This window comes from Pelomonas baiyunensis, from assembly GCF_043555935.1.
Classification (GTDB): Bacteria; Pseudomonadota; Gammaproteobacteria; order Burkholderiales; family Burkholderiaceae_C; genus Pelomonas; species Pelomonas baiyunensis.
In genome coordinates this window covers 1,193,186-1,249,227 of the sequence record NZ_JBIGIB010000001.1, presented here as the reverse complement: position 1 = coordinate 1,249,227, position 56,042 = coordinate 1,193,186, and the positions used below count along the sequence as shown (strand labels likewise).

52 protein-coding genes, 1 tRNA gene and 1 pseudogene (2 of these 54 running past the window's edge) are annotated in these 56,042 nt (G+C 68.1%); 26 read left to right on the top strand and 28 right to left on the bottom strand.

Going from position 1 to position 56,042, the window contains the following annotated elements:
* Both ACG01O_RS05605 and guaB read right to left on the bottom strand, forming a co-directional pair.
* A protein-coding gene (locus ACG01O_RS05605) for an MFS transporter (protein ID WP_394382136.1) crosses the window boundary here: on the bottom strand, positions 1–1,186 show its 5' portion. It extends 53 nt beyond the left edge of the window; 1,186 of the gene's 1,239 nt are visible here — the first part of the coding sequence; it begins with the start codon at positions 1,184–1,186; the stop codon falls past the left edge of the window.
* 57 nt (positions 1,187–1,243) lie between these two features.
* The gene (gene guaB, locus ACG01O_RS05600; protein ID WP_394382134.1) at positions 1,244–2,713 is read right to left on the bottom strand and encodes an IMP dehydrogenase; all 1,470 of its coding nucleotides are present in this window, start codon (positions 2,711–2,713) and stop codon (positions 1,244–1,246) included.
* A 59-nt stretch (positions 2,714–2,772) separates the two neighbouring features.
* On the opposite strand from guaB, the gene ACG01O_RS05595 reads away from it, so the two are divergent.
* On the top strand, positions 2,773–3,288 hold the full coding sequence (locus ACG01O_RS05595; RefSeq protein ID WP_394382132.1) for a DUF4124 domain-containing protein: 516 nt from the start codon (positions 2,773–2,775) through the stop codon (positions 3,286–3,288).
* On the opposite strand, the gene ACG01O_RS05590 is transcribed toward ACG01O_RS05595, so the two are convergent.
* Together ACG01O_RS05590 and ACG01O_RS05585 are read right to left on the bottom strand one after the other, a co-directional pair.
* Positions 3,289–3,606, bottom strand: coding sequence for an RnfH family protein (locus ACG01O_RS05590; protein ID WP_394382131.1), 318 nt, complete (start codon positions 3,604–3,606; stop codon positions 3,289–3,291). It lies immediately after the preceding gene.
* Complete coding sequence (locus ACG01O_RS05585; RefSeq protein WP_394382129.1) at positions 3,596–4,054, bottom strand: type II toxin-antitoxin system RatA family toxin; 459 nt, start codon at positions 4,052–4,054, stop codon at positions 3,596–3,598. Before ACG01O_RS05585 ends, ACG01O_RS05590 begins: the two co-directional genes overlap by 11 nt.
* A gap of 47 nt (positions 4,055–4,101) precedes the next feature.
* Between ACG01O_RS05585 and smpB the strand changes: the two genes are divergently transcribed.
* Positions 4,102–4,563 (top strand): SsrA-binding protein SmpB, encoded by a 462-nt coding sequence (smpB, locus tag ACG01O_RS05580; protein ID WP_394382128.1) that lies wholly within the window; start codon positions 4,102–4,104, stop codon positions 4,561–4,563.
* A 320-nt stretch (positions 4,564–4,883) separates the two neighbouring features.
* On the opposite strand, the gene ACG01O_RS05575 is transcribed toward smpB, so the two are convergent.
* From ACG01O_RS05575 to ACG01O_RS05550, 6 genes are all read right to left on the bottom strand, one after another.
* Positions 4,884–6,068, bottom strand: a complete 1,185-nt coding sequence (locus tag ACG01O_RS05575; protein ID WP_394382125.1) for a PLP-dependent transferase — start codon at positions 6,066–6,068, stop codon at positions 4,884–4,886.
* Complete coding sequence (rimO, locus tag ACG01O_RS05570; protein WP_394382123.1) at positions 6,065–7,447, bottom strand: 30S ribosomal protein S12 methylthiotransferase RimO; 1,383 nt, start codon at positions 7,445–7,447, stop codon at positions 6,065–6,067. The genes ACG01O_RS05575 and rimO overlap by 4 nt, the downstream gene beginning before the upstream one ends.
* A 31-nt stretch (positions 7,448–7,478) precedes the next feature.
* The gene (phaR, locus tag ACG01O_RS05565) at positions 7,479–8,018 is read right to left on the bottom strand and encodes a polyhydroxyalkanoate synthesis repressor PhaR (RefSeq protein WP_394382121.1); all 540 of its coding nucleotides are present in this window, start codon (positions 8,016–8,018) and stop codon (positions 7,479–7,481) included.
* A 141-nt stretch (positions 8,019–8,159) separates the two neighbouring features.
* Positions 8,160–8,236 (bottom strand) — tRNA-Val (locus ACG01O_RS05560).
* Between the two features lie 46 nt (positions 8,237–8,282).
* Positions 8,283–10,544 carry a RelA/SpoT family protein gene (locus ACG01O_RS05555; RefSeq protein WP_394382120.1) on the bottom strand — a complete coding sequence of 754 codons (2,262 nt, stop codon included), beginning with the start codon at positions 10,542–10,544 and terminating at the stop codon, positions 8,283–8,285.
* On the bottom strand, positions 10,541–11,422 hold the full coding sequence (locus tag ACG01O_RS05550) for an alpha/beta fold hydrolase (RefSeq protein WP_394382118.1): 882 nt from the start codon (positions 11,420–11,422) through the stop codon (positions 10,541–10,543). Before ACG01O_RS05550 ends, ACG01O_RS05555 begins: the two co-directional genes overlap by 4 nt.
* 38 nt (positions 11,423–11,460) lie before the next feature.
* On the opposite strand from ACG01O_RS05550, the gene ACG01O_RS05545 reads away from it, so the two are divergent.
* Positions 11,461–12,231, top strand: coding sequence for a 3-hydroxybutyrate dehydrogenase (locus ACG01O_RS05545; protein WP_394382116.1), 771 nt, complete (start codon positions 11,461–11,463; stop codon positions 12,229–12,231).
* A gap of 50 nt (positions 12,232–12,281) precedes the next feature.
* Here the strand turns inward: ACG01O_RS05545 and ACG01O_RS05540 are convergent, their stop codons facing one another.
* A complete protein-coding gene (locus tag ACG01O_RS05540; protein ID WP_394382114.1) occupies positions 12,282–12,983 on the bottom strand; it encodes an SIMPL domain-containing protein in 702 nt (233 codons plus the stop codon).
* A gap of 142 nt (positions 12,984–13,125) precedes the next feature.
* On the opposite strand from ACG01O_RS05540, the gene ompR reads away from it, so the two are divergent.
* From ompR to ACG01O_RS05525, 3 genes are read left to right on the top strand one after another with little or no spacing between them, the layout of a single operon-like run.
* Positions 13,126–13,860, top strand: coding sequence for an osmolarity response regulator transcription factor OmpR (gene ompR, locus ACG01O_RS05535; RefSeq protein WP_394382112.1), 735 nt, complete (start codon positions 13,126–13,128; stop codon positions 13,858–13,860).
* 3 nt (positions 13,861–13,863) lie between these two features.
* Positions 13,864–15,192 (top strand): ATP-binding protein, encoded by a 1,329-nt coding sequence (locus tag ACG01O_RS05530; protein ID WP_394382111.1) that lies wholly within the window; start codon positions 13,864–13,866, stop codon positions 15,190–15,192.
* A 16-nt stretch (positions 15,193–15,208) separates the two neighbouring features.
* Positions 15,209–15,922, top strand: a complete 714-nt coding sequence (locus ACG01O_RS05525; protein ID WP_394382110.1) for a substrate-binding periplasmic protein — start codon at positions 15,209–15,211, stop codon at positions 15,920–15,922.
* A 44-nt stretch (positions 15,923–15,966) separates the two neighbouring features.
* Here ACG01O_RS05525 and ispF read toward each other — a convergent pair whose 3' ends face one another.
* Positions 15,967–16,470, bottom strand: a complete 504-nt coding sequence (ispF, locus tag ACG01O_RS05520; protein ID WP_394382108.1) for a 2-C-methyl-D-erythritol 2,4-cyclodiphosphate synthase — start codon at positions 16,468–16,470, stop codon at positions 15,967–15,969.
* Between the two features lie 77 nt (positions 16,471–16,547).
* On the opposite strand from ispF, the gene ACG01O_RS05515 reads away from it, so the two are divergent.
* On the top strand, positions 16,548–17,270 hold the full coding sequence (locus ACG01O_RS05515) for a substrate-binding periplasmic protein (RefSeq protein ID WP_394382106.1): 723 nt from the start codon (positions 16,548–16,550) through the stop codon (positions 17,268–17,270).
* A gap of 38 nt (positions 17,271–17,308) precedes the next feature.
* Complete coding sequence (locus ACG01O_RS05510) at positions 17,309–19,534, top strand: patatin-like phospholipase family protein (RefSeq protein ID WP_394382105.1); 2,226 nt, start codon at positions 17,309–17,311, stop codon at positions 19,532–19,534.
* Here the strand turns inward: ACG01O_RS05510 and ispD are convergent.
* Together ispD and ACG01O_RS05500 are read right to left on the bottom strand one after the other, a co-directional pair.
* Positions 19,507–20,208 (bottom strand): 2-C-methyl-D-erythritol 4-phosphate cytidylyltransferase, encoded by a 702-nt coding sequence (ispD, locus tag ACG01O_RS05505; RefSeq protein ID WP_394382103.1) that lies wholly within the window; start codon positions 20,206–20,208, stop codon positions 19,507–19,509. The genes ACG01O_RS05510 and ispD overlap by 28 nt on opposite strands.
* A 20-nt stretch (positions 20,209–20,228) precedes the next feature.
* Positions 20,229–20,978 carry a class II aldolase/adducin family protein gene (locus ACG01O_RS05500; RefSeq protein WP_394382101.1) on the bottom strand — a complete coding sequence of 250 codons (750 nt, stop codon included), beginning with the start codon at positions 20,976–20,978 and terminating at the stop codon, positions 20,229–20,231.
* A 111-nt stretch (positions 20,979–21,089) separates the two neighbouring features.
* Here ACG01O_RS05500 and ACG01O_RS05495 point away from each other — a divergent pair, with 111 nt between their 5' ends.
* The 3 genes from ACG01O_RS05495 (at position 21,090) to ACG01O_RS05485 (ending at position 23,416) form a co-directional block, all read left to right on the top strand.
* Positions 21,090–21,647 (top strand): hypothetical protein, encoded by a 558-nt coding sequence (locus tag ACG01O_RS05495; RefSeq protein WP_394382100.1) that lies wholly within the window; start codon positions 21,090–21,092, stop codon positions 21,645–21,647.
* Between the two features lie 7 nt (positions 21,648–21,654).
* Entirely contained in the window at positions 21,655–22,692 is a 1,038-nt protein-coding gene (locus ACG01O_RS05490; RefSeq protein WP_394382098.1) for an RNA methyltransferase, read from the top strand.
* Between the two features lie 103 nt (positions 22,693–22,795).
* Positions 22,796–23,416 carry a chalcone isomerase family protein gene (locus ACG01O_RS05485; RefSeq protein ID WP_394382096.1) on the top strand — a complete coding sequence of 207 codons (621 nt, stop codon included), beginning with the start codon at positions 22,796–22,798 and terminating at the stop codon, positions 23,414–23,416.
* 50 nt (positions 23,417–23,466) lie between these two features.
* On the opposite strand, the gene ACG01O_RS05480 is transcribed toward ACG01O_RS05485, so the two are convergent.
* Complete coding sequence (locus ACG01O_RS05480; protein ID WP_394382095.1) at positions 23,467–25,254, bottom strand: DUF885 domain-containing protein; 1,788 nt, start codon at positions 25,252–25,254, stop codon at positions 23,467–23,469.
* Between the two features lie 118 nt (positions 25,255–25,372).
* Here ACG01O_RS05480 and mfd point away from each other — a divergent pair, with 118 nt between their 5' ends.
* From mfd to ACG01O_RS05465, 3 genes are all read left to right on the top strand, one after another.
* Positions 25,373–28,849, top strand: a complete 3,477-nt coding sequence (gene mfd / locus ACG01O_RS05475) for a transcription-repair coupling factor (protein WP_394382093.1) — start codon at positions 25,373–25,375, stop codon at positions 28,847–28,849.
* Between the two features lie 68 nt (positions 28,850–28,917).
* Positions 28,918–29,628, top strand: a complete 711-nt coding sequence (serB, locus tag ACG01O_RS05470) for a phosphoserine phosphatase SerB (protein ID WP_394382091.1) — start codon at positions 28,918–28,920, stop codon at positions 29,626–29,628.
* Positions 29,625–30,410, top strand: coding sequence for a substrate-binding periplasmic protein (locus ACG01O_RS05465; protein WP_394382090.1), 786 nt, complete (start codon positions 29,625–29,627; stop codon positions 30,408–30,410). The genes serB and ACG01O_RS05465 overlap by 4 nt, the downstream gene beginning before the upstream one ends.
* Before the next feature lie 7 nt (positions 30,411–30,417).
* On the opposite strand, the gene ACG01O_RS05460 is transcribed toward ACG01O_RS05465, so the two are convergent.
* From ACG01O_RS05460 to ACG01O_RS05445, 4 genes are all read right to left on the bottom strand, one after another.
* Positions 30,418–30,639, bottom strand: coding sequence for an RNA-binding S4 domain-containing protein (locus ACG01O_RS05460; RefSeq protein ID WP_394382088.1), 222 nt, complete (start codon positions 30,637–30,639; stop codon positions 30,418–30,420).
* Positions 30,640–30,680: 41 nt separating this feature from the next.
* Entirely contained in the window at positions 30,681–32,396 is a 1,716-nt protein-coding gene (locus tag ACG01O_RS05455) for a thiamine pyrophosphate-binding protein (protein WP_394382086.1), read from the bottom strand.
* An 11-nt stretch (positions 32,397–32,407) separates the two neighbouring features.
* A complete protein-coding gene (locus ACG01O_RS05450) occupies positions 32,408–32,821 on the bottom strand; it encodes a hypothetical protein (RefSeq protein ID WP_394382084.1) in 414 nt (137 codons plus the stop codon).
* 90 nt (positions 32,822–32,911) lie between these two features.
* Entirely contained in the window at positions 32,912–34,168 is a 1,257-nt protein-coding gene (locus ACG01O_RS05445) for an MFS transporter (protein ID WP_394382082.1), read from the bottom strand.
* A gap of 69 nt (positions 34,169–34,237) precedes the next feature.
* On the opposite strand from ACG01O_RS05445, the gene ACG01O_RS05440 reads away from it, so the two are divergent.
* From ACG01O_RS05440 to ACG01O_RS05420, 5 genes are all read left to right on the top strand, one after another.
* On the top strand, positions 34,238–35,047 hold the full coding sequence (locus ACG01O_RS05440) for an AraC family transcriptional regulator (RefSeq protein WP_394382080.1): 810 nt from the start codon (positions 34,238–34,240) through the stop codon (positions 35,045–35,047).
* 127 nt (positions 35,048–35,174) lie between these two features.
* The gene (locus ACG01O_RS05435) at positions 35,175–36,143 is read left to right on the top strand and encodes a DNAJC11 domain-containing protein (RefSeq protein WP_394382079.1); all 969 of its coding nucleotides are present in this window, start codon (positions 35,175–35,177) and stop codon (positions 36,141–36,143) included.
* 108 nt (positions 36,144–36,251) lie between these two features.
* The gene (gene nadA, locus ACG01O_RS05430) at positions 36,252–37,352 is read left to right on the top strand and encodes a quinolinate synthase NadA (RefSeq protein ID WP_394382078.1); all 1,101 of its coding nucleotides are present in this window, start codon (positions 36,252–36,254) and stop codon (positions 37,350–37,352) included.
* Between the two features lie 74 nt (positions 37,353–37,426).
* On the top strand, positions 37,427–37,717 hold the full coding sequence (locus ACG01O_RS05425) for a late competence development ComFB family protein (protein WP_394382076.1): 291 nt from the start codon (positions 37,427–37,429) through the stop codon (positions 37,715–37,717).
* Between the two features lie 144 nt (positions 37,718–37,861).
* A complete protein-coding gene (locus ACG01O_RS05420; RefSeq protein WP_394382074.1) occupies positions 37,862–38,743 on the top strand; it encodes an MBL fold metallo-hydrolase in 882 nt (293 codons plus the stop codon).
* Between the two features lie 13 nt (positions 38,744–38,756).
* On the opposite strand, the gene ACG01O_RS05415 is transcribed toward ACG01O_RS05420, so the two are convergent.
* Genes ACG01O_RS05415 through ACG01O_RS05405 form a run of 3 tightly spaced genes read right to left on the bottom strand, consistent with a single transcriptional unit; the run spans position 38,757 to position 42,368 of the window.
* Positions 38,757–39,770: a S41 family peptidase gene (locus ACG01O_RS05415; protein ID WP_394382072.1), complete on the bottom strand. Its 1,014-nt coding sequence runs from the start codon at positions 39,768–39,770 to the stop codon at positions 38,757–38,759.
* 4 nt (positions 39,771–39,774) lie between these two features.
* Positions 39,775–41,388, bottom strand: a complete 1,614-nt coding sequence (gene nadB / locus ACG01O_RS05410) for an L-aspartate oxidase (RefSeq protein ID WP_394382070.1) — start codon at positions 41,386–41,388, stop codon at positions 39,775–39,777.
* Positions 41,389–41,435: 47 nt separating this feature from the next.
* Complete coding sequence (locus ACG01O_RS05405) at positions 41,436–42,368, bottom strand: sterol desaturase family protein (protein ID WP_394382069.1); 933 nt, start codon at positions 42,366–42,368, stop codon at positions 41,436–41,438.
* A gap of 127 nt (positions 42,369–42,495) precedes the next feature.
* On the opposite strand from ACG01O_RS05405, the gene ACG01O_RS05400 reads away from it, so the two are divergent.
* Together ACG01O_RS05400 and ACG01O_RS05395 are read left to right on the top strand one after the other, a co-directional pair.
* Positions 42,496–43,482 carry an AraC family transcriptional regulator gene (locus tag ACG01O_RS05400; RefSeq protein ID WP_394382067.1) on the top strand — a complete coding sequence of 329 codons (987 nt, stop codon included), beginning with the start codon at positions 42,496–42,498 and terminating at the stop codon, positions 43,480–43,482.
* Positions 43,479–44,459: a DUF2804 domain-containing protein gene (locus ACG01O_RS05395; protein ID WP_394382065.1), complete on the top strand. Its 981-nt coding sequence runs from the start codon at positions 43,479–43,481 to the stop codon at positions 44,457–44,459. Before ACG01O_RS05400 ends, ACG01O_RS05395 begins: the two co-directional genes overlap by 4 nt.
* Here ACG01O_RS05395 and ACG01O_RS05390 read toward each other — a convergent pair.
* The 6 genes and pseudogenes from ACG01O_RS05390 to ACG01O_RS05365 all read right to left on the bottom strand — a co-directional run.
* The gene (locus ACG01O_RS05390; RefSeq protein WP_394382526.1) at positions 44,400–45,566 is read right to left on the bottom strand and encodes a PepSY-associated TM helix domain-containing protein; all 1,167 of its coding nucleotides are present in this window, start codon (positions 45,564–45,566) and stop codon (positions 44,400–44,402) included. The genes ACG01O_RS05395 and ACG01O_RS05390 overlap by 60 nt on opposite strands.
* A 13-nt stretch (positions 45,567–45,579) precedes the next feature.
* Positions 45,580–47,703: a TonB-dependent siderophore receptor gene (locus ACG01O_RS05385; protein ID WP_394382063.1), complete on the bottom strand. Its 2,124-nt coding sequence runs from the start codon at positions 47,701–47,703 to the stop codon at positions 45,580–45,582.
* A gap of 38 nt (positions 47,704–47,741) precedes the next feature.
* Positions 47,742–47,915 (bottom strand): hypothetical protein, encoded by a 174-nt coding sequence (locus tag ACG01O_RS05380; RefSeq protein ID WP_394382061.1) that lies wholly within the window; start codon positions 47,913–47,915, stop codon positions 47,742–47,744.
* Between the two features lie 176 nt (positions 47,916–48,091).
* Positions 48,092–50,683: an ATP-dependent chaperone ClpB gene (gene clpB, locus ACG01O_RS05375; protein ID WP_394382060.1), complete on the bottom strand. Its 2,592-nt coding sequence runs from the start codon at positions 50,681–50,683 to the stop codon at positions 48,092–48,094.
* Between the two features lie 59 nt (positions 50,684–50,742).
* Positions 50,743–51,108: a fluoride efflux transporter CrcB gene (gene crcB, locus ACG01O_RS05370; protein ID WP_394382059.1), complete on the bottom strand. Its 366-nt coding sequence runs from the start codon at positions 51,106–51,108 to the stop codon at positions 50,743–50,745.
* Between the two features lie 80 nt (positions 51,109–51,188).
* Positions 51,189–51,656, bottom strand: a pseudogene (locus ACG01O_RS05365) (molybdenum cofactor biosynthesis protein MoaE); the annotation flags it as partial.
* 113 nt (positions 51,657–51,769) lie between these two features.
* Here ACG01O_RS05365 and ACG01O_RS05360 point away from each other — a divergent pair.
* From ACG01O_RS05360 to ACG01O_RS05340, 5 genes are all read left to right on the top strand, one after another.
* Complete coding sequence (locus ACG01O_RS05360) at positions 51,770–52,795, top strand: SPFH domain-containing protein (protein WP_394382058.1); 1,026 nt, start codon at positions 51,770–51,772, stop codon at positions 52,793–52,795.
* Complete coding sequence (locus tag ACG01O_RS05355; RefSeq protein ID WP_394382057.1) at positions 52,795–52,950, top strand: hypothetical protein; 156 nt, start codon at positions 52,795–52,797, stop codon at positions 52,948–52,950. The genes ACG01O_RS05360 and ACG01O_RS05355 overlap by 1 nt, the downstream gene beginning before the upstream one ends.
* Before the next feature lie 56 nt (positions 52,951–53,006).
* The gene (locus tag ACG01O_RS05350; RefSeq protein ID WP_394382056.1) at positions 53,007–54,599 is read left to right on the top strand and encodes a DUF4178 domain-containing protein; all 1,593 of its coding nucleotides are present in this window, start codon (positions 53,007–53,009) and stop codon (positions 54,597–54,599) included.
* Positions 54,600–54,611: 12 nt separating this feature from the next.
* Positions 54,612–54,833, top strand: coding sequence for a DUF350 domain-containing protein (locus ACG01O_RS05345; protein WP_394382054.1), 222 nt, complete (start codon positions 54,612–54,614; stop codon positions 54,831–54,833).
* 121 nt (positions 54,834–54,954) lie between these two features.
* Positions 54,955–56,042, top strand: partial view of a M48 family metallopeptidase gene (locus tag ACG01O_RS05340; protein ID WP_394382052.1) — the 5' portion only. Its footprint extends 307 nt past the window's final position; the window shows 1,088 of its 1,395 coding nt (coding positions 1–1,088); it begins with the start codon at positions 54,955–54,957; its stop codon lies off the right edge, out of view.

Here is a 56,042-nt window from a genome sequence, read left to right as displayed (position 1 = left end):
TGATGAACAGGGCCACCGCTTGCAGGGCAGCGCAGGCGAAGAAGGGCAGGCCCATCAGCAGGTCGCCCGCCGGCCGGTGCGACACCTCGGCCAGCAGCGTCAGGCCCAGCAGCGGGGCGATGACGGCCATCAAGCTGTTGAGCGACGACACCGCGCCCATGGCTCGCCCCTGGTGGGCCCCGCCGGCGGCGTTGGAAATGACGCTCTGCAGCGCCGCTGCGCCCACACCGCCCAGCAAGTTCAGGCCGATGACGACGTACATCATCCAGCCCTCGGTGGCCAGGCCGAAGCCAAGGTAGGCGAGCGACGCCGACATCATGCTGACCAGCGCCAACCGCTGCGGGCTGAAGCGCTTGAGCAGCGGCCGGAGCAGCACGCCCTGGCTGATGACGGACACGATACCCACCACCACCAGCGACTGACTGACGGCCAGCGGCCCCCATCCGAAGCGGAACTTGGTGTACAGCACCCAGGTGTTGTGCAGCGTGAACTGGGCCAACGACGACAGCGCGATGACCGCCACCAGCGGCCCGATGCCCTGCAGCGCCGCCAGGCCGCGCAGCGAACTGGCCGGGTTGGCCTTCTTCCAGTCGAAGGGGCTGCGGCGGTCCTTCGGCAGCGACTCGGGCAGCACGAAGAAGCCGTAGCACCAGTTCAGCACAGCCATGGCGCCTGCGGCGAAGAAGGGCCAGTGCACGTCGTAGTGGCCCAGCCAGCCGCCGATGACCGGGCCGAGGATGAAGCCGATGCCGAACATGGCGCCGAGCTGGCCGAAGCGGCGTGCGCGGTCCTCCGGGGCGGTGATGTCGGCCACGTAGGCGTTCGCGATGGCGATGTTGGCCTGCATGGCACCCGAGAACAGGCGCACTGCCACCAGCATCCACAGCGCCGTGGCCATGGCCGTGACAAAGAAGCTCAGCGCCAAGCCGGCAAAGCCGATCAGCAGCACCGGCCGGCGGCCGAAACGATCGGACAGCGCCCCCAGCACCGGCGAGCCAAGGAAGTTGGCCACGCCGAAGGCCATGGTCACCATCAGGAAGGCCGAGGTCTGCTCGTCGTTGCTGTGGGTGAAGGTGCCCACGATGTGCGGCAGCACCGGCACCATCAGACCGATGGAGATCATGTCGATCAGCACGGCGGCCATGATGAAGCCCATGGCAGGCGTGCGTTTCTGGGCGTCGCTCATCTCATTCCTGAAAACAAAACGGGGCGACTGGAATCGCCCCGTTTGCGCTTGCGGCGCTTACTCGCTGCGGTAGTTCGGCGCTTCCTTCGTGATCTGCACGTCGTGGACATGGCTTTCGCGCATGCCCGCCGTCGTGATCTCGACGAACTCGGCCTTGTTTTGCATGTCGGCAATCGTGGCGCAGCCGCAGTAGTGCATCGACGCCTTCAAGCCGCCCGCCATCTGGAAGATGACCTGCACCACCGAGCCCTTGTAGGGCACCTGGCCTTCAATGCCCTCGGGCACCAGCTTGGAGGTGTTGGGGTTGTTGGCCGAGGTGTCCTGGAAATAGCGGTCGGCGCTGCCCTTGGCCATGGCGCCCATCGAACCCATGCCGCGGTAGCTCTTGAACGTGCGGCCCTGGTACAGGATGGTTTCGCCCGGGGCTTCCTCGGTGCCGGCAAAGGCGCCGCCCATCATGATGCAGTCCGCGCCAGCGGCGATGGCCTTGGCCACGTCGCCGGAGTAGCGGATACCACCGTCCGCGATGACCGGCACGCCGGTGCCGCGCAGCGCGGTGGCGACGTTGTCGACCGCCGTGATTTGCGGCACGCCCACACCCGCGACGATGCGCGTCGTGCAGATGGAACCGGGGCCGATGCCGACCTTCACGCCGTCCGCGCCGGCTTCCACCAGCGCCAGCGCAGCCGCGCCGGTGGCGATGTTGCCGCCGATGACGTCCACGCTCGGGAAATTGCGCTTCACCCAACGCACGCGGTCCAGCACGCCGGCGCTGTGGCCGTGGGCCGTGTCCACGATGATGGCGTCGACGCCGGCCTTGACCAGCAGTTCCACGCGCTGTTCGGTGTCTTCACCGAAGCCAACCGCCGCGCCCACGCGCAGGCCGCCGTGCGCGTCACGCGCGGCGTTCGGGAAGCTGGTCTGCTTGGTGATGTCTTTCACCGTCATCAGGCCGCGCAGTTCGAACGCATCGTTCACCACCACCACGCGCTCCAGCTTGTGGGTGTGCATCAGCGCCTTGGCTTCGTCCAGCGACGCGCCTTCCTTGACGGTGATCAGCTTCTCGGCCGGCGTCATGATTTCGCGGACCTTGGCGTCCATGCGGGTCTCAAAGCGCAGGTCACGGCCCGTGACGATGCCCACCACACGCTTGCCTTCCACGACCGGGAAGCCGGAGAAACCGTGCAGGCGGGTCAGCTCGACGACCTCACGCACCGACGCGTCGGGGCCGATGGTCAGGGGCTCACGCACCACGCCGCTTTCGTACCGCTTCACGCGCGCCACTTCGCGAGCCTGGGCTTCCGCCGTCAGGTTCTTGTGCACGATGCCAATGCCGCCTTCCTGGGCGATGGCAATCGCCAGGCGCGCCTCGGTCACGGTGTCCATCGCGGCGGACACGAGCGGCAGGTTCAGGGGAATGTTGCGCGACAGACGGGTCGCAAGGCTGGTGTCGCGGGGCAACACCTGGGAGAACGCTGGCACCAACAGAACGTCGTCGAAGGTGAGCGCTTTGCCGAGAAGGCGCATGAGGAAAGCTCCAGACGCAAAGCAGCATTATACGGAGGCCGCGCCGCTACACTGATTCCATGTCGCGCAAAGCCTTCTTCATCTCCGTGCTCTGCCTCCTCGCCATGGGCGCCGCCGAAGCGCAATGGAAGTGGAGAGATGCCAAGGGCAACCTGCAATTCAGCGACCTGCCGCCCCCGCAGGGCACGCCCGAGAAGGACATCCTTCAGCGACCCTTTGTAGCCAAACCGTCCATCGTGGTTTCGCCAGTGGGCGCGGCTGCCAGCCAGGCGGCAACCGCCACACCATCCAACAGCGCCGCAGCCAGCGCGCCGAGCAAGGCCGAACTCGACGCAGCGGCCCGCCAAAAGCGCGAGCAGGATCAGGAGGCGTCGCGCCAGAAGGAAGAAGAACGCCGCGTCGCCGCACAACGCCGCGAGAACTGCGCCCGCGCACAGGCCAACCTGCGCGACCTGCAAAGCGGTCAGCGGCTTGCCCGCACCAACGAACAGGGTGAGCGGGTGTTCATGGACTCCGCCCAGATCGCCAACGAAGTGAGTCGCGCGCGGGACCTGATCACCAGCGAGTGCCGCTGATCAGCGACGGGCACCCATCGGGCGGTGGCGCGACACGATGCGCTCGCCCCGCTTGGCGTAGCGCAAACGCCGCGCCTCCTTGGGGTCGACCGTGAGCGGTCGGTACACCTCGATGCGGTCCCGCTCGCGCAGCGGTGTGTCCAACGGCCGAACGCGCCCCCAGATGCCGATGTGCAGATCCGCCATCGGCTGAACATTCGAGGTCATGAAATCGGCGCAGCCCTGGAGCGCGGAGATCAGCGTGGCACCGGCCTCGACGTCCAGCCACCGGTGCTGCACATCGCCGGCGCACGGGCTCCACACCAGCTCAACCCGCACCGTGAAGACTTTCTGCCCGCTGCACGAAGCTGTCGACAAAGGTGTTGGCGATGCGGTCGAACACCGGGCTCACCACGGCCTCTAGCGCACCACTGCTGAACGCGTAGTTCAACTCGAACACCACCTTGCACGCGGTCGCTTCACCCACAGCGCCCGGCTTGTTCAGGGGCAGGAACTCCCAGAGCCCGTCGAGCTGAGAGAACGGACCGTCCACCAGTTCCATGCGAACGCTGCGGCCGACCTCGTTGCGGTTGCGGGTGGTGAACGCATGGCGCACACCGGCATAGGCCAGATGCAAGCGGGCCGTGACGCCGCCCTCGTTCACCTCGATCACTTCGACCTTTTGGCACCAGGGCAAGAACTCCGGATAGCGCTCCACCTGCGTGACGAGCTCGTACATCTCGCGCGGCGTGTGCCAGAGCAGAACGGACTTTTTAACCTGCTTCATAGAATCGCGGGATTGTAAGAAGGGCCTTGAGCCCCAGATTCCATTTCATGTCCATCGCCGAGAACCGCCGCGCCCGTTACGACTACCACATCGAAGAGCAATTCGAGGCCGGCGTGGTGCTGTCAGGCTGGGAGATCAAAGCCATCCGCGCTGGCCAGGTCCAGCTGACCGATGGCTACGTGATGATCAAGGACGGCGAGCTGTTCCTGATCGGCTGCCGGATCAATGCGCTGCGGAGCGCCTCCACCCACGTCAACCCCGAGGCCGACCGCACCAAGAAGCTGCTGATGCACAAGGCCGAAATCAAGCGGCTGATCGGCAAGGTGGAACAGCGCGGCTTCACGCTGGTGCCGCTGAACCTGCACTACAAGGGCGGCCGCGTGAAGGCTGACATCGCGCTCGCCAAGGGCAACGCCCAGCATGACAAGCGCGAGACCGAAAAGAAACGCGACTGGGAACGAGAAAAGGGCCAATTGATGCGGCACGCATCAACAGGCCGCAAGGCCTGACGAGCCGCGCCAGCGGATCGTTGGCGCTTTCGCTAAAAGGGCCAATTGATGCGGCACGCATCAACAGGCCGCAAGGCCTGACGAGCCGCGCCAGCGGATCGTTGGCGCTTTCGCTAAAAGGGCCAATTGATGCAGCACGCATCCACAGGCCGCAAGGCCCGACGAGCCGCGCCAGCGGATCGTTGGCGCTTTCGCTAAAAGGGCCAATTGATGCAGCACGAATCCACAGGCCGCAAGGCCCGACGAGCCGCGCCAGCGGATCGTTGGCGCTTTCGCTAAAAGGGCCAATTGATGCGGCATGCATCAACCGGCCGCTACGCCTAACGCAACACAGCCAGGGCCTGCTCGATGTCTGCCCGCAGGTCGTCGCCGTCTTCCAAACCGATCGCAAACCGCACCAGCGTGCGACCGTCGAACGGCAGCGGCAGGTTGCGGCTGCGGCTCATGTCGTACGGCACCGCCAGGCTCATTGGTCCGGCCCACGAGTAACCAATCCCGAAGAGCTGCAGCGCATCGACAAACGCGTCGACCTGCTTGGACGTGTACTCGGCCTTGAACACGACCGAGAACAGGCACGCGGCGGCCTGCCCGCCCACTGCCAGCCAATGTTCGTGGCCCGGCGAGCCGGGAAGCGCCGGGTGAAACACCTTGGCCACCTCCGGCCGACCAGCCATCCAGCTGGCCAACTGCCGCGTCACACGGTCTTGCGCCGCGTAGCGCAGCGGCATCGTGGGCAAGCCCCGCAGCACCAGCTCCACATCGTTCTGACCCAGGCCGTAGCCCAGGTGCTCGTGGGCATGGTTGAGGCGGTCATGCAGGGCACGGTCTCGGGTGCAGACCGAACCCATCAGCACATCGGCGCCCCCACTGGGGTACTTGGTGAGCGCCTGCATGACGATGTCGGCGCCCAGACCCGGATGCGTATCCGGCGCGGGCTCAAAACCATTGAAGGCCAGACCGGCTCCCCAGGTGTTGTCCAGGGCCGTCACCACGCCCCGCGCGCGGCACGCCGCCAGCGCGCCCAGCAGGTCCGGAAATTCCAGCGTGATCGAACCCGCAGCCTCCAGCCAGACTAGCTTGGTGTTATCGCGCAACTCCGGCACGGTCAGCGGGTCGTAGAAGCGGTGCGTCACGCCCCACTGCGGCAGCCACGACTCGGTCAGGTAGCGGTTCTGGCCATAGACGTTGTCGGGCACCAGCACCTCGTCCCCCGGGCGCAAGATGGCCAGCGACGGCAGCGTTACCGCGGCCAAACCGCTGGGCACGAGCAAGCAGTATTCCGCGTGCTCCAACGTGGCCAGACGCGCGGCCAGCGTGTAGCTGGTCGGTGTGCCGTGCAGACCGTAGCGGTAGCTCAGGCCGTCACGCGGCCGCGGCTTGTGCAGGTCGGCCGTGTCTTTGAACAGCACGGTCGACGCCTTGGCCACCGGCACCGGCACCGCATCCCAGCCCTCCGGTGCACGGTAAGGATGGTGGATCAGCGTGGTGGCCGGGCCCCGCGTCACACGAGGCTCCCAACCAGATCGTGACCATCCGCCGCGACGATGCGCACGCGCACGAAGTCGCCCACCTTCATGGTCTTGCTGGCCTTCTCAGGCGGCAGGATCTTCACAGTGCCGTCGATCTCCGGCGCGTCAGCGTACGAGCGCCCCACCCCACCCTTGCGACCCAAGGCCGGCGCCGAGTCCACCAGCACCTGCATCGTCTGCCCGACACGGGCCTGCAGCTTGGCGGCGGACACGGCTTCAGCCACCGCCATGAAGCGCGCACGGCGCTCCTCGCGCACTTCGTCCGGCAGCGCACCGGGGATGTCGTTGGCGCTCGCACCCTCCACCGGCGAGTAGGCGAAGCAGCCGGCGCGGTCGATCTGGGCCTCCTGCATGAAGTCGAGCAGGTACTGGAACTCCTCTTCGGTCTCGCCAGGGAAGCCGGCGATGAAGGTGGAGCGAATCACCAGCTCCGGGCAAGCCTCGCGCCAGCGCAGGATGCGCTCCATGTTCTTCTCACCATTGGCGGGGCGCTTCATGCGCTTGAGCACGTCCGGGTGGGCGTGCTGGAAGGGCACATCCAGGTACGGCAACACCAGCCCCTGCGCCATCAGCGGCAGCACCTCGTCCACATGCGGGTACGGGTAGACGTAATGCAGGCGCACCCACGCGCCGTAGGGTTTGGCGATCTCGCCCAGATGCGACACCAGGTCGAGCATCTTGGTCTTGACCGGCTTGCCGTCCCAGAAGCCGGTGCGGTACTTCACGTCCACGCCGTAGGCCGAGGTGTCCTGGCTGATGACGAGCAGTTCCTTGACGCCGCTCTCAAACAGCGCGCGCGCTTCATTCAGCACGTCGCCGATGGGGCGCGACACGAGGTCGCCACGCATGCTCGGAATGATGCAGAACGAGCAGCGGTGGTTGCAGCCCTCGCTGATCTTGAGATACGCGTAGTGCTTGGGCGTGAGCTTGATGCCATAGCTCGGCACCAGGTCGACGAAGGGGTCATGCGGCTTGGGCACATGGGTGTGCACCGCGTCCATCACCTCCTGCGTGGCGTGGGGCCCCGTCACGGCGAGCACGCTGGGGTGAATCTCGCGCACCAGGCTGCCGGCATCGGCGCTGCCGGCGCCGGCTTTGGCGCCCAGACAGCCGGTGACGATGACCTTGCCGTTCTCGGCCAGGGCCTCGCCAATGGTGTCCAGGCTTTCCTTGACGGCATCGTCGATGAAGCCGCAGGTGTTGACGATCACCAGGTCGGCCCCGGCAAAGGTCTTGGAAGTCTCGTAGCCCTCGGCGCGGAGCTGGGTGAGGATCAGCTCGCTGTCGGTCAACGCCTTGGGGCAGCCCAGGCTGACGAAGCCGATCTTCGGGGCGGAGGTGGTCGTGTCGTTCATCGCCGCATTTTCGGCGATGTCGCGACCGGCTTTACTTCTTGGGTCCGAACGGGAACATCACGCCCGCATTCTTCATCTGTTCCTGCCACTGGTTCATCAGCGACTTGGATTGCTCCGCCACCTGGGTGGGCAGTGCGCCCATCAGCCCCGTCCAGGCCTCCGGCGTGAACGGCATGCCAGGCGTCTGCTCGGTGAAGCGCTGCTGCATGTCGGTGAAAGCCTGCATCTGGCGTTCCAGCAATCCGCCCATCACGCCCTGCATGGCATGGCCGTAGAAGCGGATGATCTGAGCGAGCGAGCTGGTCGAAAACATCGGCACGCCGCCGGTTTCCTCTTCCAGGATGATTTGCAGCAGGATGGAGCGGGTCAGGTCTTCCTGCGTCTTGGCATCGTGCACCTCGAACTGCACGCCATCCAGCACCATACGTTTCACATCGGCCAGCGTGATGTAGCTGCTGGTCTGCGTGTCGTACAGACGGCGGTTGGGGTACTTTTTGAGAATGCGAAGGCCCGCAGGCGCGTCGCCGGTGGGCTCGTTCGGGGTCGCCGCCTTCTTGCGGGCAGTTGCCATGCGGAAGTCTCCTGTGCAGTGCAACAAATTCTAGGCACCGGGCCGCAGGTCCGCGCGGCGGGTTTACCTGGGATCGAACCGAAACGCACAAAGAAAAAGCCCTCGAACCTTTCGATTCGAGGGCTTTCCAACTTCAGAATTTGGTAGGCGCGATTGGATTCGAACCAACGACCCCCACCATGTCAAGGTGGTGCTCTAACCAACTGAGCTACGCGCCTGAAGAGCTTCGCACTATAGCATGAATTTTTCAGGTCCGAAAGAAACTCACTTCCTTCGAGCCGAACGGACCCCGGGCACGGCGCACAAGTCGCGCAGCACTTTGGTCAATCGCGCCGCATCCGTCAGCTCCAGCGTGAAGCTCATCCACGCGGTGTCGCCGCCGCCGGTGCGCGGCTTGGCGGCCCCCGGCTTCATGGATTGCGTGTTGACGGAGACGACGTTCATCTTCTCTTTCGCAAAGATGTCCAGCACGTCGCGCAGCAGGCCCTGGCGGTCGCTCGCCTCCACGAGCACATCCACCGGGTAGACCGGCGCGTTCTTGCCTTCTGACTCTCGCCCGGCCCACGCCACGGCGATCACGCGCTCCGGGTTGCGGCGCTGCATTTCCGCGAGGTTGCTGCAATCGCTGCGATGGATGGCCACACCCTTGCCGCGCGTGACGAAGCCGGCAATCGCATCCGGCGGCGCGGGGCGGCAGCAGCGCGACAGCGTGGTGAGCAGCGAGTCGATGCCCACCACCAGCACCCCGCCACGACTGTTGGCGGCCGTCGCGCTGCGGGTGTGGCGCTGCGCCAGCAGTTCATCTTCATCGGCCACCGGCTCGGGCGGGCGCAGCAGCAACTCGATGTTGCGCAGCGAGTACTCGTCCTTGCCGACCACCTCGAACAGCGCATCTGCCCCCTTGAACCCGAGCCGGGCGGCGAGCTCGTCCAGCTTCAATGCGGTGCGACCTTCGCGCTGCAGCAGCTTTTCGACGAGTTCACGCCCCTTGGCCACGGTCTGCGCCTGCTGCAAGGCGTTGAACCACGCGCGCACCTTGGCGCGCGAACGCTGGCTTTGCAGATACCCCAGCTCCGGGTTGATCCAGTCCAGCGACGGGCCGCCCTCCTTGGCCGCGATGATTTCCACCGTCTGCCCACTGTGCAGCGGTGTGTTCAGCGGCAGCATCTGACCATCGATCCGCGCGCCGCGGCAGCGATGCCCCAGATCGGTGTGCACCGCGTACGCGAAGTCCACCGGCGTGGCGCCAGCGGTCAATTCCACGATGGTGGCCTGCGGCGTGAAAACGTAGATGCGGTCGTCAAACGCCGGCGCGCCCTCGGCGTGGGTGGCGTCACGCTCCCAGGCGAGCAGTTGGTTCAGCACGGCCTTGCGCGCCCGGGCCACCTGCTCTTCGAACTCGCCCGCAGCGCTGACGCCGGCGTAGCCGCGCGCACCGGCCTCTTTGTAGGCCCAGTGCGCAGCCACGCCGTGCTCCGCGTGCTCATGCATCTCGCGCGTGCGGATCTGCACTTCCATCGCCCGCCCGTCAGCCCCGGTCACCACCGTGTGCAAAGACTGGTAGCCGTTGGGCTTGGGCTTGGCGATGTAATCGTCGAACTCGCCTGGCACCGGCGTGTACACCTCGTGCAGCCGCGCCAGGGCGGCGTAGCAATCCGCCACGGTGGGCACCACCACGCGCAAGGCACGCAGGTCGAACACCCGCTCCAGCGCGAGCGACTTGCCCTGCATCTTCTTGTGGATGCTGTACAGGTGCTTGGGGCGCCCCTGCACTTCAGCCTGCAGTCCTTGCGCAGCCAGGTCGGCCTGCACGGCGCCCCGCGCCGCTTCCACGCGCTGCTCTCGCTCGACCCGCGTTTCGTGCAGCGCCTTGGCCAACGCCTTGTAGGTGTCGGGCTCGCGGAAGCGAAACGCCAGGTCCTCCAACTCCCACTTGAACTGCCAGATGCCCAGCCGGTTCGCCAGCGGCGCGAACACCGCTTGAGATTCCTCTGCCAGTTCGGCCGGGCACGGCAGCTTGCTGGCGGCGTACCAGCGCAGGGTTTGCAAGCGGGACGCCAGGCGCAGCAGCACGACGCGCAGGTCCCGCGAGAACGCCAGCAGCATCTTGCGCACGCGCTCGGTCTGCTCGGCGCGCTGGTCCGACTTCTTGTCGACCGACAACTTCGCGTCCCGCGTGGTGCGCTGCAGTTGCACCAGCCGCCGCGTGTGCGTCACCAAACTGGCGTAGCTGTCGCCGAACGCCTTGGCCACGGTTTCTTCGGGCTTGGTCAGGAAGTCAGCGGCGTAGACCAGATACGCCGCCGCCTGCAGCTCCTGGGCCGCGCCCACCCGGTGCAGCAGCGCCGCCACGCCGTCCGCGTGCGTCAGCGCGTTCTCGCCGGTGTCCAGGCTCTGCATGGCCAGGAGGGGCTCTGCAAAAGCACGTGCTCGAACGATCTCGGCGTGGGAATGCCCGGCGCCGGCATCCAGCAGCGCCACGATGGGCGCCGTGGCGGCGCCGTCGGCCATCAAGCCGGTTTTCATGAACTCAGGAAATCTCTCACAAGGGCGACCTGGTCGCCATGAATCAGGGTCGGCGCATGGCCCACGCCGGCCAACTCCACACACCGGGCCTTGGGGCCGCGCTGCGTCATGGCCTGGGCCGTCTCGCGGGTCAGCAGGTCGCTGTCAGCGCCGCGAATCACCAGCGTCGGGCAGCGCAGCTGGTCGTAGGCGGCCCACAGTGCCGCTTCACCGGCGGCCACCAACTCAGGCGTGACCGCGCCGAACGGCAAGGCGATCGACGGGTCGTAGTGGGCCACCCATTCCGCGCCGGCCTGCCGGAACATCGGCGCGGACAGGGCCAGCCATTCGGCATCGGTGTGCGGCCCAAAGCCTTCGGAGATGCTGCGCAGGTAATCCGCCCCGGCTTGCAACGAAGGAAACCGCGGCGTTTTGCCCAGGTAGGTGCCGATGCGCTGCAAGGCTTCGAACCGAATGGCCGGGCCCACATCGTTGAGCACCAGGCGCCGAATGGGCGACGCCACCCCGGCAGGGCGCGGCAGCGAGGCCAGGCCCAGGCCGATCAAGCCGCCCATCGACGTGCCCACCCAATCCACCTGCTCCACATCCAACCGCGCCAGCAGCGAGACCATGTCCGCCACGTAGGAAGGAATCTGGTAGCCCGCCGGCTGGCGCAGCGCGTCCGACCGCCCCCGGCCGACGACGTCCGGGCAGATGACACGGTAGTGCGACTGCATCGCCTGGGCCAGCACATCAAAGTCGCGCCCCTGGCGCGACAGCCCGTGCACGCACACCAGCACCGGCGCCTGCGGGCTGGGCCCGGCCCAATCCCAATAAGCCATGCGGTGCAGGCCAGTGCTGTCCAGACAATTCACGAAGCGCAGAACGGGCTGGGTCATGATGCAATCCTTTCGGTTCATCATAGAAGGACACCTGCATGTTGAAAGGCAAGACCGCCCTCGTCACGGGCTCCACCAGCGGCATCGGTCTGGGCGTGGCCCTGGCCCTGGCACGGCAAGGTGCCAACCTGATCCTGAATGGCTTTGGTGACGCCGAAGGGCCGAAGGCCGAAGTGGCCGCCTGCGGCGTGAAGGTGGGCTACCACGGCGCTGACATGAGCAAGCCCGACGACATCGCCGCGCTGATGGCCTATGCGAACGCCGAGTTCGGTGGCGTGGACATCCTGGTGAACAACGCCGGCATCCAGCACGTGGCGCCGGTGCAAGACTTCCCGGTGGAGCGCTGGGACGCAATCATCGCCATCAACCTCAGCTCCGCCTTCCACACCACGCGCCTGGCGCTGCCCGGCATGCTGGAGCGTGGCTGGGGCCGCATCGTGAATATCGCATCGGTGCACGGCCTGGTGGCGTCGGCGCAAAAGTCGGCCTACGTTGCCGCCAAGCATGGCCTGGTGGGATTCACCAAGAGCGTGGCGCTGGAAACCGCCACCTCGCCCGTCACGGTGAACGCCGTCTGCCCGGGCTGGGTGCTGACGCCGCTGGTGCAAAAGCAGGTGGACGCCCTGGCCGCCCGTGAGGGCGTGAGCAACGACGAAGCCAAGCGCCGCTTGCTGGCCGAGAAGCAGCCGTCGCTGCAATTCACCACGCCGGAGGAACTGGGCGCGCTGACGGTGTTCCTGTGCTCGGACGCCGCCCACAACGTGCGCGGCCAGGCCTGGTCCATGGACGGCGGCTGGACGGCCGTCTGACCGCGTCCGCCGGGCGCTGCACCTGAAGCAGAGCCTGACTGGGCCCTTGACTAGCGGCCGACCGCGTCCCGCGTCAGCTGCACGCTGCCGTTCACGGTGACCGTGACGGTGGCCCGGCCAGCGGCCGTGGGCAGCGCCTCTTCCGCAACGCCCATGCGCGCGGCTTTCATCAGCATCGGCGCGGCCGCCACGGCCTCGTCGCCGCTGATGCTGACCTCGCCCACCACGTAGCCGCCGTAGCCGAACTGCTTGGCGTAGTCGGCGGCCTTGGCGCGGTAGCGGGCAATCGCCTGGGCAGTGACCTCGCCTTCCGCCTTCTCGCGGGCCTCGCGAGACAGCGAATACCCCGTGCGGGCAATCGTCAGCGTCGTGATGCGCGCCGTGAGCTGGGCAATCGTCGCGGCGTCACGCCCTTCCAGCTGCAACTCCGCACTGCCTTGCCAGCCGTTCATGCGGCCGGTTTTGGGGTCGTACCGCGGGTTGAGCGAGAAGCTGCCCGTCTGCACGTCCACCTGACCGGGTCGGGCCACTTTGCGCGCTTCAGCCAGCGCCGCCTCCAGCGCCTGCTTGAGCCCGGCTTGCACAGCGCCGGCATCGGTGCCTTCGCGGCTGGTGGCCAGGCTGACCCCCAGCACATCCCGCGTCACCTCCACGCTGGCACTGGCCGACAGGCTGATGCGCTCGTGCGGCACCTCAGCTGCGTAGGCGGCGGCCGCCAAGGTCAAAACTGGAAGGGCCAGGAGTCGATGCATGGGCTGCCTGCTTGAAGGGGAAGTCGAAACGGTCAGCTTACCTGGGCGACTTGGCAACGAGCTGTAACGCCTTCGTGCTGTCCTACATGCGAAGGTGTCAAAACCTGCTCACAATGCCGCTGTTACAAATTCAGGAACCGCGATGAGCACCAGCGCGACACCCCGTCCCAACCGCATTCTTGTCGTCGATGACGACGCCCGCATCCGCGACCTGCTGCGCCGCTACCTGACGCAGGAAGGCTTCGAGGTGCTGCTCGCCGAGGACAGCCGCGCACTCAACAAGCAGCTGACCCGCGAGACCGTGGACCTCATCGTGCTGGACCTCATGCTGCCCGGCGAAGACGGCCTGACCATCTGCCGCCGCCTGCGCGCCGCCAACGACAGCACGCCCATCATCATGCTCACCGCCAAGGTGGAAGATGTGGACCGCATCGTCGGCCTGGAGGTCGGCGCCGACGACTACCTCGCCAAGCCGTTCAACCCGCGCGAACTGCTGGCCCGCATCAACGCGGTGCTGCGCCGCCGCCCGCCGCCCGAAGCCCCGGGCGCGCCCAGCAAGGAGCCGATGACGGTCACCTTCGGCCCGTTCGAATTCGACCTGGCGCTGCGCCGGCTGACCAAGAACGGCGAGCAACTGCCGCTCACCACCGGCGAGTTCTCCATGCTCAAGACCCTGGTGCGCCATCCGCGCCAGCCACTCAGCCGTGACAAGCTGGCCCAGCTGGCCCGTGGCCGCGAGTTCGAGCCTTTCGACCGCAGCCTGGACGTGCAGATCTCGCGCCTGCGCAAGATGCTGGAAGCCGACCCGGCCCAACCGCGCTACATCCAAACCGTTTGGGGCGTGGGCTACGTGTTCGTGCCCGACGAAAACACCTAGGGCATGGCACGCCGCCGCCGCCCGCACCTGGCGCTCAATCTTTTCTGGCGCACCTTCACCTGGCTGGCCCTGTTGCTGGCGGGTGCGGTGCTGTCCTGGCAGTACACCTTCAAGCGGCTGGAAGCCCAGCCCCGGGCGCTGGAGGCCGCGGAACAGCTCGCCGGGCTGGTCAAGCTCAGCCGCATTGCGCTGGAGCACACCGACCCGATCAACCGCGTGGCCGTCATCAGCTCCATGACACGCGGCGACACGGTGCAGGTGCGGGTGGCCGAGAACACCGACCGCTGGTTGCCCTACGACAGCAGCGCCTTTGGCCAGCAGTTGGCTGCAGAACTGCAGAAAGCGCTGGGGCCGGACACCGTCGTCGCGCGCAGCGTGAACGAAGCGCCCGGGCTCTGGGTGCGGTACGTGGTGGGCGAAGACGCCTTCTGGCTGAAGACCAGTCCGGCCCCACTGTCGGTGGCCCTCACCAGCAACTGGTGGTGGGTGTTGATCGCCCTGCTGGCCACCGTGGTGGGCTCGGCGCTGATTGCACGGCTCATCAACCAACCGCTGCGCGAGCTGGCCGAGGCGGCCGGGCGCATCCGTGAAGGCGAATACGACTCCCGCCTGGACGAAACCACCATGACCAGCGAGATCCGCGAGGTCAACATGGGCTTCAACCGCATGGCCCGCGAACTGGCCAAGCTGGAAGAAGACCGCGCGGTGATGCTGGCCGGCATTTCGCACGACCTGCGCACGCCGCTGGCCCGTCTGCGCCTGGAAACCGAAATGAGCGTGGCCGACGAACAGGCCCGCTACTTCATGGCGGCCGACATCGACCAGCTGGACGCCATCATCAGCAAGTTCATGGACTACGCGCGCCCCAACGAGACGCAGCTGCGCGAAGCCCGGCTGCTGGACATCGTCGAGCGCGAGGTGCAGGGCTTCCGCGACCCCGACCAAATCCGCTTCCGAGTGCAGGTCAGCGAGGCCTTCAAGGTGTTTGTGGACGACACGGAACTGGGCCGCGTACTGCTGAACCTGTTCGAAAACGCGCGCCGCTACGGCCACGAGCCGGGCGAGCCGGCCCTGGTGGACGTCAGCGCCACGCGCCAGGGCGCCTGGGTGGAATTGCAGGTCCGCGATCACGGCCCCGGCGTCCCTCCGGACCGCCTGCAGCGCCTGACCACGCCGTTCTACCGCGGTGACGCCGCCCGCACGGCCGCCAGCGGCGCCGGACTGGGCCTGGCCATCGTGGAGAAGTCGGTGCAGCGCCTGGGCGGCACGCTGTCCATCAACAACGCCGAGTCCGGCGGGCTGCTCACCGTGCTGAAGCTGCAGGCCGCCTGAGCTAACCTCCGGGGCCATGCGCCCTGCCTCGCTGCTGTCGCTTCTGGTGCTGCTCAGTCTTGGTGTCACGGCCCGGAGCGAGCCGATGACGGTGCACATGCTGGTGTATCCGAATGCCGGCCTTTTCGAGGTGACGGACGGGCAACTCACCGGCCCCGGAGCAACCATGCTCGACCGGCTGCAATCGCTCAGCCAAGTCCGCATGACCCAGCAGGTGGTGCCCATCGCCCGCGCACTGCAAATGGCGCAGCTGCAGCCGGGCATCTGCGCCGTGGCGGTGCCGCGAACGCCCGACCGGGAAAGCCAGTTCCGATGGACCGTGCCCTGGGCCAGCAGCGCCATGGCCGTGTTCGCACGCGCGGCCGACCCCCGCCAGGTGCGTAGCGCCGCCGATCTGCGCGGGGCGCGCCTGGCCGTGCTGCGCGACTCGGTGCCGGCCGCCTGGGTCAAGGAGCAAGGCCTCAACGCCTACGAAGTCAATGAAACCGGCATCGGCCTGCGCATGCTGGCCGCCGAGCGGGTGGACTACTGGGTGGGCAACGAATTGGCCACCCAGTACGCGATGCGCGGTTGGCCGGGGACACTGCCCAAGGCGCTCTACACGTTCGGCCGCGTCGACCTGCCCATGGGCTGCCACCCGGCCACGCCCTCAGGTGTGGTGGAGCGGCTCAATGCGGCGCTGGAGCACATGCGCCGCGACGGCGAGCTCGCCGCCTTCGGCCTGCGCTGACGGTCAATCAGCAGCCCATCAACGCTGCCGTGCGCTGGCGAGGGTCAGCCAGCAGCGGACGCCGCAACCAGCAAACACACCGCACGGGCCTCGATGGCTCGGCCCTCGCCCACCGGCCCCATCTTTTCGGCCGTCTTGGCTTTGACGTTGACGCGGTCTGGCGACACGCCCAACACCTCGGCCAGCCGCACGCGCATGGCCGGGATGTGCGGGGCCATCTTGGGCGCCTGGGCGACGATGGTGCTGTCCAGGTTCGCCAGTTGCCAACCCGCCGCCTGCACCTGGCGGTACGCCTCGGCCAGCAACACCATCGAATCTGCCCCCTTGAACTCGACGGCGGTGTCAGGAAACAGCTTGCCGATGTCGCCCAGCGCGGCCGCGCCCAGCAAGGCATCGGTGATGGCATGGGCCAGGGCGTCGGCGTCGGAGTGGCCCAGCAAACCGTGGCTGTGGGGAATGGTGACGCCCCCCAACACCAACGGGCGGCCCGTGACCAGTTGATGGGTGTCCCAACCCTCACCCATCCGCAAAGCGTGCAAGAAATTCATCCCGTCATTGTCGGATGCCGAGACGAAACGCGGCGCAAAGGTTAGGCTCTGGCAACGATTTCAGCGCGGGCTCCTTCATGGCGAGAACCGGGTGGCTGTTGTGGGTGGTCTGGGCGGTAGGGCTGGCCGCGGCGGGCGTGGCCCACGCGGCCGGTGAGTTGCATCTGGTCGTCTACCCCAACCCCGGCCTGTTCGAGGTGGGCGCTGACGACAGCCTCAGCGGCAAGGGCATGACGCTCATCCAGCGCATGGGCGGGGTCAGCGGCATCACGCTCAACGTGCAATCACTGCCCATCCCGCGCGCCCTGGCCACCGGTGCGGCCACACCCAACCACTGCCTGGTGGGCATGATCCGAACGCCCGAGCGCGAGGCCAGTTTTGCCTGGGTCGGGCCCGTGGGCGGTGGCTCGGTGGTGGCCTACGTGCGCGCCGACGACACCCGCCCGCTGAAGGACGCCAGCGACCTGCGCGGCCGGCAATTGGTGACCCAGCGCGACTCCGCCATGGCCAGCGCCTTGCGCCAGCAAGGCCTGGCGCCCTACGAAGCCAACAACCCGCTGGGGGCACTGCGCATGCTGCAGGCGGGTCGGGCCGACGTCTGGGTGGCCAGCGAACTCAGCGCCCAACCCACGCTGGACGCGGCCGGTGGCGCCGCCGTGCGGCCCGCGCTGGTGCTGCAGCGGGTGGAAATCTATCTGGCCTGCCACCTCGGCTCAGAGGCCGAACTGCTGACCCGACTGCAGCAAGCCGTACAGCGCCTGCGCCGTCAGGGCGAACTGACCGAATTCGGCCTGCGCTGACCCGGACGGCCGCTGCAGCCCTGCTATGGTGCCGCGCCATGCGCCGCGCCCTGCCCTGTTTGCTGTCCAAAGTCCTGCTCGTCGTCGCCGCAGTGGCGGCCGGCGTGTGTCCTGCCGTCGCCACGGCCCAACCGCCGGATCGGCCCAAGATCGGACTCGTGCTGTCCGGGGGCGGCGCGCGGGGCTTGGCCCACATTGGCGTGCTGCGCGTGTTGGAAGAACTGCAGGTGCCGGTGGACTTGATCGTGGGCACCAGCATGGGCGCGGTGGTGGGCGGCGCGTACGCGTCGGGCCGCAGCGTTGACGAACTGGAATCGCTGGTGAAAAGCGCCAACTGGAACGCCATCCTGGCCGACCGCCCGGCGCGTGACCGCCTCGCCATCCGCCGCCGCGAGGACGACGAACGCCTGCCCTCGCGCATCGAGTTCGGCTTCAATTTCACCCGTGGCGCCATGCTGCCCGGCGGTGCCGCCGGCAACGGACAGCTGGAGGCCACGCTGTCGTCCCTGCTGCCGGCCACGCGGGCGGACGACCCGCTGCGCCAGCTGCCCCTGCCCTTCCGCGCCGTCGCCACCGATTTGCTGTCGGGCGCCATGCTCGACCAGGCCGACACCCCGCTGTTCGAGGCCCTGCGCGCCTCCATGGCCGTGCCCGGCGTGTTTGCGCCGCTGCGCATCAACGGCCGGCCCCGGGTGGACGGCGGCCTGGTGCGCAACCTGCCGGTGGACCTCGCCCGCCAACTGGGGGCGGACATCGTGATCGCCGTCAACGTGGGCACGCCGCTGCTGGAAGACCGCGAGATCACCAGCGCCGTGACCGTGGCCAACCAGATGCTGCAGATCCTGACCGAGCAGAACGTGCAGCGCTCGCTGTCCGAGCTGCGGCCGCAGGACATCGTCATCGACCCCGACCTGCCCGGCATGGGCTTCATGGACTTTCAACGCGCCGACGAGGCCATGGCCACCGGCCGGCGCGCAGCCCTTGCGGCGGTGGAGCGACTTCAGGCCCTGGCCCGGCCGCAGCACGCGCAGGCCCTGCAGGCTCGCCGCCTCGGCCTGCCGGAATCGGCCCAGGCCGCAGTGCCGCTGGGCGAACTGCACTTTGTCGGCACGCAACGCACGCGCGCTGACGCGCTGGCGGCCGAGCTGGCCCTGCCCGCCGGCCAACCCATCGGCCGGGTGGAACTGGCCCGCGCCGTGGAACGGCTGGACGGGCTGGGCGACTTCGAGCGGATCGAGACCGAGGTGGACGACCGCGACGGCCAACGCCACGTGGAGTTCAAAGTGACCGAGGCCGACTGGGCCGCCAGCCGCCTGCGCCTCGGCCTGGAGCTGTACAGCAACTTCGCCGAAGCCAGCAGCTACTCGCTCGTGGCCATGCACGTGGCCAACTGGCTCAATGCCTGGGGTGGCGAGTTGCGCAGCGTGGGCCGCATCGGCTCCAGCCGCGGCTTGAACACCGAGTTCTACCAACCGCTGGGCCCGGGTTCGCGTTGGTTTGCCAGCGCCAAGCTGGCCTACACCGCCGGCAGCAACGATGTGTTCGACCAGGGCCAACGCGCCCTGCGCCTGGCCAGCAGCCTGACCAGCGGCCAACTGGAACTCGGCCACCGCGTGGCCGGCCTGGGCGACCTGCGCATGGGCGTGGGTCGGCTGCGCGCGAGTGACGAAGTGGTGCTGCCCGTGACGCCCACCAACGGCACCCGCTCCCAGCTCTACGCGCAGCAGTACGTGGAACTGCACACCGACTCGCTGGACTCGCTCGCCTTCCCCAGCCGCGGGCAATGGACCACCGCCCGCATCGAGTGGCTGCAGCCGCGCGGCGAGGCACGCGTCATCAACGCCTCGCTGATCGGCCTGGCCGCTTTCCGCATGGGCGAATGGGCCGGCCAGTTCTACGGCGAATTCGCCCACGCCGAGCGCGGCCAGACCCGGTCGCTGGGCGGCTACCTGCGGCTGTCTGGCACGGCAGACGCATCGCTCACCGGCGAGAACATGGCCCTGACCCGCATCGTCATGGCCCGGCGCATCGGCCAGATGCCCGTGGGCCTGGGCGGCGCCGTGCGCGTGGGCTTCTCGCTGGAATCCGGCGCGGTGGGCGCGGGCTCGGGGCTGAAGCTGTCGAACCTGCCGCGCGAGGGTTGGAAGCAAGCCGCGAGCGGCTTCCTCAGCGTGGACACACGCTTCGGGCCGTTCTTCCTGGCCTTGGGCACCACCCGGGGCGGGGACACCTCGGCCTACTTGCTGCTCGGCCCCACCTGGTGAAGCCAGCGCTCGGCGAGCGCGAAGTCCTCCGGCCACGTCACCTTGAAGTTGGCCATGGACGCCCGCACCAGTTGTGGCGCGAGGCCCAGGGCTTCGACGGCGCTGGCTTCATCGGTGGCGGCGGCGCCCATCGCGGTCAAGGCTCGCTCGACCAGGCCCAACCGGAACATCTGGGGCGTCTGGGCGGCCCACTTGTCGCGGCGGTCGACCGTGGCGGTCACGCGGCCCTCGGCGTCGCCTGATTTCAACGTGTCAGCCACGGGCTGGGCCAGCAGGCCGCCCACCGCGTCGTGCTGGCAGGCGTCGATCAGCGCGTCCACCCAGGCCGGCTGCAGCAGGCAGCGCGCGGCGTCGTGCACCAGCACCCAGTCGTCGTCCGTCGCGCCCCGGCGGCGCAACTCGGCCAGGCCGCCCAGCACGCTCTCGGCGCGGCTGGCGCCGCCCACGCGCGCCACCCAGCCGGTGTGGCCCGGCAACGCAGCGTCGAAGCGGTCGTCGGTGGGCGACAGCACCACCAAGGTCTGCGTCAGGCGTGGCACGGCCGCCAGTGCGGCGAGGGTGTGGGCCAGCATCGGCCGGCCGGCGATCGGCACGTATTGCTTGGGCATGCCCGCGCCGGAGCGCTCGCCCACACCCGCGGCGGGCACCAGGGCGAAGAAACGGGGGGAAGTCATCCGCCCGATTGTCTGCGCGCTCAGACGTCGTGCCCGGGGTTTTGGCGCGCCAACCGCCGCAGCAGGCCGGGCCACGCCAGCGACGCGCCGGAGCCGCGCATGACCTTGTCGCTCTGCGCGCGAATGCCCGCAAGGATCGGCGCCGGAATGCGGATGAGCTCCCCACCGCCGGCCTGCGCCGCAATCTGAATCTCGCAGGCCCGCTGCAGCATGAACATCTTCAAGAAGGTGTCGGCCGCGCTGCGCCCCAGCGTGAGCAGGCCATGGTTGCGCAGCATCATCAGCGAGGTGCCGCCCAGGTCGGCCACCAGGCGGGCCTTCTCTTCGGGGTTGAGGGCGACACCCTCGTAGTCGTGATAGCTCAGGGAGGCCAGCGGGAACAGGCTGTGCTGCGACAGCGGCTGCAAGCCCTCGCGCTGGATGCTCACCGCCACGCCCGCCACCGTGTGCAGGTGCATCACGAACTGGGCGTCCTCGCGCGCCTCGTGCACCGCGCTGTGGATGATGAACCCCGCGGGGTTCACGTCGTACTCGCTGGGCACCACCTTCTGGCCGTCGGCATCCACCTTCACCAGGCTGCTGGCCGTGATTTCCTCGAACATCATCCCGTAGGGGTTGATCAGGAAGTGGTGATCAGGCCCCGGCACGCGGGCGGAGATGTGGGTGAAGATGAGATCGTCCCAACCTTGCAGCGCGGCCAGCCGGTACAGCGCGGCGAGGTCGCAGCGAACGGCCCATTCTTGGAGGCTGATGAGGGAGGGTCGGCTCATGGAGGGCTCCGGGTTGGACGTGATGGGCCAGCATAGGCCGGGCGAGGCTGCGGACAATGTCACCTGCGCGGCCACGCAACACGGATCGCCGCACACCTGCTTCCCAGACCCATGCCCACCTCCGACCTGCCACTGCCCCTGGCACTCGCCTTTCCCGAATCGCGGCGGGAGGCGTTTGCCTCGTATGCCGGCCATTGGCTTGCCAATGAAGCACTGACCTTCACACCCGGCGAGACCGTCCGCGTGGCGGGTCAGGCGCTGACGCTGCCCAGGCGAATCAACCTGAACCGAAGAAAGCTGGTGGACTCATGGGGCTGCGACAACGTTCAGCGTGAGCACGCAGACCTGGTGCTGGCGTTGGGCAGCCGGCATCACGATGGCTACTACCGCGAGTCGTGCGTGCGCAAGCTGCTTGCCGGTCAGCCAAGCTGGACGCTGCCCTACGTGCTGGCGCCCCTGGGCGAGTACGTGCTGGAGATTGGCGAGGCCATCCTGGACGGCTGGGACATGCTGGACAGTGGCGCCCTGTCGTCCTTCTGCGCAGACAATCCTGCACTCGTGGACCGCCTGCGGCGTCGAGCCACAAGCTACTGGGACTGCTACTACCGCACCCGGTTTCCACGCCAAGACGACTACCCGCCCTGGCAGGCTTTGTGCCGACTCCCCTGATCCACGCATGCTGATCCCTGACCTCCGCCAGCGCCTGCGCGCGCTGGGCGCCAACCCCGACCACGAAAGCCGCGTCCTGCGCCACTGGGTGCAATGCCTGCCCCTCGAAGGCGGCAAGCGGCCGCTGCAGGGCTGGCTGCCCAAGGCGGTGTGGGAGGCCCTGCCCGGCCTGATGGCGGAACTCGACGGGCTGGTGACCCTGCGCAGCGAACATGCCGGCGGTGACGGCGTCTCGGCCCGGCTGCTGCTGGGCCTGACCGACGGGCAGACCGTGGAAACCGTGCTGCTGCCGCGCGACGGCGTGTGCGTGTCCAGCCAGGTGGGCTGCGCGGTGGGCTGCCGGTTTTGCATGACGGGCGTGGACGGCCTGATCCGCCAGGTGGGCAGCGCCGAGATCGTGGCCCAGGTGGTGATGGCGCGGCGCAAGAACCCCAAGCTGAAGAAAGTGGTGTTCATGGGCATGGGCGAACCGTCGCACAACCTGGCCAATGTGCTGGAGGCGATTCAGTTGCTGGGTCGCGAGGGGGGACTGGCCCACAAGCAGCTGGTGTTCTCCACGGTGGGCGACGAGCGCGCGTTCGAGGCGCTGAACGCCGCCGAGGTGAAGCCGGCGCTGGCGCTGTCCCTGCACACGACGGATGCCGCCAAGCGCGCCGACCTGCTGCCCCGCGCCCCACGCATCGCGCCCGAGGCATTGGTGGACGCCGCCGACGCCTACGCCCGCGCGAGTAGCTACCCCATCCAGTACCAGTGGACGCTGCTGAACGGTGTGAACGATGGCCCGGAGGAACTGGATGGCATCGTGCGCCTGCTGAAGGGGCGCTATGGGCTGCTCAACATGATTCCGTTCAACAGCGCCGAGGGTCTGCCCTTCAGCCGCCCCAGTTGGGAGCGGGCCCGGGCCATCGCCGCGGAGCTGAGCCAGCGCGGGGTGCTCACCAAGCTGCGCGACTCCGCCGGGCAGGACGTGGACGGCGGCTGCGGGCAACTGCGCGCCCGCGAGGCCGTGGGCCGGCCGGTGCGCGTGGTCAAGATTCACCGCTGACGAGGGCAAAGCCACCGGAAACGGCGACAGAAACCGTTTTCAGGCCTAGCAGAATGCGCCGGCCGCATCACCGATGCGAGAAGAGATGCGACCCGGAGGAGCCATGACCTTGTTTTCAAAGCCGCAACGCCACCCGCTGACAACGCTGGCAGCCCACCTGACCTTGAGCCTGACTCTCGGCCTCACCGCCGTGTCGGCCGCACAGGCCGCCCCGACGTCCACCAAGTTCGAGCGCACGGCCCAGCTGGGCGGCAGCACTCTGCAACTCAACGGCAAGGGCACGCGCGTGCGGCTGGTGTTCAAGGCGTATGACCTGGGTCTGTACACCACCAAGCGCGTGTCCACCCCGGCCGAGCTGCTGGCCCTGCCCGGCCCGAAGCGCCTGCAGTTCACGGCGCTGCGCGAGCTGCCCGGCACCGAGCTGGGCCGCCTCTTCCTGCGCGGCATTGGCGACAACACGCCCAGCGCGCAGCTGACGCGCCACACGCTGTCCACCACGCGGCTGATCGAAATCTTCTCGGGCAAACCCAAGCTGGTGCCCGGCGACACCTTCGCCATGGACTTTGTGCCCGGCAAGGGCACGCAGTTCTACATCCAGGGCCAGCCCCAAGGTGAACCCGTGGGCGACGACGAGTTCTTCACCCTGGTGCTGCGCATCTGGTTCGGCGACTCGCCGGCCGACATCCCGCTGCGCGACGCGCTGCTGGACGGCGGCCAGGGCTGAGCGCCCACGCCTGCGGTGCGGGGCGCACCCCTCGCCGCAGGCCCACCGGCTCAGCCGCCCGTGCGGCGCTGAGCCACCCAGCCCTGCACCAGCTCGCGCAGCACCGGCAGTGGCACCTGGCCCGCCGTCAGCACAACGCGGTGGAAGCCCTTGATGTCGAACTTGGCGCCCAGCGCCTTCTCGGCTTCGGCACGCAGCTTCGTGATTTCCAACTGGCCGATCTTGTAGCCCAGCGCCTGGCCGGGCCACACGATGTAGCGCTCCACCTCCGAGACCACGTCGCTCTCGGCCATGGAGGAGTTGTCCAGCATGTAGCGGATGGCCTGCTCGCGGGTCCAGCCCTTGGCGTGCAGGCCGGTGTCCACCACCAGGCGCATGGCGCGCAGCTGCTCGTCGGCCAGGCGGCCGTACCACTGGTAGGGGTCGGTGAACAGGCCCAATTCCTTGCCCAGGCTTTCGGCGTACAGCGCCCAGCCTTCCACGTACGCGGTGTAGTGGCTGCCGAAGCGGCGGAACTTGGGCAGCGCCTGGTCTTCTTGCGCGATGCTGATCTGGAAGTGGTGGCCCGGCGAGGCCTCGTGCAGCGACAGCGTCTCCATGCCGAAGATGGGCTGGGCCTTCAAGTTGAAGGTGTTCACGTAGAACACGCCCGGCCGTGAGCCGTCCACCGACGCTTGCTCGTACGAAGCCCCTGCCGCGCTCTGTGCACGGAAGGCCTCCACCTCGCGCACCTCGTAGTCGGCCTTGGGCTGAATGTCGAACAGCTTGGGCGTCAGCGCGTTGATCTTCTTTTGGAGGTCGCGGTAGCCGTTGAGCAGGTCTTCCGGCTTGGCGTAGTAGTAGCGCGGGTCGTCCTGCAGGCGCTGGAAAAACGCCTTCAGGTCGCCGTTGAAGCCCACCTGGCGGCGCACGCCGTCCATCTCACCCAGGATGCGCGCCACCTCTTTCAGGCCCACGGCATGGATCTGCTCGGCCGACAGGGGCAGCGTCGTGTTTTGGCGCACACGGTAGGCATACCAGGCCTGGCCGTCGGGCAGCGCGGCCCAGCCTGTGGTGCGGCGGGCGCGGGGCGTGTACTCGTCGCGCACGAAGGCCAGCAGCCGACCGTACGCGGGCAGCACCTGCTCGCTCAGCAGCCGGCGCATGGCGGCGGTGATGCGCTCGCGGTCGGCAGCCGGCACAGCATCCGGGAAGTTCTTGATCGGGCCCCAGAAGAGGCTTTGCTCCGGATCTTTCACGGCCAGCGCCTGCAGTTGCGGCACCACCTTGTCCATGACCGGGCGGGGCTGCGTCACGCCCGCCTTCAGGCCGGCCCGCAGGTTGGCCACGGTGCCGTCCAGCGTGGGCACGGCGCGCGCCAGGCGCTGCAGCCAGTCGTCGTAGTCCTTGGTGGTGCTGAAGGGTTGCAGCGACTGCCCGCTGCCCAGTTGGGCCAGGAAGCTGGGCACGCCACCGATCTGGCTCAGCGGCTGCATCCACTCCGGGAAGCGCTCGCCCCCGAGCTCCTGCTCCAGGTCGACCAGCAACATGCTGTACGACACGCGGTCCTTGGCGTCCAGCTGGTCTTTGCGAAAGCCCTTGAGCGCTTTCAGCTGTGCCCGCAGCAGGCGGCGAGCCTCGGCCCGGTAAGCCGCCGTGGTGGTGTCCACCCAGCGGTCGTTGTAGCGCGCGTCGCCCAGCGAGGTGGCCAGCACCGGGTTGCGCTGCAGGGTCAGCTCCCATTCGGCGTCCAGCCAGGCATGGAAACGCTGGCTTTCCGCAGACGCGGCCCAGCCGGGCAGGCTGAGCGTCAAAGCCAGGGACGACACGATCAAGCGAAGGGTGTGGCGGCGGCGCATGAAATCTCCGTGATGGGGCGCGCATGCTAGCGATGTCCCTGCGCCGCAGCCAAAGGCCATGCCGTCCCTAGAATTCCGGCAGGCCCCGCTTCGGGGCTGTTGTCGTTTGTAGGTTCCCATGACCGCCCCCACGCTGCCCTCGCTGCCGGCCGTCCAGCCCGGCAAGAAGTTCACCCACCCGCGCCCCCTGGGTTCGGCCGACGCCCTGCTGCTGGCTCGCTTCGTGCAGCAGCAACGCGACGCCGGCCGGCTCGCCGCCGTCTTCACCGCCGAGCCCGGCGACACGCAGCGGCTGGAAGACGAGCTGAAGTTTTTCGCGCCGGAGCTGAAGGTGGCCGTGTTCCCCGACTGGGAAACCCTGCCCTACGACAGCTTCAGCCCCCACCAGGACCTGATCTCCGAGCGCCTGGCCACGCTGTGGGAACTGCTGCAGGCCCAGAAGAGCAAGACCATCGACGTGGTGCTGATGCCTGCCAGCACGGCGCTGGCCCGCTTGGCCCCGCCCAGCTTCCTGGCTGGCACCACCTTCAACTTCAAGCAGAAACAGCGCCTGGACGAAGCCTCGCTGCGCAGCCAGCTGACCCTGGCCGGCTACACGAACGTGAGCCAGGTGGTGCAGCCCGGCGAATACGCGGTGCGCGGCGGCTTGATCGACCTCTTCCCGATGGGTTCGGCCGTGCCCTACCGCGTGGACCTGTTCGGCGACGAGGTGGACTCCATCCGCGTGTTCGACCCCGACAGCCAGCGCAGCCTCTACCCCGTGCCCGACGTGCGCCTGCTGCCCGGCCGCGAGTTCCCGATGGACGAGGCCGCACGCAAGGCCTTCCGCAACCGCTGGCGCGAAAAGATGGACGGCGACCCGAGCAAGTCGCGCATCTACCGCGACATCGGCGAAGGCATCGCCTCGGGCGGCATCGAGTACTACCTGCCGATCTTCTTCGAGCAGACCGCCACCGTGTTCGACTACCTGGGCGCCGAGGCCGGCCTGGCCCTGCACGGCGAGGTGGACGACGCCATCCAGCGTTTCTGGACCGACACCAAGGAGCGCCACCGCTTCCTGCAGCACGACCCGGAACGGCCCATCCTGCCGCCGGCGGAAATCTTCCTGACCGCCGAAGACTTCTTCGGCCTGACCAAACCGCACGCCGTGCTGTCGGTGCGCGGCACCGAGCCGGTGGACTTCGCCCGCCCGCTGCCCGACGTGAGCGTGGAACGCGGCGTGCAGGAACCGCTGGCGCGCCTGGAGGCCCATCTGCAAAGCACCCCGCACCGCGTGCTGCTGGTGGCCGAGAGCGAAGGCCGGCGCGAGAGCCTGCTGGAGCAGCTGCGCGACCACAAGATCAATCCCCCCTCCGTCAAGGACCTGGCCGAGTTTTGGGACGGCGGCGAGAAGTACGCGATCACGGCCGCACCCTTGGCCAGCGGCTTCTTTTGGGTCGACCCCGAGCGGCCTGTCCAGCTCATCACCGAGACCGAGCTGTTCGCGACCACGCCCACCACGCGCCGCCGCCGCAAGCAGGAGCAGGTCAGCGATGTCAACGCGCTGATCAAGGACCTGTCGGAGCTGAAGGTGGGCGACCCGGTCGTGCACATCAACCACGGCATCGGGCGCTATCAAGGCCTGGTCAACATCGATTTGGGCGACGGGCAGAAGAGCGAGTTCCTGCACCTGGAGTACGCCGACAAGGCCACGCTCTACGTGCCGGTGGCCCAACTGCACCTGATCGGCCGCTACACCGGCGTAAGCCCGGAGGAAGCGCCGCTGCACAAGCTGGGCTCAGGCCAATGGGAAAAGGCCAAGCGCAAGGCCGCCGAGCAAGTGCGCGACACGGCGGCCGAGCTGCTGAACCTCTACGCCCGCCGCGCCGCCCGCGAGGGCCACGCCTTCCGCTACTCGGGGCACGACTACGAGGCCTTTGCCGCCTCGTTCGGGTTTGAGGAAACGCCGGACCAGCGCGCCGCCATCCACGCGGTCATTCAGGACATGATTTCGCCGAAGCCCATGGACCGCCTGGTCTGCGGCGACGTGGGCTTCGGCAAGACCGAGGTGGCGCTGCGCGCTGCGTTTGTGGCCGTCATGGGCGGCAAGCAAGTCGCCATCCTGGCGCCCACCACGCTGCTGGCGGAGCAGCACTACCAAAACATCGCCGACCGCTTTGGCGCCTGGCCGGTGAAAGTGGCGGAGATGAGCCGCTTCCGCTCGGCGAAGGAAATCAAGGCGGCCATGGAAGGCATCGCCGACGGGTCCATCGACATCGTCGTCGGCACGCACAAGCTGCTGTCCGCCGAGGTCAAATTCAACCGCCTGGGCCTCTTGGTCATCGACGAGGAGCACCGGTTCGGTGTGCGCCACAAGGAGGCCATGAAGGCCATGCGCGCCGAGGTGGACGTGCTCACGCTGACCGCCACGCCCATCCCCCGAACCCTCGGCATGGCGCTCGAAGGCCTGCGTGACCTGTCGGTCATTGCCACCGCCCCGCAGCGGCGCCTGGCCATCAAGACTTTCGTGCGCGCCGAGAGCAGCGGCACCATCCGCGAGGCGGTGCTGCGTGAACTCAAGCGCGGCGGCCAGGTCTACTTCCTGCACAACGAGGTCGAGACCATCGAAAACCGGCGCCAGAAGCTCGAAGAGCTGCTGCCCGAGGCCCGCATCGTCGTCGCCCACGGCCAGATGCCCGAGCGCGAGCTGGAGCGGGTCATGCGCGAGTTCGTGCAGGGCAAGCACAACCTGTTGCTGTGCTCCACCATCATCGAGACCGGCATCGACGTGCCGAGCGCCAACACCATCGTCATCAGCCGCGCCGACAAGTTCGGCCTGGCCCAGTTGCACCAGCTGCGCGGCCGCGTGGGCCGCAGCCACCACCAGGCCTATGCCTATTTGATGGTGCCGGACATCCAGGGCCTGACCAAGCAGGCCACGCAGCGGCTGGACGCCATCCAGGCGATGGAGGAACTGGGCTCGGGCTTCTACCTCGCCATGCACGACCTGGAAATTCGCGGCGCCGGCGAGGTGCTGGGCGACAACCAGAGCGGCAACATGATGGAAGTGGGCTTCCAGCTCTACAACGACATGCTCAGCGAAGCCGTGCGCGCGCTGAAGTCAGGCCGCGAGCCCGACCTGCTCTCCCCCACCGGTGCCTTCTCCACCAACACCGAGATCAACCTGCACGCCCCCGCCCTGCTGCCCGACGCCTACTGCGGCGACGTGCAGGTGCGCCTCTCGCTCTACAAGCGCCTGGCCACGGCCGAGAAGCCCGAGCAGATCGACGCGATGCTGGAGGAGATCACCGACCGCTTCGGCAAGCTGCCGAGCCAGGGCCAGAACCTGTTCGACCTGCACCGCCTGCGCGTGCTGGCCAAGCCCTACGGCGTCATCAAGGTGGATGCGTCGCCCGCCATCATCAACCTCAACTTCCGCCCCAACCCGCCCATCGACCCGATGCGCGTCATCGAGTTGGTGCAGAAGAACCGCAACATCAAGCTGGTGGGCAACGAGAAGCTGCGCATCGAGAAGGCGCTGTCCAGCCCGCAGGACCGGGCGCAGGTGGTGCGGGAGGTGTTGCGGTTGCTGGGGCAGCCGATCAAGACAGCCTGACGCGACACGAAGCCTCGGGCGGCAGCGGGCCGGGATAATCCTGACTCCTTCCGCCTGCATTCGCTCCCGTGGCCCCCACCTCTGATTCCGGTCTGGTTCTGCGCGACGGCGTCACGCTGCCGCCGCTCTCCCACTTCAAGCTCGCCGCCTTCGACATGGACTCGACGCTGATCAGCATCGAGTGCATCGACGAGATCGCGGCCCTCGCCGGCAAGGGCGAGGAAGTGGCGGCCATCACCGAGGCTGCCATGCGCGGCGAGATCACCGACTTCCGGGACAGCCTGCGCCGCCGCTTGGCGTTGCTCGCCGGCGTGCCGGCCACGGTGCTGGACCGTGTACTGGCCGAACGCCTGACCTTCAACCCCGGCGCGCGCGAGCTGTGCGCGGCGCTGAAAGCGGCGGGCCTGACCCTGGTGCTGGTGTCCGGTGGCTTCACGTTCTTCACGCGCTTTGTCGCGGCCGAACTGGGCATGGACTACGTGCGCAGCAACGAGCTGGAGATTGCCGACGGCGCCCTCACCGGCCGTGTCGTCATGCAAGCGTGGGGCGACATCTGCGATGGCGAGGAAAAGCGCCGCATGCTGCTGCAATGCTGCGAAGCCATCGGCTGCACGCCGGACCAAGCCATGGCCGTGGGTGACGGCAGCAACGACCTGCCCATGATGGGCGCGGCCGGCTTGTCCGTGGCCTTCCACGCCAAGCCCAAGGTGCGCGCGGCGGCCATGGTGGCCATCAATGAAGGCGGGCTGGACCGGCTGTTGGGCGTGCTGCAGGCATGACCCCGCGCTCGCCCGTCGCCCATGCCCATCGCTTTGGCGACTGGGCCCGGCGGGCGATGCCTTGGGGCTGGGCACTCGCGGGTGTCACGGCACTCGCGGCTGCGCAGGCGCAACCCGCAGCGCCACAGCCCCTGCGCTACGTGGTGCCCACGAACCAGGGCATGCCGCTGCTGGCCATGCAGGGCCAGCGCCCGGTGGACGGCTTGCTCAAAGACCTGGCGGAAACCATGGCCGCCCGCCTGGGGCGCCCGCTGCAGTACGTCACGCTGCCCAGCAAGCGGGCCATGTCAGCGCTGATGCGTGGCGAGGCCGATGTGCACTGCTACGTGCAACCCGGCTGGCTGGAGGGCGACCTGTTGTGGACCGTGCGCTTCATCACCTCCGCCGAGGTGGTGGCCGCCACCCAGGGCGCGCCGGCCCTGTCCTCCAAGGCCGCGCTGGCCGATGAGCCCGTGGGCACCGTGCTGGGCTACCGCTACCCACAAATCGAGCAGCCGCTGCAGCAGCGCTTCGCCCGGCGGGACACCGTGGACGCCGACACCAACCTGCGCCGCCTCGCGCTGGGCCGTGTGCGCTACGCGCTGACCGACCGGCTGACGCTGCAGCACTACATCAAACGGCACCCGGAAGCGGAGCTGCGCGAGGTGCTGGAGATCGACCGCAGCGAACTGGGCTGCGCGGTTTCGCCGCGTGAAGCAGCCGCGCTGGAACCCATCAACCAGGCCCTGCGGCAACTGCGCGCCGACGGCCGGCTGGACCAGATCCTGGATCGTTACCGCTGAGCCCGGATCAGACCGGTGCCACCACGCGCACCGTCTGGCCGGCAAACACCACCACCTGGCCCGCGCGTATCTTCGCGGTCTTGCGCAGTTCCACCTGGCCGTCCACCCTCACCTCGCCCGCCGCGATCAGGGCGCGGGCCTGGCCACCGCTGTCGGCCAGGCCGGTGGCCTTCAACAGTTTGTCGAGTTCGATGTAGTCGCCGCGCAGGGGCAGTTCAATGTCAGGCATGGCCGGATTGTCGCTGCGCAGCAGTGCATCGCTGGCGCCGCTCAGGCGCCTTTGGACTTCAAGGCCGTCTGGCGGATGGCGCTCAGTGTGGTGCGCGAGGTGCTCACATCGGACGACAACCGCAGGTGCAGCAGCGCCGGGCGGCCGGCGGCAATGGCCGCATCCAGCGCCGGCCCCACCTCTTCGGTGCGCTCGGCCTTGAAGGCCAGGAAGCCGAAGGCCTCGGCCAGTTGGGCGAAGTCCGGGTTGAACAGATCGCTGCCCGACACGCGCCCCGGGTACTCGCGCTCTTGGTGCATGCGGATGGTGCCGTAGGTGCCGTTGTCCACCACCACCACGAGCAGCTTCTTGGCGCCGTAGCCGGTGGCCGTGGCCAGCTCCTGGCCGGTCATCAGGAAGTCGCCGTCGCCAGCGATGTTCACGGCCCAGCGGTCGTGTTGCAGCAGCGCAGCCGCCACCGCGGCCGGCACGCCGTAGCCCATGGCGCCGGAGGTGGGGGCCAGCTGCGTCTTGCCGAAGCGGTGCAGGCCTGTGTAGCGGTGGAAGCGATGCAGCCAGCCGCTGTAGTTGCCGGCGCCGTTGGTGAAGATGGTGCCCTCGGGCAGCTTGGCGTCCAGCAGGCGGATCACCTCGGCCATGTCCAGCGGCGCCACAGGTGTGGGTTCGAGGTTGGCGCGGTAGTCGGCATTGGCCTGGGCGGTCCAGTCGCGCCACGCCACATCGGCCGGCGCGGGCAGTTCGGCCAGCGCCAGCGCGGCCTGGCTCATGCTGGCGTTGATGAGCAATTCACCTGTGTAGACGCGGCCCAGCTCCTCGGCGCCGGCGTGGATGTGGATGAGTTGCTGCACCGGGCGCGGGGCCTGCAGCAGCGTGTAGCCGCCGGTCGTCATCTCGCCCAGACGCGGGCCTATGGCGACGATGAGGTCGGCTTCTTTCACACGGGCGGCCAGCTTCGGATTGATGCCGATGCCGACGTCGCCGGCGTAGTTCGGGTGGGCGTTGTCGAACAGGTCCTGGAAGCGGAAGGCGCAGCCCACCGGCAAGGCCCAGGCTTCGGCAAAGCGTTGCAGCGCCGCGGTGGCCGCGGGCGTCCAGCCGCCACCGCCGGCGATCACCAGCGGCTTCTTGGCGACGGCCAGGCGCTCGCGCAGCTCGGCCAGCGCGGCCGGTGTGGGCGCGGCTTCGGCCGGGCGGGCCGGCGCCACCACGGGCGCGGTGATCGGTTGGGTCAGCATGTCCTCCGGCAGCACCAGCACCACCGGGCCGGGGCGGCCCTGCATGGCGGTGTGGAAGGCGCGCGCCACGTACTCGGGCAGGCGCTCGGGGTCGTGCACCTCACCCACCCACTTGGCCATGCCCAGCGTGCCGGGGCCGAACATCTGGCGGTAGTCCACCTCTTGGAAGGCCTCGCGGTCGCGCTGGTCGCTGGCCACCTGGCCGATGAACAGGATCATCGGCGTGCTGTCTTGAAACGCCGTGTGCAGGCCGATGCTGGCGTTGGTGGCACCGGGGCCGCGCGTCACGAAGCAGATGCCGGGGCGGCCGGTCAGCTTGCCCTGGGCCTCGGCCATGAAGGCGGCGCCGCCCTCCTGCCGGCAGGCCACGAAGCGGATCTTGTCGGCATGCTCGTGAAAGCCGTCCAGCACGGCCAGGTAGCTTTCACCGGGCACGCCGAAGGCGGTGTCGACGCCGTAGGCGATGAGCGCCTCCACCAGCTTGTGGCCGGCCAGGACGGGGGAAGTGGCTTGTTCAGTCATCTCGTTTCACCTCAACGGGCGCCTTCGATCTGGCGCTCCATGATCTTGTCGCGCAACGTGTCGTCACGCGTCATGTCCAACGCCCGGTGCAGCGCGGTGGGGCCGCTGGCTGCATCGGACGCCTTGGGCACCGGGGTCGCCGGCACCACGTTCACAGGGGGCGCCTTCACCTGCGCGGCGGCAAAGCCGGCCGGGCAGTCGGCGTCGGTGTAGGCCACCTCAGTGCCGCGCACGCACTTGCGCAGCGCGCCGGCGCGGCTGGGGCCCGAGGTGGCGGCGCGCACCTCACCGGTCGCGCCGGCAGCCGACACACCCGCCGACGACGCCGCGCGCCCGGCCAGCGCCTGCAGCGCGTCGCGCTGCTGCCAGGCCAGGCCGAGGGCGGCCAAAGTCATCAACAAGCCAATCAGAACGCGAAGGGACATGGGAGTCAGGTCAGCTGCGGGCCCCGCACTGTAGGGCGACAAGCCGCAGGCTTTGCCGCTGATTCCGGGGGCCGATGACGCCACCGCCGATCACGCTGCCGCCGGGCGCGGCGCGCGGCGCGCCAGCCCCACGCCCACCCACGCGGCCGAGCCGATGCCCAGCAGCAGCGCCAGCGCCGCGCCGGCGAACACGCCCCGCGGCTGCCCGTGGTCCAGCAACGCGCCGAACACGGGCGCAGCCAGTGCAAAACCGATGTCCAGCCCCGAATACACCGTGCCGTACACACGGCCGGTCGCGCCGGGCGGCGCGGCACGCTTGATGAGCATGTCGCGCGAGGGGCCGGCCAGACCCGTGCCAAAACCCGCCAGCGCGGCCACCGCGGCGGCCATCAGGCCAGGCAGCCAGCCAGTCGCCGTCAACAGCAGCAGCGCCGCCGCGAACAGCATGGCCACGGCAATGGTGCGCTCCAGCCGCTCCACTCGGGTCACGAGAAAGCCCCCCACGACCATGCCGGCCGCGCCGGCCAGCATGTAGCCGGTCACCACATAGGCGGTCAGCGCCAGCGGCAGGCCGTACACCTGGTGCAAGGCGGGGCTGGCAAAGCTCTGGATGGCCGAGAGCGCCGCCGTGGTCCAGAAAAAGAACGAGAAGCACAGCCATACCGAAGGCAGCTTCAGGAAGGCCATCGCGTGCTCGCTCGGCGCACCGGATGCAGCCTTGGCATGGCCCCAGCTGCCTTGCCGATCATCAATCGCGGCGCGCTGCCAGAACAGCAACGCCATCACCGCCAGCGCCACCAGCCCCGTGCCCAGGTAGGCCAGCCGCCAGTTGCCCGTGGCCTCGGCAATGCCAATGGAAAACACCGGCGCCAGCGCCCAACCCAGGTTGCCGCTGATGCCATGCACCGAGAACGCATGCCCCAAGCGCGCCTGCGACACGCGCTTGTTCAGGATGGTGAAGTCCGCCGGGTGAAACGGCGCATTGCCCACACCCGCCAGTGCCGCCGCCAGCATCAGCCCGCCAAAGCCTTGCGCCAGGCCCGCCGCCACCGAGGCCAGAAAAAAGCTGGCCATGGCCGCGAACAGCACCGGCCGGGCGCCGATGCGGTCCACCACAAAGCCCGACAGCGCTTGGCCCGCACCAGAGATGACGAAAAAGGTCGTCACCAGCAGGCCCAACTCCGAATAGCTCAACCCGAACGCTTGGATGAACGCCGGGAACAGCGGCGGCAGCAGCATGTGGAAAAAGTGCGAAGTGCCGTGGGCCACGCCGATGGTGGAGATGGTTGTCACGTCGCGGCGGCGCTGCAGGCCGGCGTCCAGGGACGCAGCAAGGGTGGCGTTCATGCCCGAATTCTGGTGAGCCCCGGCGCGGCGCGGTTGCGATGGTTCGTCAAGTTCTGTTGAAATTCAGCCATGTCACGCCGCCGCAGCTTTCCTGCCTTCGCGCCCGACCGCTTCGCCCCCACGCCGGAGCGGCCGCTGCGCGCCAAGTCGCGCTTGCTGGAGCACCTGACCGACATCCACCCCCACCAGCACACCTGGGCCCAGTTGGTGTTCTCGATGACCGGCGCGGTGCGCGTGAGCACGGCCGCGTCCACGTACATCGTGCCGCCGTCGCGGGCGGTGTGGATTCCGCCGCGGCTGGAACACGCGGTGACGGCCATCGAGCGCTGCGACCTGCGCACGCTGTACCTGCAGCCCGACCTGTTGCCCGGCGAGGCCTGGCGCCTGGGCCGTGTGCTGGAGGTGTCGCCCCTGATGCGGGAAGTGGTGCAAGCCCTGCCCGCCCTGCCCGACCCGCTTCCGCCCGAGAGCCCCGCCGACCGCGAGCGCCGCGCCTGCCTGGAGGCCCTGCTGCTGGTGGAACTGCAACGCGCCCGCCCGCTGGCCCTGGGCGTGGCGCTGCCGCAAGACGCGCGCCTGCGCCGCCTGTGCGAAGCCATGCTGCGCGAGCCCGGGCGGCTGGGCGGGCTGGACGCCTGGGCCGCCGAAGCCGGCGCCAGCCCGCGCACGCTGAGCCGCCTGTTCCGCGAGCAGCTGGGAACCAGCTTTGCCCAGTGGCGCTCCCAGTTGCTGCTGGCCCACGCGCTGACGCTGGCAGCCCGCGGCCAGCCCATGAGCCACATCGCCACCGAGTTGGGCTACGCCAGCGCCAGCGCCTTCACCGCCATGGTCACCCGCACGGTGGGCATGCCGCCCAGCCGCTTCTTTGCCGAGGCGTAAGCGTCGCCCGGGGAGCCGGGCGCGTCACACACGGTAACCAGCGCCGTTGGGTTCTTGTCGCACCGCAGTGCCCTCCGGCGCGTTGAGAGCGCATAGGATGCCCGCCCCCACGCACACAGGAACCCGCATGCAACGACGACACCTCACCCTGGGCTTGGCCGCCGGCCTGTTCGGCCTGCTCAGCCTCAACGCCCGCGCGGACGACGACGGCGAGTTCCTGATCCTCCACGCCCGCTACGGCACCGAGTACACGCACGTGGACGTGACCGAACGCCTGCGCGACCTGGCCCGCCAGGACCGCCGCTTTCGCCTCACCAACGAACTCTTCGGTGTGGACCCCGACCCGGGCCGCACCAAGACGCTGAAGATCTTTGCGCGCGACCGCTTCGGCCAGGAGCGCCAGTTCGAGTACCGCGAGCGCGACCTGGTGAACGGCAACCAGTTCGTAGGTTGGAGCCGCGGCAACTGGGGCGAGCCGGGCGACCGGGGCTGGCACGGCGACCGCGGCCGCCGTGGTGGCGACAACCATGACGACGGTGAATTCACCATCCAGTACGCCACCTATGGCACCGGCCGCCACGAGGTGGACGTGACCGATCGGCTGCGCGAACTGGCCCGCCGCGACGTGCGCTTCCGCCTCGGGAACGAGACCTTCGGTGGCATGGACCCAGCGCCCGGCGAAACCAAGACCCTGCGCATCATGGCCCGCGACCGTGCCGGCCAGCCGCGCACGTTCGAGTACCGGGAGTACCAGGTGGTGGACGGCAACCAGTTCATCGGCTGGGGCCGGGGCGACTGGGGCGGCGGCTGGGGTGCCGGCACAGACCGCGGCCCGGTGCGGCCGCCGGCTGCGCCGCTGGGCCGCCTGTTCATCGAAAGCGCCAGCTACGGCGCTGACGGCCGTTGGGTGGACGTGACGCCCGCCCTTCGCGCACTGGCCCGCAGCGACCGCCTGGACATGGAGGTACGCAACGACGTATTCGGCTTTGACCCCGCCCCGGGGCAACGCAAAACCCTGAGCGTGACCTACCGCTATGGCAACGAGCCCAGCAATACCGCCCGCGTGAGCGAGCGCGACCGCCTGCGCCTGCCCTGACCTCCCGCCAGCAAGGGCCCGCCGTGCGCGGGCCCTCCATGGGCCAACGACAATGCGGGGCAGTTCCATCTGACAGGCAGCCCCGGGCTGCCCCGTGTTGAGCCCACCATGAGCACCCAGTTGTTCGACTACACCCGCCAGGACGCCGCCGGCACCTGCTCCACCGCCCACGCCTGGGCCAAGACGCCCGCGCCGCTCTCCGCCGCCGACCGCCAAACGCTGACGGCCCGGGCCAAGGCGCTGCTGCAACAGCACAACGCAGTGCTGGTGGCGCACTACTACGTGGACGGCGCACTGCAGGACCTGGCGCTGGAAACCGGCGGCATCGTGTCCGACTCGCTGGAAATGGCCCGCTTCGGCCGCGACCACGCCGCTCAGACCCTGGTGGTGGCCGGCGTGCGCTTCATGGGCGAGACGGCCAAGATCCTCAGCCCCGAAAAGCGCGTGCTGATGCCCGACCTGGACGCCACCTGCTCGTTGGACCTGGGCTGCCCGGCGGACGACTTCGCCCGCTTTTGCGATGCCCACCCCGACCGCCAGGTCGTCGTCTACGCCAACACCAGCGCCGCCGTGAAGGCCCGCGCCGACTGGATGGTGACGAGCTCCTGCGCGCTGGAGATCGTGTCCGACCTGCACGCCAAGGGCCAGAAGATCCTCTGGGCCCCGGACCGCCACCTGGGCCGCTACATCCAGGAGCAGACCGGCGCTGACATGCTGATGTGGAACGGCGCCTGCATCGTGCACGACGAGTTCAAGGGGCTGGAGCTGGAGTTGTTGCGCGAGCAGCACCCCGGCGCCCTGGTGCTGGTGCACCCCGAGTCGCCCAAGAGCGTGGTGGAACAGGCCGACGTGGTGGGCTCCACCTCCGCCCTCATCAAAGCCGTGGTGGAAGGCAAGGCGCCGGCCTACATCGTGGCGACCGACAACGGCATCCTGCACCGCATGCGCCAGCTCGCGCCGGGCAAGGTGCTGGTGGAGGCGCCTACCGCCGGCAACAGCGCCACCTGCAAGAGCTGCGCGCACTGCCCCTGGATGGCCATGAACGGCCTGCTCAACCTGGTGGAATGCCTGGAGCGCGGCGCGCCCGAGATTCACGTGGACGAAGCCACCCGGGTGCAGGCCCAGCGCTGCATCACCCGCATGCTGGACTTCACCGCCGCCCGCAAGGCCCAGGCCTCCGGGATGACCCCGGGCATCGGCGCCGCTTGATCTGGGACAGTGGGGGCCGCAACGGCGCGGCGCTATAACAGCGCATCGCCCTCCCCCGTCTCGAAAGGCCCGCCATGCCCGCTGATTTCAGCTCCCTCTACAACCACCACGAGCGCGAAGTGTTCGCCGCCGTGATGGACGCCGCCGAAGCCCACCCCGACATCGCTGCCAGCAACGACCTGCTGTGCGACGTGGCCTGCGTGGCCCTGAACCGCCTGACCCCGCGCTACATCCGCCACGAGGTGGATTTCAGCTTCTACCTGACCGAGCACGAACGCCACGAGATCGACGTCGCCATCAACGACGCGGTGAGCTACGCGTTCAACTTCGTGCAGGCACGCACGGCGCTGCGGTCGCGCAAGTAAACCCGGCCGCCGGCCGGTCTGGCTCCGGCCACGGCACCCAGGAGATTGCCGATGCGTCATGGCGTGCTCCGATGGCTGGCAGCCTGCCTGGCCCTGCGTTGCGGGCTGTCCCATGCCGGGGAGGCACCTCGACCCGTTCGCGCGGTGAAGGTGACCACGCTCTCCACCATGCTGGCCGATGCCGGTCTAGGTGAATGGGGCTATGCGGCGCTGGTGGAGGTCGATGGCCGGAAGCTGTTGTTCGACACCGGAGCCCGACCCGAGGTGGTGCTGGAGAACGCGAAGGAACTCGGCATCGACCTGTCCACCGTGGAAGACGTGGTCATCTCCCACTTCCACAGTGACCACACCGGCGGCCTGCTGCCGCTTCGCCGGGCGCTCATGGCTCGCAGCCCCAAGGCGCTGTCGCGGCTGCACGTAGGCGCTGGCATCTTCGAGACGCGCTTTGATTCCACAGGGCGCGCCGGCAACAGCTTCATTGCGGTGGCAGAGGCGTACCGCCAGACGGGCGGCATCGTGATAGAACACGCCGGGCCGATCGAGGTCATCCCCGGCGCCTGGCTGACCGGGCCGGTGCCACGCCCACACGACGAACGCAACTGGAGTCCGGGGTTCGCCGTCAAGGTCAACAGCGAACTCGTGCCGGACAACCTGCGGGAGGACAGCTCCCTTGTCATCCCGACGGCGCAAGGCGCCATCGTCATCACCGGCTGCGGCCACGCCGGCATCATGAACATCGCCGATGCCGCCCGTGCGCTCACGGGCGACAGCTCATTGCTGGCTGTCATCGGCGGCCTGCACCTCTTCGCCAAACCCGATGCAGTGCTGCAACGCACCGCTGCGCACCTGAAAGGCCTGCGCTACCTGCTGGGCGGGCACTGCACCGGCATCGAAGCCACCGTGCGCTTACGGGAGCTGCTCGGGCTGGACCGCAAGACGGCAGTCGTCGAGGCAGTGGGCTCGTCGGTCACCCTCGGCGAGGGCATCGCCGCCGGTGACATTGCCGGCTGGGCCGGCGGCCAGTAGTCCCACGGCGCTGTCATCCGCCAGGGCTGCACCCCTGAACAACCCAGGCGGCGGCCGCCAGTGCCGCAGCTTCGTCGTCGCCAAACGCCTGGTCCGGCGCGATGCTGCCGTGGTGCACATGGCCGGCCCGATCCACAGCCCGGGTTGTGGTCATGGCAATCAGACCGCCATTGCGAAGCGGCAACAGTTCGTTGCCGCTGGTCAGGCCCGCTGTAGCGCGGCCAAAGAAGAGCACGTGCGGCAATGCCTTGAACGCCAGGGCCACCATTTCACCGGAGCTGGCCGTCTCCGCCCCCAACAGCACGGCCACACGGCGCGGCGGCAGGCCTTGCGGCCAGGCATCGTCTGCTACAGGTTCGCTCACGCGCTGCGCGCCCAGCCAGATGCCATCCGCCCCACGTCGGAGCGAGACGCGTGCACCCGATGCGTCCTCGAACTGCAACCAGTCACCTTCCGGCAGCCAGGGCGACAACCCCTGCAACATGGGAAACATGTTGCCGCCGCGGTTGCGCGTGAGGTCGAGCAGCCAACCGCACGTCGCGTCGCGACGCAACGTGAGAGCCAGCGCCCGCAGCGCGGCCGCTGCCTTACGCACCTGCTCAGCATCGAGGCTGCTGAAGGCGTCCACCGCCAGCCTCGATACGCCGCGAACTGGCGCCTCCAAACGGGCCAACGGCTGGGGCTCAGCGCTGGCCGACGACGCAAGCATCGGCACGGCGGAACGGACCGGCAGATAGAAGGAATGCCCATCTTCAAGCCCGCGCACCAACCGGTCGAGCGCCAGGTCGAGATCACGGCGCCGGCCACTGCTTGCGGTCTCCAGTGCAGTCCGCCGCGCCTGAGGCCAATCCACCTTGGCCGCGTTCAGCGCGCGCTGCTGCAACTGCGCGACGACCTCATCCACCACCTCGGCCGGGTTGACCGGCGCGAGTTCGGAGAGTTCCCGGTATTCGACCCAACCGCCCCACGCCAGCAACCCGGCCAGGGTCAGCCCCAGCAGCCCGTGAAGCCAGCGCCAGGGTTTCACGGCCTCAACGCCGCCGCCGCTCGCTGATCAACACCGTCGGGAAGCTCACCGGCAGCGTTTGCGGGTAGTCGCGGCTGTAGTGCAGGCCGCGGCTTTCGTGGCGCATGAGGGCGGAGCGCACGATGAGCTCGGCGCAGTCGACCAGGTTGCGCAACTCCAGCAGGTCACGGGTCACGCGGAAGCTGCCGTAGTAGTCGTCGATTTCGCCACGCAGCAGGTCGATGCGGTGCAGGGCCCGCTCCAGCCGCTTGGTGGTGCGCACGATGCCGACGTAGTTCCACATCAGCAGGCGCAGTTCGTCCCAGTTGTGGGCGATGACGACCTGCTCGTCGGCGTTGTCCACCTGACTTTCGTCCCACGCGGGCAGCGGGGCCGGCGCTTGCACTGGGTGGCTGAGGATGTCGGCCGCACAGGTTTGGCCGAGCACCACGCACTCCAGCAACGAATTGCTGGCCAGGCGGTTGGCGCCGTGCAGGCCGGTGTAGCCGGTTTCGCCCACTGCGTAGAGGCCGGGCAGGTCGCAGCGGCCGTTCAGGTCGGTCACCGCGCCGCCGCAGGTGAAGTGCACCGCCGGCACCACAGGAATGGGCTGTTTGGCGATGTCGATGCCCAGCTTCAGGCAGCGCGCGTGGATGGTGGGGAAGTGCTCGATCAGGAAGGCTTCGCCCAGGTGCGTGGCGTCCAGCCACACATGGTCCAGGCCGTGCTTTTTCATCTCGAAGTCGATGGCACGGGCCACGATGTCCCGCGGCGCGAGCTCCATGCGCTCGTCGTGCGCGGCCATGAAGCGGGTGCCATCGGGCAGCTTGAGATGCCCGCCCTCCCCGCGCAGCGCCTCGGTGATGAGGAAGCTGCGCTCCTGCGGGTGGTACAGGCAGGTGGGGTGGAACTGGATGAACTCCATGTTTGCCACCCGGCAGCCCGCCCGCCAGGCCATGGCAATGCCATCACCGGTGGAGGTGTCGGGGTTGGTGGTGTAGCGGTACACCTTGCCTGCGCCGCCTGTGGCCAGCACCACCGAGCGGGCCGGCAGGGTCTCGACGCGCTGGGCGTCGATGTCCAGCGCGTACACGCCGTAGACGCGAGGCACGCCTTTGTCCACGTCTTCGCGCTGCACGTGGCGCGAGGTGATCAGGTCTACCGCCATCCAGCGCTCACGCAGCGTGATGTTGGGGTGGCGCCGAGCCACGTCCAGCAGTTGGTCGTGGATGGCCTTGCCGGTGGCGTCGGCCGCGTGGGCGATGCGGCGCACCGCGTGGCCGCCTTCGCGTGTGAGGTGCAGGCCCATGGGGCCGGTGTCGTCCGGCGTGAAGGGCACGCCCTGCTCCACCAGCCAGCCCACGGCGGCGGCGCTGCGCTCGGCGATGAAGCGGGCGGTGGCCGCATCCACCAAGCCGGCGCCGGCGTCTTGCGTGTCGCGCACATGGCTGTCGATGCTGTCGTCGCTGCCCAGCACGCCCACGATGCCGCCCTGCGCCCAAGCGGTGGCGGCTTCCGTCAGCTGGCGCTTGGCGAGGATGACCACCGGCACCGTGTCGGCCAGGTGCAGGGCCACAGTCAGGCCGGCAAGGCCGGCACCAATGATGACGACGGGGGCGTCTTGGGAAGCAGCAGTCATGGCGCCAGATTCTCCCGCACGGGGCGAGGCCCTTGGCGCGAGCAGCTTCAGCGCGGTGAGTTCGCTGCCGCGTCGCCCGCCATCGGGTCGGCTCGCCGCGCGGCGGTAGGAGCGCCCGCCGGCCCGCCGCGCCGCCAGTCCGGCGGCATCCACAGGTGCGCCAGGCGCAGGCGCCAGTTGGACTCGGCCGCCATGTCGCGGAACATGGCCCGCCATTCGTGCGCGTTCAGCCAGAACAGGTTGTGCGTGGGGAACGGGTGCTCCAGGCCGTAGTCCACCGCCTCCCGCTCGGGCTCGAAAGTGCCGAACAACCGATCGAACACGATCAGCGTGCCGCCGAAGTTCTTGTCGAGGTACTGCGGGTTGCGGCCGTGGTGGGCCCGGTGGTGCGAGGGCGTGTTGAAGAGGAACTCGAACCAGTCCGGCAGGCGGCCCACCCAGGTCGTGTGCACGAAGAATTGGTAGGCCAGGTTCAACGACAGCGCGAACAGCACCCAGCGCGGCTCAAAGCCCAGCCACACCGCCGGCAGGTAGAACAGCCAGTTGCCCGCGATGGGGTAGAACCAGCTCTGTCGCAGCGCGGTGCCGAAGTTCATGTGCTCCGAGCCGTGGTGCACCACGTGCGAGCACCAGAACCAGCGGATGCGGTGGCTGGCGCGGTGAAAGCCGTAGTAGAGCAACTCCACCAGCAGGAAGAGCCCGGCAAACCGCGCCACACTGATCTCCAGCGTGAACAGCCGATGGGCATACACCCAGCCCATGGCCGGCAGCACCAGCACCGACAACAGCAGCAAGTCCACCACCAAGTAGCTGCCGCCGCTGTTGAGACTGTCGAAGCTATCCCGCCAGTCGAACACGCCGGTGCGCCGAAAGCGCCAAGCCTCCAGCGCCAAGAAGACCGCAAACACCGGCGACAGCACCACCAGCGTCAGGTCGCGCCAATCCACGTGGCGTGTGTAGAGGTCGAGCAGCGTGTCCATGCCGCGATGGTGGCCACAAGCCGCGCCCGCTTCTTGACCGCAAGCGCCGGTTTTTTGACGGATCGCGCCAAGCCTCGGGTGATCCCGCAGCGGCAGCGCCCCGAGCGCGCGGGATGATTTCGCGCTCATGGATGACACCCGCGTCGCTGCCAGTTACGTCCGGCTGCTGTTCGAGCACATGGCCGCGCTGGGCCGTGCCAACGAACTGGGCGAGCCGCCGGCCGCCACCGAGAGTTTTGTGGCGCTGAAACGCTGGCGGGCCCTGCTGGAGCGCGCACGCGAACTGGACCCCGGCACCAAGGCCACCTTCACGCTGCGCCTGGCGCGGGGCATCGCGCCCCGGCATTTCGGGCTGGTGGGTTTTGCCGCGCTGGCCTGCGGCACGTTGGCCGACGCCTTGCAGCGACTGGAGCGCCACCACCGCGCGATCTACGACGTCAACCTCGCACAGGTGCGCCCCTGCGCGCAGGGGCTGTGCATCGAATGGGGCGTGGAGCGTGGCCGCCCCGGCGCCCTGGTGGACGAAACCGCAATCGCCGCGCTGATGCAGCTCACGCGCGAGTTCACCGGCCGCCCCGTGCGGGCGGTGGCGGTGGACTTCGTCAACCCACGGCCGGCCGATGTGCGGCCCTACCAGGAGTTCTTCGGCGGGCCGGTGCGATTCGGCCAGCCCACCACCCGCGTGGTGCTGGCCTCGCAAGACCTGGCCCTGCCCCTGCGCGGGGCCGACGCCGCCCTGCTGGCCCTGCTGGACGCCCAGGCCGAGCGCCTGCTGCAGGACGTGGCCGCCATCAGTGGCCCGCTGGCCGTTTGGCGCCAGGCGCTGGTCGGGCTGATTCGCAGCGGCCGAACGCAGGTAGGCGACCTCGCGAACAGCCTGCAGATGAGCCCGCGCAGCCTGCAACGGCGGTTGACCGAACAGGGCCTGAGCTTCCAGGTGCTGCTGGGCCAGACGCGCCAGCAATTGGCCGATGCCTACCTGCGCGACGCCAACGTGGAGCTGGCCGAGGTGGCGTTGCTGCTGGGCTACTCCGAACAAAGCGCCTTCACCCGCGCCTTCCGGCAATGGACCGGCCTGGCCCCATTGCAGTGGCGCAAACAACACTCGACATGACACCCGCTCCCACCGCCCTCGTCCACCACGGCAGCCCCGCTCACGGGCAGTACGCCGGGGCGCTGGCGCGCTTCGATTGGTCCGCCCTGCAGCCGCGCCCTGGCCGTTGGTGGCGCGGGCTGCACCACAAACGTTGGCACTACGTGGGTCTGGGCAACGCGCAGGTGTTCATCGGTGTGGCCATCGTGGATGTGGGCTGGGCCGTCAGCGCGTTCGCCTATCTGTTCGACCGGCAGTCCCGCACGCTGCGGGCCGACTGGAGCCAAGACGGCCTGCCCCGGCTGCAAGCCTGCGTCAGCGACGCGCCCTTGATGGAGGCGAACACCTGGTTCCGTGGCCCCGCCGCCAGGCTGAGCTTGCAGGAGGCAAGTGGCCGCTTGCGCTTGAGCGTGGCCACCCGCGCACTGCGCCTGGAGGCCGATCTTGACTTGCGCGCCATGCCACCCCCGCTGCTGGCCGTGGGCCCGATTGCAGGCGGGCTGGCCCACGCCACGCAGAAAACCACCGCCCTGCCCGTGCAAGGCTGGGCGGAAGCAGCCGGGCAACGCTTCAACCTCGACGACGCCTGGGCAGCCGTGGACGCCTCCAACGGCTGCCTGGCCCGCAACACCGACTGGCGCTGGGCCAGCGCCCACGCGCCGGGCCTTGGCTTCAACCTGCAGCAGGGTTACTTCGGCCAGCAGGAGAACGTGCTGTGGCTGGACGGGCAACCGATCCCGCTCGGCGCAGCGCAGTTCACGTTCGACGCCGCCCAGCCCCGCGCCCCCTGGCAGGTGCGCACCGACTGTGGCCTGCTGGACCTGCAGTTCACGCCAGAGGGCGCACGCGCTGCGGACAAGAACCTCGGCTTCGCCGCCAGTCGGTATGTGCAGCCCGTGGGCGTGTTCGATGGTTGGGTTCGTTCGGCACCCGGGGCGTCAGCGCGGCGTGTCGAGCGCCTGCTCGGCGTGACCGAGGACCACGCCTCGCGCTGGTGAGCGGGCGGTTCCGCGCTTCTTCCACCACAGGTAGAGGCCGCTGCCCAGCAGCAAGATCGTGGCGATGTCCAGCAGCGCCCACAGGATCTTCATCGGCAGGCCGCCGTAGTCTCCGAAATGCAAGGGCTGGGACAGCAGCAGCGCGTCCAGATACCAGGGCATCTCAGGCACGACCGTGACACGAGCGGTGCGCGCATCCACGAGCACGGGCACCATCAGCTTGGCAGTCAGCGGGGTGTCGCCGCGCATGAAAAAGGTGGTGTGATGCGGACTGGAGAACGCAGAGCCCGGGAACGCGATGAACGACAGGTGCTTGCCCGGCGCCGCGACCTGCGCCGCCTCCAAGGCCTGCTGCAGGGGGGCACGGTCACGCTCGGCCACCAGGGGGAGCCCCTGGTAAGGCCGCACCAGGTCGCCCACGTGTTCCACCTGCCAGTGCTTGACCAGCAGGTCAGCGCCGGTGTTGATGACGCCGGTCGCGCCCACGACAAAGCACCAAACCAACGTCACGATGCCGATCAAGTTGTGCAGATCCAGCCAGCGGATGCGCGCCGAGCGCTCGTGACGCACGGTGCCGAAGTCCAGCTTGCGCATGAAGGGTGCGTAGAGCACGACGCCCGACACCAGCGCCACCAGCAGCAGAAAGCCCATGAAACCCAGGAAAAGCTTGCCGGGCAAGCCGGCGAACAGGTCCACATGCAGACGGAACATCAAGTCCATGAACCCCTCCCCGACCCGGTACTCGCCCACCACCTCGCCGGTGCGAGCGTCGACCATGACGGACTTGTAGTCCTCCGTCGGCTCCGGCGTGGGGGCGAGCGTGGCCCACCACAGCCGATCGTCATCGTCAGACTTGCCCATGAACTGCACGATGCGGTCGGGGTGGCGGGCGCGGGCTGCGGCCATCACCTCGTCGGCACGCGCGCGTTGCGACTCACGCGCGGCCGGCAGGGTCGGCGCTTCCACCTCCGTGCCGGTGAGGTGGCCAATCTCATGATGGAAGATCAGCGGCAAGCCCGTCAGGCACAGCAGCAGCATGAACAGCGTGCAAACCAGGCTGCTCCATGTGTGCAGCCAGGCCCAGATGCGGATGGCGCGCGGCGTCAGCGTCATGGCCGGCTCAGAGCTTGTAGTCCAGCGTCACCGACGCATGGCGCGGCGCCCCGGCGATGGCGCCGTACGCCAGGCCGCCCACGTATTTCTTGTCGAACAGGTTGTTCACGTTCAGGCGCAGCGTCGCGGCCGGTGACAAGTCATACGCCGCGAAGGCGTTCGCCACGAGATAGCCGACCTGCTTGGGGCCGCCCGCTTTGCTCACCGCCGACTGCCAACGGCCCCCCAGGCCCAGGCGCAAGCCCGGCAGCACTGGCAAGCGGCTGTCGACCCGGAAGTTGACGGTGTTGCGGGGCACCCATTCATAGATGTCCTGCCCATCCGGGCCGGTGAGCCGGAGGTGCGTGTAGCCCAAAGTCAGCTTGGCATCCTTGCCCAGCCGACCGGTCGCTTCGGCCTCCACACCGCGCGACTTCACATCCTTTCCTTCGTACCAGGACTGGCCGTCGAGCGACGTCCCGGTGCCGGTGATCACGCCCCCATAGGTGGCCAATCCTTGTTGCTTGGCCGTGAACACAGCAAGCGTCGTCAGCAAGGCGCGATTCAGCCACTCGGCCTTCACGCCCACCTCGGCGTTGACGCCCTTCATGGGAGCGAGATACGCACCCTTCGTGTCGGTCTGGTCCTGGTTCTGGAAGATGTCGGAGTAGGACACATAGCCGGTGACCGCGGGTGAGAGCGCGTAGGTCAAGCCCACATAGGGGCTGACCTCGCGCGTGTCCGGGTAGACGGTGTGGGTGGCGGCGTTGCCGTAGATGGAGGCGCCGTTGCGGGACAGACGCACCGCGTTCACTCCGACGATGCCCTTGAGATCGTCCGTCAGGCTGATCTGCGACGCGGCATAGACGCGGGTCAGCTGCTGCTCGCCACGGGTGCTGGGCTCCCGTGCGCCCCAGGTCGGCTCGGTGTAGACGTCGCCTCCATAGGGAAAAGCCGGCAGCGCATCGCCCATGTGGTTCTGCACCGGGAAAGTGTCCACGGCCGTCGTCTCTCGGGACTGGCTCACGCCCACCAGCAAACGGTGCTGACGGCCGAACGCCTGGAAGTCACCACTGAGGTTGGCGTCCAGCACCCGGTGATCCGTGTCGCCCTCGCTGCGATACGGCCAGCCGATCAACCCGGTGTTGTCGGCGTTCAGCATGCCCGTGGGTGAGTACGCGTAGAGCAGTCGGGTCGATTCATCGCCGTGGCGCGTGTTGTAGGTCAGCTTGCCCTCCCAGCCGTCGGCCAGTTGGTGCGTGTACTCGACGAACGCGTTGTAGGAGCGCGTGTTCCAGTAAGTCCAGCGCTGCGAGGTGGAGGCGCCCGCCGGGAAATCGGCCTGCGTGCCATCGGCACGCCGCAGCGTGAGAGAGCCCCACATGGGCGAGTCCTGCTTCGAGTCCACAGCTGTGACGCCCACCGTCAACACACCGCGGCTGCCGATCTGGCCGTCGACCACACCGTAGACCGACGTTCGTTGGTCGTGCAGGTCGCGCAGGTAGGAATCCTTGTCCTCGTGCGCGACGATCAGCCGCCCCGCCCAGGCCCCGTCCTCCGTGAGCACCTTGTTGACGTCCAGCGCCGCGCGCTTCTGCTCCCAGGCGCCCAGGGTCACATTGAACGCTCCCACGTCCTGGTTCAGCGGGCGCTTGCGGATGTAGTTGATGGTGCCCGACGCATTGCCCACACCCGTCAGCAAGCCATTGGCGCCGCGGATGAGCTCGATGCGATCGAAGAGAAAGGTGTCTTCCCGGCCAACGACCGTGCCCCAGGAGTTCGTCATGCCCAGGCCGTCAACCTGCGTCAATTGAATCTCGAATCCACGGGCGTTGAAGGTGGCGCGGTTGGTCTCGTACTGCTCGACGTTGATGCCAGTGGCCAGGCTCAGGGCCTCGTTGCTGCCGGTGAGGCCGAAGTTGGCCATGTCTTCACGGTCGATGCTGCTGATGGTCTGCGGGGTCTCTTTGACGTCCATCGGCAAGCCGGTGGCGCCCCTGGACACACGGTTGGCGCGCTTGCCGTTGACCACGACGGTCTGCAAGCTGGCGGGCTGAGCCGCTTCATCAGAGGACGTCGACGTTTGGGCCTGTGCGGTGAAGCTGGCGGCAGCCAAGGCGCAGGCGGTCAGCAGAAGTTTTGGACGGGTCATCAGTCAGGGGGAAGGTAGGAGGTAACTACGAGAGGAGATCAACGGCGCGTCGAACACCGGACCATGACGAGAACGGGCAGGCCCAGCGCCAGCCATGACCAGGCGTCGCCCCAGCGGTCGGACACCAAGGCCGAGACCAGGCCGCTGGCCACCAGGAAGCCAATCGAGACCGGCCACCGCCACAGCCGCCACGCCGCTTGACGACCGGTCAACGCCGCAGGCCGCGGGGCACGCTGTGCCAGTTCATACCAAGCCATTGTCTTGTTAAATGCAAATGAGAACGATTTGCATTCTATTCATAAACGCAAAAAAAACCGCTCTGCCTTTCGGTCAAAGCGGTTGAAGCGATGCCAACCATCCGAGTGGGCGCGCGGCACGCGCGCCCTGCTCAGTGCACCACGCGCCCGAAGCTGAACTCCCCGTCGGCCATCTGCACCGGGATCACGTCCTTCGGGCCGAACTTGCCCTCCAGGATGAGCTTGGACAGCGGGTTCTCGATGCGCTGCTGAATCGCACGCTTGAGCGGCCGGGCGCCGAACACCGGGTCGAAACCGACCTTGGCCAGTTCGTCCAGCGCTTCCTCGCTGATGTAGAGCTTCATCTCCATCTTCTCCAGACGCGCTTCGAGTTGACGCAACTGGATGCGAGCGATGCTCTTGATGTGATCCGCGCCCAGCGCATGGAAGATCACCGTCTCGTCGATCCGGTTCAGGAACTCGGGCCGGAAGTGGCCCTTGACCTCGCCCCACACCGCGTCGCGGATGACCTCGTCGCCCTGCCCCGCCAGCGCCATGATGTGCTGGGAGCCCAGGTTGGAGGTCATCACGATGACCGTGTTCTTGAAGTCCACCGTGCGGCCCTGGCCGTCGGTCAGGCGGCCATCGTCCAGCACCTGCAGCAGCACGTTGAACACGTCCGGGTGCGCCTTCTCGACCTCGTCCAGCAGCAGCACCGAGTAGGGCTTGCGGCGGACGGCTTCCGTCAGCGTCCCGCCTTCCTCGTAGCCCACGTAGCCCGGAGGCGCGCCGATCAAACGGCTGACCGAGTGCTTCTCCATGAACTCGCTCATGTCGATGCGCACCATGTGGTCTTCGCTGTCGAACAGGAAGCCGGCCAGCGCCTTGCACAGCTCGGTCTTGCCCACGCCCGTGGGGCCGAGGAACAGGAAGCTGCCCAGCGGCCGGTTCGGGTCACTCAAACCGGCGCGCGAGCGACGGATGGCGTCGGACACGGCCTGGATGGCTTCCTCCTGGCCCACCACACGCTCGTGCAGCTTGGCTTCCATCTGCAGCAGCTTCTCGCGCTCGCCCTGCATGAGCTTGGACACGGGAATGCCCGTGGCACGCGCCACAACTTCGGCGATCTCTTCGGCGCCCACCAGCGTGCGCAGCAGCTGCGGCTTGTCGGTGCCGGCCTTGCCGGCTTCCTTGGCCTGGGCTTCCTTGAGCTGCTTTTCAAGCTCCGGCAGGCGGCCGTATTGCAACTCGGCGACCTTATTGAAGTCGCCCTTGCGCTTCAGGTCCTCGATCTGCTGGCGGATGCGGTCGATCTCTTCCTTGACGTGCGCCGAGCCCTGGGCCTGGGCCTTTTCGGCCGTCCAGATTTCTTCCAGATCGTCGTACTCGCGCTGCAGCTTCAGCAGCTCTTCCTCGATGAGGGCGAAGCGCTTTTGCGAGCCCTCGTCCTTCTCCTTGCGCACAGCCTCGCGCTCGATCTTGAGCTGGATCATGCGGCGGTCCAGCCGGTCCATGGCCTCGGGCTTGGAGTCGATCTCGATCTTGATCTTGGCCGCGGCTTCGTCGATGAGGTCGATGGCCTTGTCGGGCAGGAAGCGATCAGTGATGTAGCGGTGGCTGAGTTCCGCCGCGGCCACGATGGCCGGGTCGGTGATCTCCACGCCGTGGTGCACCTCGTACTTCTCCTGCAGCCCGCGCAGGATGGCAATCGTCGCCTCCACGCTGGGCTCGTCCACCAGCACCTTCTGGAAGCGGCGCTCCAGGGCCGCGTCTTTCTCGACGTACTTGCGGTATTCGTCGAGCGTGGTCGCGCCAATGCAGTGCAGCTCGCCGCGCGCCAGCGCCGGTTTGAGCATGTTGCCCGCGTCGATGGCGCCCTCGGCCTTGCCGGCGCCCACCATGGTGTGGATTTCGTCGATGAAGAGGATGGTCTGGCCCTCGTCCTGCGCCACTTCTTTGAGCACGCCCTTCAGGCGCTCCTCGAAGTCGCCGCGGTACTTGGCGCCGGCCAGCAGCAGGGCCATGTCCAGCACCAGCACGCGCTTGTTCTTCAGCGAATCCGGCACCTCGCCGTTGACGATGCGCTGCGCCAGGCCCTCGACGATGGCCGTCTTGCCCACGCCCGGCTCGCCAATCAGCACCGGGTTGTTCTTGCTGCGGCGCTGCAGCACCTGGATGGCGCGGCGGATTTCCTCGTCGCGGCCGATGACGGGGTCCAGCTTGCCCAGGCGGGCGCGCTCGGTGAGGTCAAGCGTGTACTTCTTCAGCGCCTCGCGTTGGCCTTCCGCTTCGGCCGAATCGACCTTGGCGCCCCCGCGCACGGCTTCAATGGCGGCTTCCAGCGCCTTGCGCGTGAGCCCGTGGCCGCGCACGATGCCGGCCAGATCGGTCTTGGCGTCCGCCAACGCCAGCAGGAACATTTCGCTGGCGATGAACTGGTCGCCCCGCTTGGTGGCTTCCTTTTCGGCGGCCTGCAGCAACGCCACCAGGTCACGGCCGGCTTGCACGGTCTGCCCCGCGCCACTGACCTGCGGCAGCCCGGCCATCAGGCCGTCCAACGCGGTCTTCAGCGCGGGCGACTTCACGCCGGCGCGCTCCAGCAACGCACGGGGGCCGTCGTCCTGCGCCAACATGGCCGAGAGCACGTGAACCGGCTCGATGTACGGGTTGTCTCGCGACAGGGCCAGGCTTTGCGCCTCGCCCAGGGCTTCCTGGAATCGGGTGGTGAACTTGTCGGCACGCATGGGATGGAACCTCCTGTTGCGAAGCCAAGTGGGCGCCTTTCAGCGCATTTCAAGTTGACTCAAATCAAGGCTTGCACAACGCGCATGCCCAGCCAGGCTGCGAACAAGGAACCGAGCACGTGCGCCAGCGTGTGGGCGGCCGCCAGCGCCAACTGGCCGCTCTTGAGCAAGGCCAGCGACTCACCGGAAAACGCTGAGAACGTTGTCAACCCGCCCAGGAAGCCGGTCACCAGCAAGAGCTTGAGCACCTCGTTCGGCTGCCGGCCGAACCACTCCAGCGCCATGCCGATCAAGAAGCCGCCGATCAGGTTCACGGCCAGCGTGCCCAGCGGGAAGCCCCACCAGCGGGTATTGAGCAGCAGCCCCGCCTGCCACCGGGCCAAGGCCCCGAAGGCGGCGCCCACCGCCACGGCCAGGCCGTTCACGCGGCGCGCTCCGGCGTGCTGACGGCTGCGGCGAAAGCTGCGGCCTCGACACCCGCGTCAGAGGCGTCAGAGGCGTCAGAGGCGTTGCCCGCGGCAATGCCCCAGCGGGCCAGCGCCTCGTCGTCCGCCACGCGGGCATCCACCCAGTGGGCGCCGTCGGGTGTGTATTCCTTCTTCCAGAACGGGGCCTGGGTCTTCAGATAGTCCATCAGGAACTCGCAGGCCTGAAACGCCTGCCCCCGGTGTGCGCTGGCCACCAGCACCAGCACGATCTGATCGCGCGCCATCAGCGGCCCGACACGATGGATCACGCGCGCGGCGCGGATGTCGAAGCGCGTGAACGCCTCGTCCATCATTCCTTCGATGGCGGCTTCGGTCATGCCGGGGTAATGCTCCAGATCCATCTGGCTGACCGCCGCGCCGCTGCTGTGCTCGCGCACCGTGCCCACAAACGCCACCACGGCGCCGATGCCGCCGTCAGCCTCGCGCAAGGCTTGTGTCTCAATGCTGAGGTCAAAGTCTTCCGTCTGAATACGAACGCTTCTCATGTCACCGATTCTCACTGTTTGCTTGCGGTGAGATTCACCTGTTTGGACAGAGAAGCGACTGCTGCGGGTCGGATACTCCGCCAAGCTTTATTTTTCGCAGCCAGGAATTCGACATGGCCCTGATGGATTTCATCAAGAAACAGTTCATAGACGTCATCCAGTGGACGGAAGACAGCGACGGCACGCTGGCTTGGCGCTTCCCGATGGCGGGCATGGAAATCCAGAACGGCGGCCAATTGGTGGTGCGCGAGTCGCAAGTCGCGGTGTTCGTGAATGAAGGCCAGGTGGCCGACGTCTTCGGCCCCGGCACGCACAAGCTCACCACACAAACGCTGCCCATCCTCACCTACCTCAAGAACTGGGACAAGTTGTTCGAGTCGCCCTTCAAGAGCGACGTCTACTTCTTCAGCACCCGCCAGCAGATCGACCAACGCTGGGGCACCAGCCAGCCGGTTGCCATCCGCGACAAGGATTTCGGTGCCGTGCGCCTGCGCGCCTTCGGCAACTACGCCTACCGCATCAAGGACGCCAAGACCTTCCACACCCAAATCTCCGGCACCCGCGAGCGCTACACCACCGCCGACCTGGACGGCCAGCTGCGAGGCTTGATGCTGCAGCACATCAGCGACGCTGTCGCCAGCAGCGGCACCGCCTTCCTGGACCTGGCCGCCAACCAGATCGAATTCGCCGCCGCGCTCAAGAATGCGACCGCACCCGCGTTTGATGCCATCGGCCTGGAATTGCTGTCGGTGACGATGCAGAACGTGTCGCTGCCCGAAGAACTGCAAAAGATCCTCGACCAGCGCATCGGCATGGGCATCATTGGCCAGAACATGGGCCAGTTCGTACAGTACCAAACCGCACAAGCCATTCCGGAACTGGCCAAGGGCGCCGGCTCGGGCGGCATCGCCGGTGAGGCCGTGGGCCTGGGCGCCGGCGTGGCGCTGGGCCAGACGCTGGCACAAACGCTGGGCCAGGGCCTGGCCGGCGTGGGCGCCGCAGCGCCTGCCCCAGCAGCCAGCAAGCCCGACGACATCGTCGCTTTGCTGGAAAAGCTCGGCGACCTCAAGGCCAAGGGCATCCTGACGGACGATGAGTTCGCCGCCAAGAAGGCCGACCTGCTGAAGAAGCTGGGCTAGTGAGAGCGCGCCATGTCGCAGGGTTGGCGCTGCTCGCCGCCGCAGTGGCGCTGCTGCTGAGCGGCCATGCCGGGGCCGCGTTCTCGGTGTTCGCGGTTTCCACAGTGGCGGAACTGATTGCCGCGGCCGTGACGGCCAAGCAAACCAACACCTAGCGACTGGCCGCCCGTCAAAGTTCCATGGTCAGTTTCCATGCGTATCAAGCCTGTTGATGGCTGAGAGCAACACACAGCGCCGATGGCGGGCGGCCTGCCCCAACTGCGGCGCGCCGGTTGAGTTCGCCAGCGCGGCGTCGGCCAGCGCCGTCTGCAGCTTTTGCCGCAGCACCCTGCTGCGGGACGGCGACACCCTGAGCCGCATCGGCCAAAGCGCCGAAATCTTTGACGACTACTCGCCGCTGCAACTCGGCGCCACGGGCCGCTGGATGGGCCAGGGCTTCGCCGTGGTCGGCCGCGTGCAGCGTGGCTCGGAGCTGGGGAACTGGAACGAATGGCACCTGCTGTTCGACGCCGGCGAACAAACGCGCACGGCCTGGTTGAGCGAAGACAACGGCCGCTTCGTCTTGAGCCTGGAGGCGCCGCTGGCTGAAACACCCCCGGCACAGCCCCAGCTGGGCGCCCCGTTGACGCTGGCCGGCCAGCGCTGGCAGGTGGCCGCCGTCATTCAAGCGGCCCTGCGTGCCGCCGAGGGGGAACTGCCCCGGCCGCCGCGCGCCGGGCGCATCGTCGAATTGCGCAGCCCGCAAGGCGATGTGGGCAGCCTGGAGTACCCCGACGCGGCGGCGCCGGTGTGGTCGGTCGGGCGCAGCGTGCAGTTGAGCGAATTGGCACTGCAGGGCGTGCGCGTGACGGCCGAAGGCGAGTCGATCGCCGAAGCGCGGCTCAAGGGCCGCAGCCTCGCCTGCCCCAACTGTGGCGCCGCGCTGGAGCCCCGCCTTGCTGAGAGCAAGAGCATCACCTGCGGCCAATGCCAGGCCCTGGTGACGCTGCCGCAGTCCGACGTCCAGGCGCTCAGCTTCGTGAACCAGGCGCCGGGCCGCGAGCCTTTGATTCCCTTGGGCCGCACCGGCACGCTGGCGTTTGCAGGCGAAGCCCCGCAGACCTGGCAGGTGGTGGGCTACCAGGAGCGCTGCGACATCCCGGAAGACGCCGAAGACGAGCAAAGCTTCTGGCGCGAGTACCTGCTGTTCAACCGACTGGCGGGTTTCGCGTTCCTCGTGGACACCCGTGAAGGCTGGAGCCTCGTTCGCACGCTGACTGGCGCACCCGCGTCGGCGCGTGGCGGCGTGCAATGGCAAGGCCGCGCCTACGCCCAGCGCTGGGTGTACGGCGCCAAAACCACGCATGTGCTCGGCGAGTTCTATTGGCCCGTGCAGCTGGACGACCGGGTGCAAGTGACCGACTACAGCACCGCCAACGGCACCTACCTGTTGAGCCGCGAGAAGCAAGGCCCCGAGATCACCTGGAGCGGCGGCCAGACCCTGCCGGCGGGGGCCGTGCAAAAGGCCTTCAATCTGACAGCACCGGCCGCGCAGTTCACCCGTGACGCGTCGGCCTTCAAAGACAACAGCGGCACGCTGCTGCGCAACCTCATCATTGGCCTGTTCCTGCTCGTGCTGCTGTTCGCGCTTTTGCGCGCCTGTTCCAGCGACAGCTGCCAGGGCTACAAAGACAGCTTTGGTGAGAACAGCACCGAGTACCAGCAGTGCCGCATCAACGCCCACAGCAGCAGCGGTGGCTACTACGGTGGCTCCAGCGGCAGCAGCTACGGTGGCTACAGCAGCGGTGGCGGCGGCCACAAGTGAAAGGAGAACCTCATGACCCTCGATTGGCTCAAGCCTGAAGTCATCCTCGGCTCGACGATGTACGCCGTCATCGGCGTCGTCATCTTCTGGGTGTGCTTCATCATCGTGGACAAGATCACCCCCTACAAACTCTGGGAAGAGTTGGTGGAGCACAAGAACGTGGCGCTGGCCATCGTGGTGGGCGCGATGTGCATCTCGATTGGCAACATCGTGGCGGCAGCCATCCACGGCTGACAGCCGTCCATCCCGCGCCGGCGCAGTTCAGCCGCGCGGCGCAACGCTTCATCCGTTCGCCCCTGTCCGCGCGTGCGGCGCTTTCCCACAATCGCGCCGCTTCAACCTTCGGACCCCTGAAATGACCCGACCCTGGATCGCCGCGGCTGCGGCGCTCACGCTCGCCATGAGCGGCCTCTCGACGCCCGCCGCGGCCCAAGCCGCCGCGCCCCATGCGGCATCGGCCGCCGCCAGCACGCCAACCACGAACGCCACCACCGATCAAGCCGCCAAGGCCGACGCCGTCGCGCAAGCCTCCGGCTTCAAGATCCGCCCGGTGGACGACGCGTGGCGCGCCGCGTTGCCGCGCAACGCCGAGGCCGCGACGCAGGCCTATCTGGACCGCCTGCCGGCCGATGTGCAGGCCAAGTCCGCCGCGTACTGGGAGGGCGGCTACTGGATGCAGCTGTGGAACCTGTTGCTGGGGTTGGCCATCGCAGCGGCCTTCCTGGCTGGCCGCCGGGCCGCGCGCCTGCGGGACTGGGCGCAGCGCGTGGGTCGCGGCGCTGTGCGGCGCGACATGCTCTTCGCCGGCGCCTACCTCGGCCTGTCGGAACTCATCAGCCTGCCACTGTCGCTGTACCAGGGCTGGTGGCGCGAGCAGGCCTACGGCATGTCCACACAAACCGTCGTGGCCTGGTTCGGGGAGTGGCTGATGGCCACCTCCATCTCCGTTGTGCTGGGCGGCCTCGCCCTGGGCGGCCTGTACGCGCTCATCCGCCGCGCGGGTGAGCGCTGGTGGATCTGGGGCACGGCGGCTGGCATGGGCCTGATGACCCTGATGGTGGCACTGGCGCCGGTGTTCATCGAGCCGCTGTTCAACACCTACAAGCCGGTGGAAGACGGCCCGCTCAAGCGCGCCGTGCTGCAAATGGCCCACGCCGTCAGCGTGCCGGCCGACGACGTGTATGTGTTTGACGCCTCCCGACAAACCACCCGCATCAGCGCCAACGTGTCAGGCCTGTTCGGCAGCGCGGCCGTGCGGCTGAACGACAACCTGCTGCGCCGGACCTCCGAGCCGGAAGTGCGCGCCGTCATGGGCCATGAGCTGGGCCATTACGTGATGAACCACATCCCCAAGACGCTGGCGCTGATGACGCTGGTGTTGGCGGCCGGCTTCTTCATCGCGCAAGCTGCACTGCAGTCCCTGCTCGACCGCTTCGCCCACCG

Coding starts and splice junctions, on each gene's coding strand:
- rimO (WP_394382123.1), bottom strand. CDS start 7,447: ATGAACGACACGACCACCTCCGCCCCGAAGATCGGCTTCGTCAGCCTG.
- ompR (WP_394382112.1), top strand. CDS start 13,126: ATGAGCACCAGCGCGACACCCCGTCCCAACCGCATTCTTGTCGTCGAT.
- clpB (WP_394382060.1), bottom strand. CDS start 50,683: ATGCGTGCCGACAAGTTCACCACCCGATTCCAGGAAGCCCTGGGCGAG.
- ACG01O_RS05460 (WP_394382088.1), bottom strand. CDS start 30,639: ATGCCTGACATTGAACTGCCCCTGCGCGGCGACTACATCGAACTCGAC.
- guaB (WP_394382134.1), bottom strand. CDS start 2,713: ATGCGCCTTCTCGGCAAAGCGCTCACCTTCGACGACGTTCTGTTGGTG.
- ispF (WP_394382108.1), bottom strand. CDS start 16,470: ATGAATTTCTTGCACGCTTTGCGGATGGGTGAGGGTTGGGACACCCAT.
- ACG01O_RS05490 (WP_394382098.1), top strand. CDS start 21,655: ATGCTGATCCCTGACCTCCGCCAGCGCCTGCGCGCGCTGGGCGCCAAC.
- ACG01O_RS05425 (WP_394382076.1), top strand. CDS start 37,427: ATGCCCGCTGATTTCAGCTCCCTCTACAACCACCACGAGCGCGAAGTG.
- ACG01O_RS05555 (WP_394382120.1), bottom strand. CDS start 10,544: ATGAAAACCGGCTTGATGGCCGACGGCGCCGCCACGGCGCCCATCGTG.
- nadB (WP_394382070.1), bottom strand. CDS start 41,388: ATGACTGCTGCTTCCCAAGACGCCCCCGTCGTCATCATTGGTGCCGGC.
- ACG01O_RS05495 (WP_394382100.1), top strand. CDS start 21,090: ATGCCCACCTCCGACCTGCCACTGCCCCTGGCACTCGCCTTTCCCGAA.
- ACG01O_RS05500 (WP_394382101.1), bottom strand. CDS start 20,978: ATGAGCCGACCCTCCCTCATCAGCCTCCAAGAATGGGCCGTTCGCTGC.
- nadA (WP_394382078.1), top strand. CDS start 36,252: ATGAGCACCCAGTTGTTCGACTACACCCGCCAGGACGCCGCCGGCACC.
- ACG01O_RS05540 (WP_394382114.1), bottom strand. CDS start 12,983: ATGCATCGACTCCTGGCCCTTCCAGTTTTGACCTTGGCGGCCGCCGCC.
- ACG01O_RS05395 (WP_394382065.1), top strand. CDS start 43,479: ATGACACCCGCTCCCACCGCCCTCGTCCACCACGGCAGCCCCGCTCAC.
- ispD (WP_394382103.1), bottom strand. CDS start 20,208: ATGACTTCCCCCCGTTTCTTCGCCCTGGTGCCCGCCGCGGGTGTGGGC.
- smpB (WP_394382128.1), top strand. CDS start 4,102: ATGTCCATCGCCGAGAACCGCCGCGCCCGTTACGACTACCACATCGAA.
- ACG01O_RS05525 (WP_394382110.1), top strand. CDS start 15,209: ATGCGCCCTGCCTCGCTGCTGTCGCTTCTGGTGCTGCTCAGTCTTGGT.
- ACG01O_RS05440 (WP_394382080.1), top strand. CDS start 34,238: ATGTCACGCCGCCGCAGCTTTCCTGCCTTCGCGCCCGACCGCTTCGCC.
- ACG01O_RS05480 (WP_394382095.1), bottom strand. CDS start 25,254: ATGCGCCGCCGCCACACCCTTCGCTTGATCGTGTCGTCCCTGGCTTTG.
- ACG01O_RS05595 (WP_394382132.1), top strand. CDS start 2,773: ATGTCGCGCAAAGCCTTCTTCATCTCCGTGCTCTGCCTCCTCGCCATG.
- phaR (WP_394382121.1), bottom strand. CDS start 8,018: ATGGCAACTGCCCGCAAGAAGGCGGCGACCCCGAACGAGCCCACCGGC.
- ACG01O_RS05450 (WP_394382084.1), bottom strand. CDS start 32,821: ATGTCCCTTCGCGTTCTGATTGGCTTGTTGATGACTTTGGCCGCCCTC.
- ACG01O_RS05515 (WP_394382106.1), top strand. CDS start 16,548: ATGGCGAGAACCGGGTGGCTGTTGTGGGTGGTCTGGGCGGTAGGGCTG.
- ACG01O_RS05465 (WP_394382090.1), top strand. CDS start 29,625: ATGACCCCGCGCTCGCCCGTCGCCCATGCCCATCGCTTTGGCGACTGG.
- ACG01O_RS05455 (WP_394382086.1), bottom strand. CDS start 32,396: ATGACTGAACAAGCCACTTCCCCCGTCCTGGCCGGCCACAAGCTGGTG.
- mfd (WP_394382093.1), top strand. CDS start 25,373: ATGACCGCCCCCACGCTGCCCTCGCTGCCGGCCGTCCAGCCCGGCAAG.
- ACG01O_RS05385 (WP_394382063.1), bottom strand. CDS start 47,703: ATGACCCGTCCAAAACTTCTGCTGACCGCCTGCGCCTTGGCTGCCGCC.
- ACG01O_RS05360 (WP_394382058.1), top strand. CDS start 51,770: ATGGCCCTGATGGATTTCATCAAGAAACAGTTCATAGACGTCATCCAG.
- ACG01O_RS05435 (WP_394382079.1), top strand. CDS start 35,175: ATGCAACGACGACACCTCACCCTGGGCTTGGCCGCCGGCCTGTTCGGC.
- ACG01O_RS05350 (WP_394382056.1), top strand. CDS start 53,007: ATGGCTGAGAGCAACACACAGCGCCGATGGCGGGCGGCCTGCCCCAAC.
- ACG01O_RS05345 (WP_394382054.1), top strand. CDS start 54,612: ATGACCCTCGATTGGCTCAAGCCTGAAGTCATCCTCGGCTCGACGATG.
- ACG01O_RS05445 (WP_394382082.1), bottom strand. CDS start 34,168: ATGAACGCCACCCTTGCTGCGTCCCTGGACGCCGGCCTGCAGCGCCGC.
- ACG01O_RS05550 (WP_394382118.1), bottom strand. CDS start 11,422: ATGACCCAGCCCGTTCTGCGCTTCGTGAATTGTCTGGACAGCACTGGC.
- ACG01O_RS05530 (WP_394382111.1), top strand. CDS start 13,864: ATGGCACGCCGCCGCCGCCCGCACCTGGCGCTCAATCTTTTCTGGCGC.
- ACG01O_RS05485 (WP_394382096.1), top strand. CDS start 22,796: ATGACCTTGTTTTCAAAGCCGCAACGCCACCCGCTGACAACGCTGGCA.
- ACG01O_RS05405 (WP_394382069.1), bottom strand. CDS start 42,368: ATGGACACGCTGCTCGACCTCTACACACGCCACGTGGATTGGCGCGAC.
- ACG01O_RS05400 (WP_394382067.1), top strand. CDS start 42,496: ATGGATGACACCCGCGTCGCTGCCAGTTACGTCCGGCTGCTGTTCGAG.
- ACG01O_RS05585 (WP_394382129.1), bottom strand. CDS start 4,054: ATGAAGCAGGTTAAAAAGTCCGTTCTGCTCTGGCACACGCCGCGCGAG.
- ACG01O_RS05545 (WP_394382116.1), top strand. CDS start 11,461: ATGTTGAAAGGCAAGACCGCCCTCGTCACGGGCTCCACCAGCGGCATC.
- ACG01O_RS05510 (WP_394382105.1), top strand. CDS start 17,309: ATGCGCCGCGCCCTGCCCTGTTTGCTGTCCAAAGTCCTGCTCGTCGTC.